We start from the raw sequence: 57,671 nt of genomic DNA, 5'->3' as shown, positions 1-57,671 counted from the left end.
CGCGCCGTCGCGGCGCCCACGTGTCCGCAGCCAAAGATGTAAGTCAGGCCCTCGGGGCAAAGCGTCTCGATGTGCGCCGGGGGAATCTCGGAGGCGGCGTTGGTGTAGGTGACCTTACTCCCCTCTTCCGTCAGCGAAAGCCCGGGGCAACCCACAATGGTGCGGCGCGACTCCTCGCCATGGTATTCGGCAGCGTCGCCTTCGAGCGCGCTTGCGATAAACGGTTCAAAGTCGATGACGAAGTCGCCGATGCGTCGATACGCCAAGACGTCGGCAACCGACTGGAACAACGGCGCCTGCGATGCATCCAAGTGCAGATAGCACAGGCAGATGGCTCCGCCGCAGATCATGCCGGTATCGGAGTTCTCGCCGCCCATGGTGTAGCGAACCAGGCGCGACTGCCCTGCGGCCAACAGCTCGCGCGCCTCGTCCAGCGCAAGGAGCTCGATCTTACCGCCACCGATGGTGCCCGCTTGGCTGCCATCGGCAAAGACGGCCATCCAGGCACCCACGCCGCGCGGCGATGACCCTGCCGTGCCGGCAACTACCACCAGCTCGCACGTCCTACCAGCCTTCAGAGCGCCAAGCGCAGCATTCACCACATCGAGCTTTTCCATCGTCGCTTCCTATCCCCTAAAAGCCTCGGTGAACATGGCGAGCGCCTCGAGTACGCCGCCGCCGACCGACGTCGCCTTGTCCGAAATATAGTTGATATAGCTGGCATCGCCGCGTGGATCGACATCGGCACATTTAAAGCCCTCGGTCACCAGAACACCGTCGGCCAAAAGCCCGCGCAAGCAGCCGTCAATCTGCGTGACCATGGGAGTGTCGCCCGCATACCCAATCACATCACCGGCACTCACGATGTCGCCGATCGCGCGGTCGGACCTAAACACGCCGGTGGCGGGGCTGTGGATAACGCGCTCCTTGCCATAGCCGGCGATGACACCCGGCACGCCCGTATTGGGCTGGGGCGAACCCTGGGTGATGACGCGGCCGAGGAAATGCCCGCGCATGGTCTCGACCACGGCATCGCAATCGACCGGCGCGGTAAAGCCCGGTCCTACGGCGATGACGACAGGCGCCATATCGCGCGTGGTGCCCAAGTTGCGCTTGGCCAGGATCGCGTCGACCACAGCAGCGGGCTTAAGTTTGCCGAGCATCTTGGCCTGGGGATCCACCACAACGGCAACATCTCCGGCCTGGGTAATTGCAAGCGCCTCTGCCGGCGTCTGCGCCAAGCGAGCGCGAATGCCCTCGACCTGAACCTCGCCCAGGCGAATGGCCTCGCAAAAACCGATCGTGCGACGGATACACGTGGGAACCGCGATATCGGCCATGACAACCGACACGCCGGCGCGCACCAAACGGGCGGCGACGCCCGTGGCGATATCGCCGGCGCCGCGAACATAAACGAGCATTTTCGGGGCACCTCCCTGTGCTACGGTTTGAACAGAGCAAAAGCGGTTCGACCGCTACTATGATGATTATTTATTATCACAGTATTATACGGCGGTGAACAGATGGAAACGGTTAGCGGCATTCTCGCCTCCGCGCTCAAGCTCGAGCCGGGCATCACCGCAATTATCGGCAGTGGCGGCAAGTCGACCTTGCTAAAGGCGCTCGGCCTTGAGCTTATGCGCGCGGGCGGCCGCGTGCTCCTCTGCACCACCACGCATATGTTTCCCGTCGCCGGCGTGCCATGGGACGGGTCGAGTCGTCGCCTGGACGCCGCACCTTGGAAGCCGGGCGCCTCACATGTCCCCGGTTGCACCTGCGAGGCCTGCGCGGGCCTTGCGCGGGGAAGCATCTGCCAAGCAGGTGTCTTGGACCCCGAGACGGGCAAGCTCTCTGCCCCCGCCGAGCCGCTCGGCGAGCTGGCACAGCGCTTTAACTACGTCTTGGCCGAGGCGGACGGCAGCAAGCGGCTCCCGCTCAAGGCCCACGCCGCCTGGGAGCCGGTGATTCCCTCTGGCACCGCCAACATCGTCTGGATCGTCGGCGCCTCAGGGCTCGGCAAGCCCGTTGCCGAGGTTGTCCACCGCCCCGAGCTCTTTTGCGAGCGTTGCGGCTGCGAGACCACCGACATCGCCACGCCCGAGCGCGTCGCCCAGGTGCTCAATGCCGAGATGCAGGCGCTGAGGCTCGACGCCGCGCACGTCATACTCAACCAAGTCGACGCGCTCAGCGACCCCACGATGGCCGACCGCTTTGAGGCTGCCCTCGGCCGCCCCGTCGTCGCCACCAGCCTCCAGGGGTAGCTAATTTGGGACGGGGCTCTTTTAGCTACCCCATGTTGAGAGAAAAATCATCAGGTAGGCAGGGTAGCTAAAAGAGCCCCGTCCCAAATTAGCTACCCTGGCGGCACCCCCTGCTAGCGAGGCGCGTAGCAGGCCGCAACGTGTTCTGAGACGCGGCGCTGGCCCTTGGCGGTATCGACGTCCCACAGCTCGTAGGCACGCGCCTCGACCAGCACCACGTCGGTGCGGTTCTTGAGAATCGAACCGCCGCCGTCCTTGCCCTCAAGACACATAAGCGCATCGAACAGTTCCGCCGGAAAGAGCACCGGGCTCGAAGGCTCACCGTTGCACGCGAGACGTACCGGATGCTTGCTGCCACACTCGTCAAACGCGCGAACCATGGCCTCAAAGGAATCCGAACTCACGAGCGGCTGGTCGCCCGGCAAAAAGAGGCAACCTTTCCAGTTGTGATCGACTCCCCACGAAAGGCCCGCACGGACGCTTTCGCTGCGCAGCTCGCCATCATGCAGCACGCACGGGCAATGCTTGTCCTCGCAAATCTGAGCAACCTCGGGCCAACGCGTCGAAACCACAACGTCAAAGCCCCGGGGAACCGAATCGATGGTCCGGGCAATCAGCGGCTCGCCATAGATATCGGCAAGCATCTTGTTAGAGCCAAACCGCTTGCCCTCGCCCGAAGCCATAATGACGCAACCAAGTTTCATGGCGATACCTCCCCTGAAGCCATCGTACCCATAACGCGCGTCGCGGGGCATCTACATCGAAAGCGCTTATCCCGCACGCCCACGATGCAAAAAGGGGGCATCCCGCCGGTTGGCAGAGCGCCCCCTTTACATGGCTTACCTCAACCCGGCTTTAGACCTGAAACCAACGGACGGCGTTGCGCTCATAACGCAGCGGCACTTTCGTTATTTGCGAACAAGTGGGGTTTATGGCAAAGTGTGCCCAAACTAATTTTTAGGAAGGCACCGATGACCCCCGCACAGATTGAGTTTTATAAGCGCCTTGCACACGGCCTGGCGCTCCAGTTTGGCCCCAACTGCGAAGTCGTCGTCCACGACCTGGAGACCGAGGACGTGGATCACTCCATCGTAGTGATCGAAAACGGCCATGTAAGCGGACGCAAACTGGGTGACGGTCCCAGCCATATTGTGTTTGAGTCCATGCACGAGGACACCACCGACGTGCACGACCGCGAGCCATACCTCACCAAAACCGCCGATGGCAAGCTGCTTAAGTCCTCGACCATCTTTATCCGCAACGACGAGGGCAAGCCCGTCGGCATTTTGGGCATTAACTTTGACATTACGCTCATGAAAGCTTTTGAGCGCTCGCTCGATGCCTTTACCGGCACCGACGGCACGGGCTACACCGAGCCCGAGCCCATTACCAAAACCATCGGCGACTTGCTCGAAGATCTGCTGCGCGAGTGCGAGCAATACGTGGGCAAGCCCGCAGCCCTTATGACCAAAGATGAGCGCATTCGCGCCATTGGCTACCTCGATCGTCGCGGCGCCTTCCTCATTTCCAAGTCGAGCGAGCGTGCCTGCGAGTTCTTTGGCATCTCTAAGTACAGCTTCTATAGCTACCTCAACGAGGCAAAGGCTGCCGCCGGCGAAAAATAGTCAGCGCGCCTGCGCCCCCCTTTTTGGGCGTGAGTTCTGGAATGCACGAATCCAAGACTCGGCCGCAAGGCAAGTTCCATATAATCGAAGGACGAGACAGTTCGAAAGGATGGAACAAGATGGGGTCGAGCAACGCATCGCGCAACGGCCGTGGAGGCTTCGCTTCTGCCGCCAGGCATGCGAAACGCGCGTTTGACGAGGGCGAAGACGATCTGTTTGCGTTGAGCCTCGACGACGTGATGAGCGATCGCCCCTGGACCGCCGACGAGCCCATGAGCGGCAAAACCCATTCGGCAGGCGATCCTTCCGAGACGGCATCGTTTATCGCCGCGGCGCAGCATCTTGCGCCCGAACCGCGCGTTGCAGATCTCGACGACTTTGCGACCCGTCAGCTCGCCTTCGATTCCTGGGCTGATGCCGATCTGGACGAAACATCTGCCGGCGCGCCGACGCTCGGCGAGCCGGTAAATCCACTTGTCGCTGCGTCCGCTTCCGAATACGAGCCGGACGACCACGCGCAAGCTATGCCCACATCCTCATACACCGATAGCCACACTGACAACGACGATTATTATGGCGACTACTACGCCGCGGAAGAGGCGCCGCGCTTTTTGGATTTCAATCCAGTGGCAAAGATTATCTTTATAGCGATTGTCGTGGTGCTACTTGGCGTCATTGCGTTTGAGGGATTCCAGCTGTTCCGCAGCCCCGTCGAGTCCGAATCGGCAACGCAGCAAAAAGAGGACGAGAGCAACGACTACCTCGACGTCAACAACCTCAAGGGCGACCCCAACGACGGGGACGAGTAGCGAGGGCTGAGGGCGGCTGAAACGTCCATATGTAGCACCAGCTTCTACGTGCTGTTTTGTTATCCGGTTACACTTTTCCGAATGTTGAGACCGTCAGATTCGACACTTTTCCGTACTTTTGAGGTGCCGATTCCGACATTTTTCCGTACTTTCTTACGGCTGATTTCGACACTTTTCCGAATGTTGGCCGAATAATTGCCGCGTAATCAAGCGCCGTCTGCACATCATTTCGCAGGCGCGCTTGATTTGTGTCCGCGCGCGCTGATAGACTCCATCGTGCCCGCAAGGAGCGGGCGCGTTTTATCCAGAGTCGGGGTAGAGAGTTGGCTCCACGATCCCGACGCCAACCGGCCAAGAGGCACGGTGGCCCTGCCAACATCGATGAAAGGAGTCCGTATGGACAATTTCTCCGTGCGCAGCGAGCGCGACTTCCACAACCTGGCAGCCAAGCCAAAACGAATGCATCTTCTGGACAAGCCGAGCGGCTATGCCTCGGCCATGGTCAAGAGCAGCCTCTCCCACCAGATGCGCTTTACGGTACAGAAGCTCGAGGAAGAGCTCTGCGCCGCCGGCAATCCACATGTGTTGCAGATCAAGTTGCTCGGAGATGACTCGTGCGAGCCGTCGAGTTGGAAGTTGTTTGCAGACGGCATGTGCGTTGCGGACGGATCCGGCGCCTTTGCCCGCGAGTGCTTCTGCGAGAGCGCCGAGGTGTTCCTGGACCTGTGCCGCGACGCCATCGAGGCTGCCGAGCTGCGCCAGTGGAGCGAGAGGGAGTACGAGCTGCTGAGTGCTGCGCGCGGGATTGCGAGGGTGTAGACGGGCGGAAATAGACTTGCGCACCCCAATGTCGCCAAAACGACAATACCGCAGCCCTTAGCCACCGTCGCGCGCGGCCACATAGGCCACACGGTGTCAGTGATCTAAACTGGGCAACCACAACGGCATATGCAACGGCCGATGGCTCGCCAATCACGACATGCCCGCCTTCCGCGACCTGATTGCCGAAGTACCGGCACCCAGCAACGATTGCGTCGACATTTCGAGCGACATGCGGCTTGGAAGGGCTGATGAGAGATGGTTGAATGCTTGGTACGAGAGAGTGTAGTTCAGCAAAATCAGCCTAGACAGTGTGCCCCTCTGGTTCGAAGAACCTTGTCGAGATACTCGATAACCATACGCGCGGTTTCTTCGTTCACCTCATCCGCCGCGATGCAAAGTTTCGCATGGACCAGATTCCTCTTCTTGCGAATCTGGTGAGCCATGTCCGCCTCCTTCATCCAACGAGGCCTCTCCAGATACTTAATCTCGTTGATGTAGTCGATAAGGGCCGCGGGTTTCATCCTGCCGCTCTTCCTGTCCCGCACCATATACTTTTCCACAAAGTAGTTAACGTGCTTGATTTCGGAAATCCAGTCGATAAGAACCGCCTCAAGAATGGAGCCGGCAAGGATGATTGCCGCCTTATAAGCGCCGTGCGAAAAACAAGTATTTAGCTCACGGATGTCCGAGGAAAGGAAAGTGCGTAACTGTTCCTCGTTATATGCCTGAATCCTATCGGCGATTTCGGCGTTAAGGATCTCTTCCGCCGCAGACGGTTCCGCACCCTTTAGGCCTTCGAGGTCTTGGTAGTTCCTCGGAGCACGTCCGGACAGGATGGCATATTCGGTGAGATAGTACTGCTCGTCCATCGATGGTTCGACAACGGGAAAAACACTGAGGTCGCGAAGCGCTAGACGCTTCATGATGACGCCACCTGCCAACGATGACAGGGCCTGCTTTGCGATATCGCTGGAAAGGTAGAAGCAGAGGTACTCCGGAGATATCCCGTTGGCACGAATAACAGCCATGCTCGTGCCCGCATAAACGGGCTCTTGCCCATCGCGGTCAAAGACGATGGCGTGATTCTCCTCGCCAATGAGGCACATGACAATATCACCCTTGCGCAGGGGCACCGTTGTTGCCTCGCCCCGCTCCAATGAGTCAAGATCAACTGGGAATCTAATGTTTCTTGGCCTGAGAACCAAGACGTTTCTGGCGGCGTCAGTAACCTTTCGCGGCATAAGAATGTTGGCGACTTCCGAAAGCTCTACGGTCTTTGAACTCGCAAGCGTGCTACGTATCTTACGATTTCGAGGAGAATAGAACGCGGGGGTAAATCTTCCTTCTATAAGTTCGCTTGGAGGCATACCGAAAAAAGCTCCACACTTAGACGGGCAGTCGGGAGTCCCTCCATTTGCATAATCTTCGACCGCCCGAAGATATGCGAGATAATCGTCGCTGAATCGATCGGCCGGAATCTTGCAGAGATTGTCAGTCCTGCGCGAGCCACGTGCCTTGGCGACAAGCGGTTTCTTGAGCTTGAGCGTCGAAAATCGACACTCTCCGAAGCCGGGTCGTGCGAAAACATAAAGCATGAGAAAAAGCGAGGTCCCAGACAAGATGTCCCCGAGCTCAAAGGCGCCGCGCAGGATGTAACCATCCGGAATAAGACTGCGCTTCTTGCCGGTGTCAAAGAAACCGCGAGCGCCCACAAAGGCGTACTCATCCGACTCATCTGAGAATACGAGCTCGGCCAGCTCGTCATGAGTTCCCGTAACGAGAAAGCCTTCGCGGTTATCTAAACACTTTTGCAAGCCAATCGTCATTGCATCCTCCAACAACTATGCCGCGCGGTCCATGCCATAGAAGTAGTTAAATATCTCCTCAATACATCCGGGCAATGCTTCATCGGGATAACTAGACTCAGGAAGCTTGTATACCTCGTCGCGCACGATAAGCCTCACAATGTCGCGAGTCTCAGTCTTCTCCGTCCAGCGCACCATGTTGGTAAGCCGTTCTTCGATGATGGAAACCATCTCTATGGCTACGTTCTTGACCTGCTTGATCTCAGCAGGCGTCAATGTGTCCTTGAACAGCATCTCGAATACCGTCATCTGCTGTTGATTCTGGAAGCCTTCGCGCACATACTCCCTCTGCTTGTCATCGAGATCGCGAGAGAGGTTGATGAGGTCGTTGAACGTCTTCTCGATCATCGCCTTGTCCTGCTCGGAGTTGTAGCTCTCGATAATCCGCTCGTAGCGTTCGAAGTAGTCGATGCGTCTGGGATTGCCCCTCAGCGCGGTCTCAAGGCGCCCTTCTATGACAGAACGCAGGTCGTCAATGATGAGGTGTTTGCGCTTGGCCCTGGCAAACTCCTGCGAAAGCCTGTTGAAGTCGATACTACTGATATCGAACTTGGTAGCAGTTTTGAGCCCCTCGGCGGCCTCGCTGACCACCACATGTTCGCTCACGATGCCCTGCAGCTGGACCATGAGCTCGGTTGTGTCAGCACTGGCCCTGTGAGCATTGATGTGGTTGAAGACGGCGCGCAGGGCGTCGCGCTTGGCCAGCAGTTCCTCGCCCACCTCGCGTCGGCTCACGTATTTGTACAGGGTGAACAGCTCACGGCACATGACACCGTAACGTTTCTTTGCCTCGTCGCACTGCGAGACGCAGTCTGCGGCGTTCTTGATCTCTGCAACCTTGTCGAAGCCCTCTGCTGTCAGTAGGGATTCGAGCTCGTAGCCCAGTGACGACACGAACGAGACAGCGTCGTCCGTAAGTTCAGAAATCTTCGCAAGTAGCTCGTCTTTGTCGACCACCGGATCGACTCCGTGTCCGTCATCGGGGTTCTCGGTATAATCGGCCAGGGCCTTCCTCAGGGCCTTCACGACGCCGACATAGTCGATGATGAGGCCGTTGCTCTTGCCCTTGCTCACGCGGTTGGCGCGTGCGATAGCCTGCATGAGACTATGGGCCTTGAGTGGCTTGTCGAAGTACATGGCAGAGAGCGACTTCACATCGAAGCCGGTAAGCCACATGGCGCATACGAAGACGATACGGAACGGATTGTTGGCATCCTTGAACTCGTCGTCTAGCTGGCGCTCCTCCATCTTCTGGCGATGTGGCACTATGTCGAGTCCCCACTTGCGAAAACGATCGATCTCGTTCTGCTCCTGGCTCACCACGACCGCCATCTCGGTGGATTCCATCCAGGCGATTTTACGGCGCTGCTCCATGGCCTGCTGCTGGTCCATGCCGGCAAGCTTTGCGCGCTCCTCGTCGAGCGCCTCGGCCCAATACTCCTGCACGTAGTTGTACATCATCACGCAGGTAACCTTGTTCACGCAGATGAACATGGCCTTACCCGACTCCCATATGTTCGTGTAATGGGAGACGAAGTCGCGGGCCACGGCCCTCAGGCGCGGCTCGGCCATGATGATATGAACGCCGTGATTGAGCTGGGCCTGCACCTTCTCGGTCTGGTCGGCGTCGAGGTCAGCATCTTCAACGGCTTGGAGCAGCTCGTCGTTGATCTCCGGATTCTCGATGCCGAGCTGGTCGCTACGGTTCTCATAGAAGAGCGGTACTGTGGCACCGTCCTCGACGGCGCGCTTGAAGTCGTAGACTGAAACATAGCCGCCAAAGGTCCTGGACGTTAGGTTGTCGTAAGCAAGAATTGGTGTTCCCGTAAAGCCCAGGCGCGACGCCGTTGGCAGTAGCTTCACCATGTTCTCGGCGAAGATGCCGTTATTGGACCGGTGCGCCTCGTCGGAGAGCACGACGATATCGTGGTCGGGCACGATGGGCTCGGCGTCAGGCTGGTTGAACTTCTGGATAAGCGAGAAAATATAGCTCGGATTACCCTTGAGCTTCTCCACCAGGTCCTTGCCGCTCGTGGCACGGCAGCGCTCGGCGGGGATACCCGCCAGGCAGCCGCAGCTTTCGAACGTCTCACTAATTTGCTTGTTTAGCTCATCGCGGTCTGTGAGCACTAGAAACGTCGGAGACCCCGATTGCGTTCGACGAATCTTCTCGGCCAAGAAAACCATCGAGTAGCTCTTGCCCGAGCCCTGCGTGTGCCAGAAGACGCCGAGCTTGCCATTGCGCAGTTCACGCTCAGAGTATGCACGTACGGCTTCGTTCACGCCCAGGTACTGGTGATTGCGCGCCAGGATCTTGGCGGCCGGCGAGTCGAAATGATCAAACAGGATGAAGTTCTGGAAGAGGTCGAGCAGCGTCTCTTTGGCGCACACGCCCCTCAGCATGGTCTCGAGCGCAACACTGCCAGCGTCGCCCTCACTCAGGCGTTTCCATTCACCGAAGAACTCATAGGAGCTGCCCAACGTTCCGATTTTGGACTCCAGCCCGTTGGAGAGCATCACAAAGGCGTTGTAATAGAAAATCTGGGGAATGGTGTCCTGGTAGTCGGTGTAGTTGTCCTCGTACGCGCGCAACACGTCCTTGTCGTGACGTTTGAATTCGACAAACAGCAGCGGCACACCGTTGACGAAGCCTACCAGGTCGCAGCGACGTCGATGCATGGGGCCCTTCACCCACAGCTCCTCTGCCACCACAAAGCGGTTCATCTTTGGATGTTCAAAGTCGAAAGCCTGTGCAAGCTCGGTACGCGTGGAGCCATCGGCCTGAACCTTCTTCACCGGTATGCCGTCGCGAAGCATCTTATACTTTGCCTCGTTAGTCTGGAGCAGCGAATCGCCGACGAAGACCTGCTCCAAGGTTGCCGCAGCCTCGGCGCATTCCGCCTCGGTGAGATGCTCGTTCAGTTCAACCAACGCGTTCATGAGATCGCGCTTGAGAAGGACATCCTTATAGGAGTCGCGGCCCAGCGTGCCACAGGGGCCGAGAACCTCATCGTCGAAGCAATAGTGGACGTCCCATCCCATACAGCGCAGCAACTCACCCGCGGGCTTTTGGACAGCTTCCTCCTCGGAGTAACGGCTAGTCATTGCCTTCCCCCATTCCGTGTCAGGGCATCTGCCGGACGATATTTCAAGTCAAGCGGAATCACGTCGTTAGCCTCACATAGGTTGGGCCAATTGACAGGGTCGAAGTTGAGACCCATCTCGAGCGTCTTTTCGCAGTCCATCGCTACACCTCGATTTCCCTGGACATGAGTTTGGGAAGCAGGCGGTCGCGCGCCTCGTGAGCCAAAGCGGCCTTCTGTTCAAGATGTTCACACATAGCAAACAGCGATTCGGAGACGATGGAGAACCGTTCCTGCGTCTCGCAATCAGGGCTGACAAAACTGATGCGGCTCAACGTATCCGGCTTGAGATGGAGCACATTCGTGCCATTGGCAAGCGTGGCTATCATTTCCGCCGCACCGCTAAACCTTAAAGTGGCATAGAGATAGCTTGCAGTTACACCCTTTGGGACAAGTTTAATTAAATCCATCGACATCAAGAAGCCGTCCGCCCGCTTCGGAACTCGTGCGACATGTCCAACAAGACGGCGCTCTTTCGTCATATCAGTAACAGCCATAATTACGTCACCAGACGAAATCAACTGGTCGGCTTTATAGACGCCTTTATAGGGCTTTTCAGCGCCAAAAGACCAGCCACCGTAAGCCGCAATGTTATTTAGATTGGCAAGTCGCATCTTTCCCGAATCATCGAGATTGTCGGATGTATATGATTTCCCCCTGAAGAAATCAACGCAATCGAGTAGGTTGCCTTTCTTCCACCCCTCGGGGAGGCCGTCGACAATGCGCACAGCCTCATGGCCGGGAAACCTGAGGTCGATGAACCACTCCTTGTAGAGACGCTGGGCGGCCTCCTCAAGGAGCTTAATCTGTCTGCGGTTGTTCTCAATCAGCTCGTCATAGGCAGAGAGCACGCCAACGATGCGCTTCTGCGTAGACAGGTCCGGATAGCGTACCTTCACTCGATTGAGCGCAGCTGCAGGAAGGTGTTTGATGGTCGCACCACCCGTGTAGTACTGACGGATTTCCTGGGTCGAGCCGATGTGAACCAAAAAGTAATAGAGGTACCAGTTGTCCAATTCGCCCTCATGAGCACGGACTCTATGAAGGGCCTTTTGGTAGAACATCTCCTCGTCCGAATTCCAAATCGCGCAGCGACCCGGATCTCCACCCTCGCAGATAAGCAAATCGCCGCTCCTAAGTGCAAACTTCGAGAGTTCGGATTCCTTGAAACGCATTTCCTTGACCTCAGACAGGTCGATACCATCCCACTGGACATTGTCGTTTCCTAGATAGGGATGGTAATCGCCCTCGTTCTTCTTTGCGTCCAGCATTTTGCCAAGCTGCGTGTCGGCAATCGCGCCCAGGGGTGATTCTTGCCAACTCATAGCCCCAGCTCCTGGAAGTTGTGGTCGATGACGGCCATGAGACCATTGCTCTGGCGCTGCAGCTCCAGCAACTCCGAGTGAATCTCGGCCATGCGCTCATGGAAGTCCACACCGTCGTCCTCGACGGGCGGCACGCCCACGTAGGCACCCGGGGTCAGGCTCCAGGAGTTTTTCTCGGCAGACTGGTCGCCCCGGATCTCGGCGCGTTTAGCTACCTTGCAGAGGCCGGCCACGTCAGCGTACTCGCCCTCGCCAAACTTCTCGGTGAGCCATACAGCCTCGCCAATCTCGATTGCCGCAGACTCCATCCTCTCCGTCACCTCGGTTAGGGTCTCGCGGCGCTTTTTCTGCTCGCGCTTGGGTAGGGCATCGACTTCTGCCTTAGCGGCGTCTTTCTGAGCCTCGATGGCCCCCAGCATCACCTCGTGCGCAATGGCGAAATCCTCGACGCCGTCGATACCCAAGAGCTTCTCCGCCGCGTCGCCACCAAACAGCGGCGCAACCTCAGCCGCACGGTCCTTGTACGCCTCAATGAGATCGTGGTACTTGCCCGTTTCGCCGCGATAGAGCCAGACGATGGCGGAGAGGTTCTTCAGCTGCCAGGGCGTCCACTCGTTGAGCGTCGTGGAAACGGCAGTGTGATAGCGTTGGGCGTCGATGAACAGGACCTTATCGAGCAGTTCCTCGGACTTGCCTTTGTCGAAGAACCACAGCGTGCACGGCAGGCTCTTGGTGTAGAAGAAGTTGTTGCCCACGTAGATCATCGCGTCCACGTGGCCGGTCTCCACGAGCTTGCGACGCTGGGCGCGCTCGGAGTTGGAGTCGGTGGCAGAGGACGCCATGACGAAGCCCGCACGCCCCGTGTCCTTGAGATAGGAGTAGAAGTAGTTGATCCAGAGGTAGTTGGCGCCGCTTGCGGACACCTCCTCTTTCTTGTTTGCCTTCGGCGCGCCAAGCGGCAGGCGCCCAGCGTCCAGAGCCTTTGCGTGCTTCACCTTATCCACGTTAAAGGGCGGGTTGGCGGCCACAAAGTCACACTTGCCGTCGAGCGCATGGGCATCGTTATAGAAGGTGTTGGCGTCATCGCCCGACTTAATGTTACCTTGCATGCCGTGGACAGCCATGTTCATGAGGCAAAGCTTGGCGTTGTAGTCGACCTTCTCCTGTCCGTAGAACATCATGGTCTCGGCGGGGTTGCCACCCTGCTCGCGCACATAGTCGCTGGCAGAAACGAACATGCCACCCGAGCCGCAAGCGGGATCGAGCATCTTGCCACGCGAGGGCTCGATGACGTTCATGATCATACGGACGAGCGACTTGGGCGTGAAGAAAACGCCATCGTCGCTAGCCACCGCAGGAGCAAACTTGCCGAGGAAGTACTCATAGATGCGGCCGATGATATCATCACCCTCCTCGTCGAGGGCAGGGTTGTTGAAGACGCGGATGACGCTGCGTAACAGGTCATTGCCAAGTTCGGCGTAGGTGTCGGGAAGGACGCCCTCGAGCGAAGGGTTAATGGCAGCGATACTTGCCATGGCTTCGTTGACCGCCTTGCCGATGTCGGCACCGTCGGGCAGGTTGAGTAAGTAGTCGTAGCGGGCCTTCTCGGGGATGAACATCGCGCCTTTGGCGGAGTAGTCCGCTGCCTGCTTGGGCGGTTTGCGACCCGTGATGGCGGCACGCTCAGCTTCGATCTGCTCGTCGGCGCGCTTGAAACGACCCCATGCATAGCGCAGGAAGATGAGGCCCAAAACCGGCATGCAGTACTGCTGGCTCGTCAGCTTGGAGTTGGCACGCAATTCGTCTGCCGCCTCCCAAAGCTCACTCTCGAGCTTGCGGATATCTGCCATCGTTAGTTCTCCTTCTTGGACAAATACTCAATGAGGCTCGTCTTCACGAGGGACGTGAAGCTGACGCCATTGAGAGCTGCCGCCTCCTTGGCGGCGTCGCGCATGTTCTTGGGAATGCGAATGGTCACTGCCACGTTCTCGCCGTCCACGAGGAAGCTTCTGAGCTCGCTCGGGGTGGCCTCACCGTCGATAAGGTCGGCGTACTTCATGGAAACCTCCGCGATTGCATGATGCAATACAAATGTGCTTACGATTCTAGCAAAGGGCACAGGGAAATAGCCGTCTGGTGCAGATAAGCAGGCAATGCAATTGGCTCCAATAAAATGGAGCAGGACGATTATTTGCGCAGATTAAAGAGCATGTAGAAGCGCGCGACGCAAAGCATAATAAAAGAACTGTATTGAGTACGCTGCGACATACACAGCAATCATTGAAGTGAAACCATAGTGGATCAATTACGGTTCTCGAGATGTTAGGAGGCAGAGAGAGGCTGCTTCAAGGCATATGGCCCATCTGGGCAAGCGAAGACAGCTGCTCAAAAGAGAGCTACTAGGATTGCACATAATAGCTTTTCGTTCAGATAATCTTGCACACGATTCAACGAGCGGTGACGCCCACTCTGGGAAAGCTTGCATCGTCTCCTTATAATGCCTCATCAAGAAAGTATCAGGTGTTTTGCAAGGCGAGAAAAATGGCTATGACCGAAATTGAAAAAGGGCTGTTCCTCAGACTCTTCAACCGTGGCGGCTATGTTCTTAATTTCACAACAAGCTCCTTCGACACTTTTACTAAAAGCAGCATTGGCGTTGCACTTTGTGCTCATTACGACTTATCGAAAGGAAAATCTCTCACCAAGTACATCGAAGAAGAATCTGATGTGTACGGAACAAAGTTGCTATGCGACCTGTTTGATTACTATGAGGCACAGCCTGAATACGCCAGCGAAATGGATGGCACTTCCACTGCCCGCGACGCTAAGGACCATCATTTTCTTTATGAAAAATGCAAGCCCGTTGCGAGGCGAGAGCGGGCGGGCATTTCCGTTCTCGCACAACGTGAGGAACTTGAGACCCATTTCACGAGCGACTACATGCGTCAACAAATCGATGCCCTCTTTTCATCACGAGAGACCAATCCAACTGAAGCAATTGGTAAGTCCAAGGAACTGATCGAAAGTTGTTGCAAGACAATCCTTGAAGAGAACAATAGAGACTATGGGGGCAATTGGGGCGTATCGCAGCTTGTCAAGGAAACGATGAAGTGCCTCGGCATTGAGACAGACGATATTAACGCTGACCTTCCGGCGGGAGGGATCATGAAGCGCATCCTCAGCAGCCTCGGCAACATCGCCGGCGGTATTGCTGAGCTGCGTAACCCATATGGAACAGGTCACGGTAAAGCCGACAGCTACAAGGGGCTGACCATAAGACACGCAAAACTTGCTGTAGGAAGTTCGGCGACACTAGTCGAATACCTCTGGGATGCCCATGAATGGCGCAAAGAACGCCAGCAAAGTTAACCGACACAATCGGTTTCTAACTTATGCAGCCTCGCCAGCGCACTTAAGGGCAACGGTCGCAACCGCCGTAATCCATTCCACCTGCACTTTTGTTTTGATAATGAGGCGCAGCTGATCGTGATAGGCCACTGCGGCAGCCACCTGCCGACATCAGGAACTGCCAGGCAGTAAGGCACCGCACCAGCATGGGCGGAGGGTGCCCCCTACCTCCCCTCCGCCTTCAGCTTCAGCAGCAGGTCGCCCAGCTCGGGGCACTTGCTAGAAAGACACGTCTCGGCTCGCTCGCCCATCCCCCACCGCTGGCGGACTTCCTGGGCGCGCGGGCTCACGTGGTAGTCCCCGTCCATCACCTGCTTGAGCAGCTTGGCGGTCACGCGCGCATCGGCTAGGGCGCTGTGGGCATGGCCCGTCGACTCGTCGAACTCGATGCCAAACCACGTTGCCGCGTCGCCCAACGAGACGCGCCCGTGGCTGCCCACGTCCATGATCGAGGTGTAGAACGCCTGCAGGTCGGCCCAGTCCGTAGGAAATGCGGAAAGGTCGATGTGCTTTGCCTGGCACTCGGTCAAAAGCTGTCGACGGTCCGTCCCGCTCCAGCAAACCACCTGGGCGGAGTAGCGGCCGATCCAATCGCTGAGCCTTTTGATCACCACATAGAGCGGATCGGCCATCGCGGTATCCACGGCCGATATCCCCGTAAGCTCGCGGACGGGAAACGCAACGCCTTCGGTAAATTCCGTCTGCACAAACTGTGAGAACTCGCCCATAACGTTGCCGTGGTAATCGAGCTTGACGGCGCCGACCTCGATAATCTCATTGCGCAGTCCACGGCGCTGGCGCTGCTTTGGCACCGGCGCAAACTCAAAGTCCAGCACGATCTGGCGCGCAAAGTTTGTCGTATCGATAGCCGAGATACCCGGCGTCTTTTCAGCTGACACGGTTATGGCCTCTCTCCGTTGCCTGCCGCTTGCTACATAGGCGGCTACATTGCCGTAAGGATAGGCGCTCGTGCGGACATGAAATCGCCCAGCGCGGCTACCCGGCATCCTTGCGTAAAGCTGCGTTTTGAGATGGTCAGATCGCTGTTATTATCGAACATATATTCGTATTTATGGCTGCAGTTTGATAGACTAGTTATTGTTGACGGCAGTTCCATGCGCCGGGCAGCGCCCTCCATGCGACGGGAGGTGATGCCCATGACCGATCTGATTGATTTCGTGAAGCTCCTGACCTCTTTGGTCTCGCTCCTCACGGCGCTTATCGGACTTACCGAGGCACTCAAGCAGCGTTCGAAGCAAAACAAGAGGGGTCGACGCCGTTAAGGCATTGACCCCTTGATCAAAGCAACGGCGCTGCCCAGCTATCACCCTTGGGCTGCCGTCGACTTCATTCTACCCACGGTTGCCAGGTTTAACAAATGAATTTTCAGTAACGAGGCCTCGGCGCCCGCTCCTGCGTTCGCTCAACTCGTCGCTCTACTCCAGCCACCACTCAACATCCACGGAGCACTCAACCGCAAATGCTAAAGACCACGCGATCGGGCAAAGCCCCGTCACCAACAACACAGGACGGACCCTCAGCTTCCTTTACGTTATAGCTAGCTATATTATACTTTCCGATAATATAGCTAGCTATAACGTAATTCGACAAGCGGCGCACGCAAAAGGGGCGGTACACCACCGCACACGGACCGTTCCGGAAGCTCCTGACCGCTCTGGTCTCGCTCCTCACAGCGCTCATCGGACTTTCCGAGGCACTCAAGCAGCGTCCGAAGCATAAAAAGAGGGGTCGACGCCGTTAAGGCATCGACCCCTTAATCTAAACAACGACACTGCCCAGCTCTTCACCACTTGGGCTGCCGTCAGCCTTATTTTACCCACGGGACAAACCCTTTGAAGTGCGGCTTGGCGCCGCATGGCGTCGGCGGACGAGGCGATGCGTCCGCCGACGAATAGCACCAAATTGGTTACTTCTTGCTCTCGGGCAAGACCAGATCCACGGCAGCGTCCTTGGCAGCATCGATGTGCTGAGCCACGACCAGCGTCTGCGGAAGGATCAGGTTAAGGACAATGGCCATGATGGCGGTGGGGGTTACGGCATTGGAGCCGATGACGGTGGACACCCAGGTGGGCATGCCCTCGCCGGCAAGGCAACCGCTGGCCATCCAGATACCCAGGCCAAAGACGACGGAGGTACCGACGATGGTGGTGGTGCGCTGCGTAAGGCCCTCGCGGGTGAACATGCGCACGCCGTTCATGGTGATGGTGCCAAAGACGCCGACGGTCGCGCCGCCGATGACAGGCTGCGGGATAGCGGAAAGGACGGCAGAAAGCTGCGGGAACAGGCCGGCGATGGCAAAGACGGACGCGATGATCACAAAGACCCACTTGTTGACGACCTTGTTGGAGCAGATGATGCCCACGTTCTGGCCAAGGGCGCTGGTGGGAAGACCGCCCAGCAGGCCGCCGACCATAGAGGTGAGGCCCTGAGACACGATAGCGCCGGAGAGCTCGCGCTCGGTGGGCATGCGGTCGATGGAGCCCAGGCAGGCGGCGGAGACATCGCCGATAACCTGGATGGCAACCATGGGGAACACGACGGCGAGGGTAATGCAGACCTCGGGATCAAACTCGAGTGCGTAGGGCATGAGCTTGGGAAGGGCGAAGACCTGAGCGGTGGCGACGCTAGAGAAGTCGATCATGCCAAAGGGGATGGAGACGATCATGCCAACGATCATGCCAAAGAACACAGATCCCAGCTTGAACGTACCCTTGCCAAAGTTGGCAAGCGCGAAGACCACGGCGAAGGTGATAAGAGCGACGCACCAGGCCTGCGGGGTGCCCCACAGCGGCGTACCCATACCGCCGGCCATATACTTGACGGCCGTGGGATACAGCGAGACGCCGATGGAGAAGATGACCGTACCGGTCACGACGGGCGGGAACAGCCACTTAATCTTGCTGTAGGCCAGACCAAAGAGGACCGCGACGGCACCGCCGACAATCTCGCCGCCCAGCAGCGCACCAAAGCTAAAGCCCGAGGCACCCATAGCCTGCAGGGCCGGCAGGAACGCGAACGAGACGCCCATGACGATGGGCAGGCCGCCGCCGATGCGACGGAAAGGAGCGAAGGCCTGAAGGGCCGTGTCGATTGCCGAAAGAATGAGCGCCACCTGAATGATGTCGGTGCTCTTTCTCATTCTCAATAATAATTTTTTGTTATCAGACTATTTTTCAGCTGAGACAACGCATTTCCGCAGGTCAGGAAAGTGTCTGGTCAAAATAACATCTAACTTTTCTTTTGGTCGACCGCTTACCGCCAAAATCCTACCGTTCGTCTGTATTACGCAATGTACCTGCGAATATACGAGTCAATAGACACCGTGTTACCATGAGAAAAAATTGTTATGAAACTTCCGATTTCATCCAAAGGAGTTGCCCGTGAACGAGACTGTACGTCGCTTTTTGCCGATGGTCGATTTCCTGGAGCAGATACTCGGCAAAAACAGCGAAATCGTGCTGCACGATTTCTCGGATCCCGACCACGCCATCGTCGATATCCGCAACGGCATCGTGAGCGGCCGCAAGGTCGGCGGTCCCGCCACCGATCTGGCACTCAAGATCATGCACGATCCCAAGTATCGCGACCTGCCGTTTATTACGGGCTACGAGGGGCGCGGTGCTGGTGGCAAGGCGTTGGAATCCGCAACGTACTTTATTCGCGAGGATAACGAGATCGTCGGCATGCTCTGCGTCAACACCGATCTTTCCACGGTACGCTCCATCAACGCCATGGCTCAGCAGCTCATGGCCTGCTTCGACGCTGCACCAAGGCAGGCGGAGCCCGCGTCTATCGAGGTCGAAATTCTTTCGGAGTCTACACAGGAGCTCATCGACCACAGCATTTCCGAATTGCTCGAAAGCCGCGGCCAGGATGTCGCCTCGCTTGGGCAGGCCGATCGCGTGGACGTTATTCGCCACCTTAACGGCAACGGCGTATTTATGCTCAAGGGCGCTGTTGCCTGCGCTGCCACCGCACTGGGCATCTCGGAGCCCAGCGTCTACCGCTACCTGCAAAAAGTCCGCAAGGAGGGCTAACGAGCAAAATGGAGCGCGGGCAGTCTTTTTGGGACGGGGCTATTTTAGCTACCCTCCCTCTGCCCACGATTTCGATGAGCCGCAAGTAAAATCAATCCTGCATATAGGGGTAGCTAAAATGGCCCCGTCCCAAAAAGACTGCCCTTGGTGGCTCCGCAAGCGATCCGTCACGTGACAAAAGACCCTGCAGCTCACACGCGCTGCAGGGTCTTTTTGCATGTCATGTTTAGTTGTTGCCAACGCCTTAGAGAGCGGCGACGACCTCGATCTCGACCAGACCGCCAGCCGGAAGAGCGGCAACCTGGAAAGCGCTGCGCGCGGGGAACGGGGCCTCAAACTTGGAGGCATAAATCTCGTTCACGGCGGCAAAGTCGGCGATGTCAGCCAGGTAGACCGTGGTCTTGACGACATCGGCAAACGTAGCGCCGGCAGCGGTCAGCAGGGCCTCGACGTTGGCGAGGGACTGCTTGGCCTGGGCCTCGATGCCCTCGGGCAGCTTACCGGTCGCGGGATCGATGCCCAGCTGGCCGGACAGGAACACCATGTTGCCGGTCTGGATACCGGGAGAATACGGGCCGATGGCTGCGGGCGCGTTATCGGAAGACACGACGGTCTTGCTCATGTTTTTCTCCTTACGATCAAATAGAGAGCGTGAGCGCGGCGTTCGCACCGGGAGGCACAGTTCGGTCTGAACACCGCGCTTGATTGGGATAGTAGGGGATGATTTTGCCAGATGCAAGATAATTATCAGATTGCGATAATATTTTATCGCCCAACGGTTTCCCCGAACCGCTGAACGGTTCTCCACGGGGTCAGCCAGCCCAGGCTACTGAAGACTTTGTCCTGCTTAGGCTGCGGGCATCGCCCATCGCGACGGCGCCACTATACTTTTGAGTATCTGAGCATTTTGAAAGGCAGGATATGACCGCAACCGCCAGCCGAACCACCAACCGCAGGCCCGAGCTTCTGGCCCCCGCCGGAGGCCCGGAGCCCTTTGCCGCCGCGCTCGCCGCCGGGGCAGACGCCATCTACTGCGGCATGGGCAGCTTCAACGCCCGCCGCAAGGCCACCAACTTTACCGATAAGGCCTTTGAGCAGGCCTGCCGCGCCGCGCACCTGGCCGGCTCGCGCGTCTACGTCACGGTCAACATCGTCATCAAGCAGTCCGAGATGAGCGATGCACTGCAGCTCATCCACCGCTGCTCCACGCTGGGCGCCGACGCCTTCATTATCCAGGACTGGGGCCTGTTCTTTGAGGTCAAGCGCACCATGCCCGGCATCGAGACCCATATCTCGACCCAAGCGAACATCCACGATGACCGTGGAACCATCTGGTGCCGCGAGCAGGGCGCCGACCGCGTGACCCTCTCGCGCGAGCTTTCCATCGACGAGATCGCCGCCATCCACGACGCCGCGCCCGACGTTGACCTGGAGGTCTTTAGCCACGGCGCCATCTGCTTTTGCTACTCGGGCCTGTGCCTGCTCTCGAGCTTTGCCATGGCGGGGCGCTCGGCCAACCGCGGCATGTGCGCTCAGCCCTGCCGTCTGCCCTACGAGCTGATCGACGAGAACGGCCGCACGCTCTCCCCCGCCGGTCGCGAGCGCGCGCTATGCCCGCGCGACACCAACACTTCACAGCTTGTTCGCCGCCTGTATGACGCCGGCGCCGCATCGCTCAAGCTCGAGGGCCGTATGAAGGCGCCCGATTACGTGTACTCCATCGTCGATGTGTATCGTCATCAGATCGATGACATGCTGGCCGGGGCCGTCGTAGATAAGGACGAGGACGCCGCTCGCCAGCGCCAACTCAAGCGCTGCTTTAACCGCGACTTTACGCACGCCTATCAGGACGGCACCTCGGGCGACGAGATGATGAGTTACGAGCGCTCCAACAACCGCGGCCAGATTGTGGGCACGGTGCTGGGCAGCCGTCTGGCCAACCGCGACGTGCGCGGGCTCAAACCCGACGACCGTCGTCGCCGCGCCGCCATCGCCCGCATTGAGCTGTTTGAGCCCGTGGGCAAGGGCGACCTGTTGGAGCTTCGTCACGACGATGAGCTCGACCAATTCCTGACCACCATCGCTATCGATGATGCCGCCGCCGGCGACATCATCGAGTGCCGCGTGCCCCGTAGTATGCCCGAGGGCTGCCGCGTGCGTGTGATTCGCAGTCAGCGCGCCATTGACGCTGCCGGCGCTGCGCTCAAGCGCAACGTGCTACGCCGCCGCGCCGTAGACGTGTCCGTCGCGGCGCGTCTGGGCGAGCCGTTTACCGTCACGCTCACCTGCTGCGACGACCCCACGCTCACCGCCACCGCCACCGGCTTTACCGTCGAGGCCGCCAAGACCCGCGCCGTCGAGGCATCCGATCTGGTGGAGCATGTGGGCCGCATGGGTTCCTCGCCCTTTGAGGCCGCGAGCTTTGACGTGGCGCTCGATGAGGGCTGTGGCATGGGCTTCTCCGCTGTGCACAAGGTTCGCGCCGCCGCTTGCAAGGCGCTCGAGGAGGCCATTTTGGCGCCTTACGAGGAGCGCGCCCACACGCTCGAGCTGCCGGCGATTGTCACCAGTGATTCCCGCCCCGCGCCCGAGCACTACCGCGATGAGCCTCAGATCTGCGCCACCGTCACCTCGCTCGAGGCCGCCGAGGCAGCGCGCGCGGAGGGAGCCGCGCGCATCTACATGACCACCGACGCGCTCGATGCGGCCGAGCTCTCCCCCGCCGATGCGTTTGAGCAGGGTATTGTTCCCGTGCTCGATGAGGTCTGCCGCGCCGTCGACCACGCGCGCGTCGACCCGTGGGTCGTTGCCGGTGCCACGGTCGCTATTGGCAACATCTCTGAGCTTGCCCTGGCCGCCCAGGTTGGTGCCACGGCCGAGATTCGCTCTTGCCTGCCCGTGCACAACACGCCTTGCATGGAGGCACTCGCCGAGCGCGGAGCCGGGGCGTTTTGGCTCTCGCCCGAGATCACGCTCGACGAGATCATCTCGCTTGGTACCTCCGCGCCCGCGGCCCTGGGCATCACCGTTTTCGGCCGCCCGCGCGTTATGACGAGCGAGCACTGCATCCTGCAGGTGGCCAATGGCTGCATCCACGATTGCGCCCACTGCCGTCTGCGCGCCCGCAAGCTGTCGCTCAAGAATATCGACGGAAAGGTCATGCCGGTGCGTACCGACATCCACGGCCGCTCGCGCCTGTACGACGCCTACCCCATCGACCTCACACCGCAGGTTCCACAGCTGCTCGACGCCGGCGTGCGCCGTCTCATGGTCGACGGAACCCTGCTCGAGGCCGATGAGATTGGCCGCGCCGTCGCACGCGTCCGTCGCGCCGTCGAGGCCGCGCAGGCCGGCCGTAAGCCCGCCACCCGCCTGCGCGGCGCCACTTCGGGCTGCATGTTTGTGGGAATTAGCTAACCGAAAGGCTTACACGTGAACGAAGAACCTCAAGTCCTCTACTGCGACGCCTGGCTCATGGCCATCGATAAGCCCGCCGGCATGATCGTCCACGGCGACGGCACCGGCGAGCGCACGCTTACCGACTATGCCAGCGACCTTTTGCTGGCGATGGGCGACGGCTTTGCCGCGACCGACATGCAGCCGCTCAACCGCTTGGACCGCGACACCACCGGCGTGGTGCTGTTCTCGCTCGACAAGCAGACGCAGCCCGCCTTTGACCAGATGGTCATCGACCACGCCTTCGAAAAGCACTATCTGGCGCTCGCCGAGGGCAAGATCGACTGGAACGAAAAGCTCATCGACAAGCCCATCGCCCGCGACCGCCACGATAGCCGCAAGATGCGCGTCGGCACCAGCGGCAAGCCGTCGCAGACGCACGTCAAGGTGCTCAAGCGCCTTAAGAGCCGTCGAGGCCTGCCCACCCGTTCGTATATCGATGTTGAGCTGCTCACCGGCCGCAAACACCAGATCCGCGTGCACCTGGCAAGCGAGCATCATCCCCTGGTTGGCGACGACCTGTACGGAACGCCGCGCCCCTGTGGCCTCATGCTCCACGCCCACAGCGTATCCTTCACGCATCCCGTAACCGGCGAGCGCATCCACATCGAAGCCCCCTGCCCCTGGGAGCCCTAAAACCTGCCAAAAAGGGGACAGGTTTATTTTGGCAGGTTTTATCTGGGCAAACGTCAAGTCGCCACGATGGCTCAGCCGCGGCCCCAAAACATCTCGATCTGTAACAGTTGGAACCCGTTTTCCGGTCTATCTGTTACAGATCGAGACATTCAAATCCCCCTCAAGGGAAAATCTCGATCTGTAACAATAACTCGGCAAAATCGGTCCCAGATGTTACAGATTGAGACAAAGGGATGGCGCGGTTCGGAAGTATCTCATTCTGTAACATCTAACCCACTTTTAACGGTCCAGTTGTTACAGACTTAGACAAACCGGCGGACAACGAAAGCGGCAACGCCTGTGATGGACGTTGCCGCTTTTCTATTGAGAAAACTGCTCGGTTTTCGCTACTAACCACCACAATGGGGACAGGCACCTTTGTGATGGTTTTGGCCTTGTCCCGTCGCTAGACCGTGATGACGTTGTCCATTGCCCGATACTTGGCGGGCACCTCGCCCGCGGTAATAATCGTTGCGTCGCGAAAATCTGCGAACTTGACAGGCGCCACCATGCCAAATTTACTGGCGTCCGAGATTACAAAGCGCTTGGCCGTATGGCGCATCGAGATGCGCTTTACTTGCGCTTCCTCGATATCGGGCGCCGTGAAGCCCTGCTCGGCGGCAATGCCGTTAGAACCCCAAAAGCCACAGTTGAAGTTGTAGCGGTCTAAGGTTGCCAAGGCATCGGGGCCAACGAGTGCTTCGGTCTCGGGCTTGAGCTCCCCGCCTAGTACCACGGTACGCATGCCGCGCAAAGCGAGGTGCTGAGCATGGAGCACGGAATCGGTCACATAGGTGACATCTTCAAGGTGTGGAAGATGCTCGATGAGCTTGAGCGTCGTCGAGCCCGAGTCGATGTATACAAAGCTCTCGGGCTCCACCAGCGCCGCGGCACGGGCGCAGATACGCTCCTTATCGTCGTTATGGAGGTCGCTGCGCTCATTGAGCGTTAGGTCGCGCGTCACGTGCGCGCGCTCAAGACTCGTCGCTCCGCCGTGGACCTTGGCAATGCGGTGTGCTCGATCGAGCGTCTGCAGGTCGCGCCGAATGGTAGACGCCGTTACGCCCAGGGTATCGGCAAGTTCTTGCACGGTAACCGAGCCGGCCTGCTGCACCATCGACACGATCGCGTTGAGCCTATCCTCCGCAAGCATCGCTTACTCCTCCTCGGGGTACACGACTCCCCAGTCGGCGCGGAGCTTGGTCATAAGCTCCATAACATCAGAAGCGTAATCCAGAAGCGCGCGCTTCGAATCATCGCCGGCAACGGCCTTCTCCAGGTCGGCCATCTCGTAGCACAGGGCGTAAGCCTCGGTGCCGGTGTGGACCTCCTCACGATGACCGTCCGCAGTCCATACAATCGTTGCGTGATCGGCGCGGGGATACTCGTTGACCTCGATGTAGCACTTATCGAAGCTGATGACCGAGCGCTTGGGCTGCTTGGAGTGAAGTGTAAGGCTCACCACGCCCAGCTGCTGCTCGACATTACGGCAGACGATGCCGCCCGCAACGTCAACGCCGGTCTCACAGGTGTTACCGAGCGAAACGACCTCAACAGGCTGGCTTGCCATAAAGAGGCGCATGACGGACAGGGCATAGACGCCAATATCGAGCATGGCACCGCCAGCAAGGTTGCGATTGTAGAAACGGTTGGTCAGGTCGCCGTATTCCTTGTAGCTGCCAAAGTTGAGCTGAGCGAGGTTCATGCGGCCAAACTCGCCGGCATCCATGCGGCGGCGCAGCTCCCGATACAAGGGCATGTGGAGCACCGTGGTGGCGTCCATAAGGACCACGTTATGCTCGTCGGCAATGGCACGCGCTTCGTCGAGCTCGGCGGAGTTGAGGGTGATGGCCTTTTCGCAAAGCACGTGCTTGCCAGCTGCCAGAGCGGCGCGCAGGTAGGTGATATGCGTGTTATGCGGCGTGGTGATATAAACGGCGTCGATGTCGGGATCGGCGTAGAGGTCCTCAACCGTCTCGTACACCTTCTCGACGCCATACTGCTCGGCAAAAGCCTGGGCCTTGGAAAGCGTACGGTTGGCGACGCCCGCAAGCTTGCGGCCGGCAAGGGCGAGAGACTGGGCCATCTGGTTGGCGATAACGCCGCATCCGATCACGGCCCAACGAAGCTCGGGAGCCGTAAAGATGTCGTTAGGGAACGGCTGATCTTGGACCGAGGCAAACGCCGCCTTAGCGGCGGCTTCGGCGTCGAGCGGAGCCTGTTTGGAATCTGTCATCATGTGCCTCCTGAGTCATCGGAAGTTCTTCATTTCCAACAGCCTTATATTCGCACAAATTTGCGCGCATTTGCTTGTATTTGCGTGTTTATTTGTTTATCGGTTATTATTAAACCATAATTAGCAGATATTTGCGCGGCTATGCGCATTATCGCGCAAGACTCTGCGCGTAAATACGCATGCAACGATCGTTATGATGCATAAAAAGTTGGAATGCCAAAACCCCTAAACGCAAAGCAGGCTGTCTTACTCTGCCCCCTAGGGGCATCAGACATCAAAAGATCATCCCTAACTGTCGGCACATAGGAACTGTCCCAGGCTGCCGAAACCTGGGGGCGTTTCCCGTACGACGCTTTATGGCAAGACTGTCCCCATCAACTAGCCGTTTAAGAACGTCCCCAACGACTAGTCATTTATGTCTGTCACCAATGAGTATGGCCACTCATTTAAGTCTGTCCCCAATGAGTACCCGATGAGTAGCCACTCATTAAAGTCTGTCCCCAATGAGTAGGGATAGAAAAAGGCCCGGGTGCCGTGGCATCCGGGCCTTTGCTAGCAACTTAGATGTTGCGGGCAGCTTAGAACTTGTGGCCGCACTTCTTGCAGACGCGCAGCTTGTTCTTGCCGTCCTTCTCGTGACCGACGCGGGTAACCTTACCGCACTCGGGGCAAACGAGATTGACGTTGGAGGCATCGATGGGAGCCTCCTGCGAAACGATGCCGCCCTGCTGGTTGGCAGCGTTGGGCTTGACGGCCTTCTTGACGACCGAAACGCCCTCGACAACGACCTTGTTCTCGGCGGGGAGAGCACGCAGGACAACGCCCTGCTTGCCGCGATCCTTACCAGAGAGAACCTGGACCTTATCGCCCTTCTTGATATACATATATCTCCCCTAACTACAGGGTCTCGGGAGCGAGCGAGACGATCTTCATGTACTTCTTGTCACGAAGCTCGCGAGCGACGGGCCCGAAGATACGGGTGCCGACGGGCGAACCATCGTTGTTGATGACAACGCAGGCGTTATCATCAAAGCGAATGTAGGAGCCATCCTTGCGGCGGATCTCCTTAACGGTGCGAACGACGACGCAACGGACAACGTCCTTCTTCTTGACGTTGGCGCCAGGGGTAGCCTCCTGGACAGCACCGATGAACACATCGCCGATGCCTGCATAACGACGCTTGGAACCGCCAAGCACCTTGATGCAGCGAATCTTGCGAGCGCCGGAGTTGTCGGCGACGTTCAGCATGGTTTGCATCTGAATCATGGTAGATGTTCCTCCGAACTAAGAACCGAAGAGAGGTGCGCAGCCTTTATGCGGCCCGTGGTATGCAAGCCAGGCATACGCACATCTTCGGAAACGTACAAGTCGTAAGAGCGACTGCTTATTTAGCGCGCTCGACGACCTCGATGAGGCGCCAACGCTTCATCTTGGACATAGGACGGGTCTCCATAACGCGGACGGTGTCGCCCACGCCAGCCGTGCACTCCTCGTCGTGAGCGTGCAGCTTCTTGGAGCTGGTCATCATCTTGCCGTACTTGGGGTGACGCTTGCGCTCGGTGATGGTGACAACGATGGTCTTGGCACCGGAGACGGAGGTAACGACACCCGTACGGACCTTACGCGAGTTACGCGAATCAGTCATATTCTCTCCTTAGGTCCTACTCGGCGACAGCGGACTTCTCCGCTGCGATCTCGCGGGCGCGCTGCTCCGTGAGGACGCGAGCGATGTCCTTCTTCACGGTGTTGACGCGAGCGGTGTTGTCCAGCTGGCTGGTGGCCATCTGGAAACGAAGGTTAAAGAGCTCGGCGCGCATTTCCTTCAGCTTCTCAACGAGCTGAGCGTCCGAGAGCTCACGAATCTCTGCGGGCTTCATTAGTTCTCCTCCTCGGCCGTCTCTGTAGCGGCAGGCTTAGCGACGATCTTGGTCTTGATGGGGAGCTTGTGCTGCGCCAGACGCAGAGCCTCGCGAGCGACCTCCTCGGGCACGCCCTTGACCTCGAACATGATGCGGCCGGGCTTGACGACGGCCACCCACTCCTCGGGGTTACCCTTACCAGAACCCATGCGAGTCTCGGCAGGCTTCTTAGTGATGGGCTTATCGGGGAAGATCGTGATGTAGACACGACCGCCACGCTTCATGTAGCGGGTCATGGCAATACGAGCGGCCTCGATCTGACGGTTGGTGATCCAATGGGCCTCGAGAGCCTGGATACCAAACTCGCCGAAATGCAGCTCGGTATTACCCTTGGCCTGGCCCTTCATGGAGCCACGCTGCACCTTGCGGTGAAGAATACGCTTAGGGGCAAGCACTACTGACCCCTCCTCTCGGAGTTACGACGACGAGGACGGGAAGAGCCCTCGAGTGCAGGGTTGGGAACAGGCTGGCCCGGGAGCTTCTCGCCCAGGTAGATCCAGACCTTCACGCCGCAGGCACCCATGGTGGTGCTGGCGACAGCCGTGCCGTAGTCGATCTTGGCACGGAGGGTGTGCAGAGGCACGCGACCCTCACGGTACCACTCACGACGGCCCATCTCGGCACCGCCGAGACGACCGGAGCACTGGATACGGATGCCCTTGGCGCCGGCCTTGCGGGCGGACTGGACAGCCTTGCGCATGGCGCGACGGAAGGCAACGCGGCCCTCGAGCTGCTCAGCGATAGACTGAGCAACGAGGTTGGCGTCGAGCTCGGGGCGCTTGATCTCGACAACGTCGACGGAGAGCTGGCCCTTGGAGACGCCAGCGACCTTCTCGAGCTCGGTGCGGAGGGTATCGATCTCGGCACCCTTCTTACCGATAACAACGCCGGGGCGAGCGGTGAAGATGATGACCTTCACCTTGTCGCCAGCGCGCTCGATCTCGACGCGGGAGACAGCTGCGCGGGAGAGACGCTTCTCGAGGTACTTGCGGATCTCGAGATCGTTACCGAGGGTCTTAGCGTAATCCTTCTCTGCGAACCAGCGGGAGCGCCAGTTCTCGGTGATGCCAAGACGGAAGCCGGTGGGGTAGACTTTCTGACCCATACAGCTTTACGCCTCCTTTCGAGGAGCAACGACGACGGTGATGTGGGAAGTACGCTTCAGAATGCGAGAAGCGGAACCCTTGGCGCGGGGACGGATGCGCTTAAGCGTCGGACCCTCGTCAACATAGGCAGCAGCGACAACCAGGTTGTCGGCACGCAGACCGTTGTTGTTCTCGGCGTTCGCAACGGCGGAACGGAGAACCTTCTCGACATCCACGGCGACGGCGCGGTCGCAGAAGTGGAGGATGTCGAAGGCCTGAGCGACAGGCTTGCGGCGGATCAGATCGACCACCAGGCGGGCCTTGCTGGGGGAAACACGCACGTACTTAGCGACGGCGCGAACCTCGGTGGCCTCAGTTTCAATAGACTTAGTTGCCATTTACGGTTAACCCCCTATTTGGCCTTGTGGCCACGGAACGTACGAGTCGGCGCAAACTCGCCGAGCTTGTGACCAACCATGGACTCGGTAACATACACGGGCACATGCTTGCGGCCGTCGTGGACGGCGATGGTGTGACCAACCATCTCGGGGAAGATGGTGGACGCGCGGGACCAGGTCTTCACGACGTCCTTCTTGCCAGCCTCGTTCATCGCGGTGATACGCGAGAGAAGGCGAGTCTCCACGAACGGGCCCTTTTTGAGACTTCTGCTCATAAGTGCTTTCTCCTAAAACTCGGTATCCGAAATTACTTCTTACGGCGACGAATGATGTGCTGGTTCGAGACCTTCTTCTTCTTGCGCGTACGAAGGCCCTTCGTCGGCTTACCCCAGGGGGTAACAGAGGGACGACCAGAGGTGTGGTTCTTGCCCTCGCCACCGCCGTGCGGGTGGTCGACAGGGTTCATAACGGTACCGCGGACGGTCGGGCGCACGTTCATGTGACGCTTACGGCCGGCCTTGCCGATGACGATGTTGGCGTGATCAGCGTTGCCGACCTCACCGACGGTGGCGCGGCAGGTAACGAGGATGCGGCGCATCTCGGAGGAAGGCATACGGACGATGGCGTACTTGCCCTCCTTACCCATCAGCTGGCAGGAGTTACCGGCGGAACGGGCGATAGCGGCGCCCTTGCCCGGCTGGAACTCGACGGCGTGGATGAGCGTACCGACGGGGATGTCGGCGAGGGGCAGAGCGTTGCCCGGCTTGATGTCGGCGTCAGAACCGGACATGACGGTCTGACCGACCTCGAGGCCCTTGGGGGCCAGGATGTAGCGCTTCTCACCGTCAGCATAGTGCAGCAGAGCGATGCGAGCGGAACGGTTCGGATCGTACTCGATCGTGGCAACCTTGGCGGGCACGCCGTCCTTGTTGCGCTTGAAGTCGATCACGCGGTAACGACGCTTCACGCCGCCGCCCTGGTGGCGGGTGGTGATGCGGCCGTTGTTGTTACGACCGGCCTTCTTGGGCAGGGGCTCGAGAAGAGACTTCTCGGGCTTGGTGCAGGTGATCTCGGAGAAGTCGGAGATCGTCTGCCAACGCCTACCAGCGGAGGTCGGCTTAAGGTGCTTTACAGCCATTACAATCCCTTTCAATAGGTATCCGTTAGCCATCGCAGACAGGGATTCGAGGTTCTGCCTCGGGTGCGATGACACCGGACGTATACACGGTTCCGGGCGTGTCCATTTTATACGCCCAAAACCTTGAGCTCTCGCCTCCCCTATTTGGGAGGCATGAGCTCACTCAACAGCAGCGAGTCTTAGGCCTGGTTGCCAAAGACCTCGATGGTGTCGCCCTCGGCCAGCGTAACGATGGCCTTCTTCCAAGAACGGGTCTTGCCGGCGACATAGCGCACGCGCTTGGTCTTGGGCTTGACCGTCAGGGTGTTCACGCGAACGACCTTGACGCCGAAGATCTCCTCGACAGCGTCCTTGATCTGATACTTGTTAGCATCCTTGGCGACCTCGAACGTGTACTTGTTCTGCTCCATGCCGGAGAAGGAACGCTCGGACACGATCGGACGGATGATGATCTCGTGGGCGGTCATTTATGCAAGCACCTCCCCGAAGTGAGCGGCGATGTCGGCGGGCATCAGCACAGCGTTGTTGTTGACGAGATCATAGGTGTTGGCCTCGTCGGCAGTGATGATGAACGTCTTGGGAATGTTGCGGAACGACAGGTAGGCGTTGACGTCCTCATCGCGAACGATGATGGTCAGACGCTTGCCCTCAAGGCCAAGAGCCTTGAGCATGGCAACGGCAGCCTTGGTGGAAGGCTTCTCGAAGCCGTAGTCGTCGACGAGCACGAGCTCGCCATCGGCCAGCTTGGCGGACAGCGCAGAGCGCATAGCCAGCTTGACCTCCTTGTTGTTCATACGCTTAGCGTAGGAACGGGGCTTGGGGGCGAAGACAACGCCACCGTGACGCCACTGGGCAGCACGGATGGAACCCTGGCGGGCACGACCGGTGCCCTTCTGACGCCAAGGCTTCTTGCCGCCACCGGAAACCTCAGAGCGGCCCTTAGCGGACTGGGTGCCCTGACGCCAAGAGGCCATCTGGCACTTGACGATGTGGTGCATAACGTGGATGTTCGGCTCGATGCCGTACACCTCAGCGGCGAGCTCGGCCTCGGCGACCTTCTTGCCCTCGCTGTTCTTTACTTCAAACTTTGCCATTTAAGTGTTCTCCTTGGTATGACGCTGGGCTAAATGGGCTGGGCCCTTAGGCCATACGGATGGCGACGAGACCATTCTTGGCACCCGGGACAGCGCCCTTGACCAAGATGAGGTTCTGCTCGGCATCGATGCGGACAACGGAAAGGTTCTTGACGGTAACGCGCTCGTTACCCATGTGGCCGGCCATCTTGACGCCCTTGAGGACGCGCGCAGGATAGGCGCACTGACCGATAGAACCGGGGTGACGCTGGAAGTGAGAACCATGCGTCATAGGACCGCGGCGCTGACCCCAGCGCTTGATGCGACCCTGGAAGCCCTTACCCTTGGAGGTACCGATGACGTCGACCTTCTCGACATCAGCGAAATCAGCGACGGTGACGACCTCGCCGACCTTGTGCTCCTCGCCGTTCTCGACGCGGACCTCACGAAGGAAGCGGACAGGCTCGACGCCGGCCTTGGCGAAGTGACCAGCCATGGGCTTGTTCACGTTCTTGGCCTTGATGTCGCCGAAACCGATCTGGACGGCGTCGTAGCCGTCGGTTGCCTGAGTTTTAACCTGCGAGACAGCGCAGGGGCCAGCCTGGATGACCGTGACGGGAACGACGTTGTCGTTCTCGTCCCAAACCTGGGTCATGCCAATCTTGCGGCCGAGAATCATGCTGATCAAGATATGATCCCAACTCTCGCGTGGTCTTGGGACAATGCGTACACCACCGAGCGTACGCCCCTAGAGGACCACTACTTACACGACGTGCTCCCCAGCCTTGTATTGCGTCCGAACTACCTGACAACCCTATTAAGCAGGCATTTTGTCCAGCCAGAATACTCCCCTGGTTTCACACAGCTGTTTAGTATACACGGCTGCGGGCGTATCCATCGAGATTCATATTTCACTCACATTGTTTACGCAGGTAAAGTGCGTGGCACGTTCCCAGTGTGCGGCGGAGGGGGCGGGCCTGAGACTTATTAAGGTTGCTGCTCTACAGTCCTGCTCACGACGGAGAGCACATTAAGTGCTCTCCTGTTCGTGCGGAACTCGCGACAACCTTAATATGTCTCAGGCCCGCCCCCTCCGCCGCACACTGGGAACGACACGTTGATGTCTGCTAAACCTTGCTCGCTCAGCTAATGACTTTGTTGGGGATCCACAATTTGCTGCAAGGTGAACTTGCATTGGGGCGTATCGTTCTCTTCTCGCGCATCGTCGAAATCGAAGATCATAATGGCGCAGTTGGGGAGTTTTGCTGGGAGCTCGAAACCCTCTGGAGCTGCAGCCTTGATGAATTGGCGGCTGGCGCTGCCGTGGCTTACTGCTAGAAGGGTTTCGATGCCCTCGGCGCCCATGAGATTGGTGAGGGTGTCTACCATGCGTTCTTGTAGCGCGCGGCTTCCTTCTCCTCCGAAGGGGACCAAATCCTCGCCCGGATCCCAAACGTCGGTAGGCAATGCGTCGTGCGGGCCTTCCTCGAAGGTCCCATAGCCGCGCTCGATGATGCCTTCGCAGGGCTCGACAGTAGCATCCGGACCGAGGATCTCGCATGCGACGAGACTTGCCGTGTCCATAGCTCGGCCTAAAGGCGATGAGACCACTTTGTCGGGGACGACGCCGTGGGCTTTGAGCCATTCGGCTGCCGCTTGGGCCTGTTGACGGCCCAAATCGGTAAGCGGTGAATCACAGCGACCCTGGACGAGCTTTTTTACGTTGAATTCCGTCTGGCCGTGGCGGAGCAGATACAGCCTCTTCATATTCTCCCCTTCTGTATAACGTGCTTTGCCGGCACAGACCTACTCGTGGGTATGCCCTACGTAGTCATCGTCGATCGTAATCTTGGCAATCGACTTGGGATATTCCGATTCGACCCTCTGGGCCAACGCGTGCTTGAGCTCATCGGACCCCATGCCCAAATCCGAGGGACGCACGCAGTCAAAGATCACGTTGGTGTGCGTAGGACCCGGCACACAGCGCAGGTCATGAATCGAAAGGCGGCTATCGATCTGTTGGGCCATGGCGTGAATGCGCAAGCGCATGCTCGCCACCTTGGGGTCATCGGTCACGATGGGATCGTAGTGAAGCGTGACAATCATGTCGTCTTCGTCCCTAAATGCCTGTTCAATGTTGTCGAGCGTGTCATGACTTTCCAGCGGGCTGGCCTCGGCCGCCATCTCGGCGTGAGCGCTTGCGAACTTCCTGCCCGGGCCGTAGTCGTGAACCATTAGGTCATGAACGCCCAAAACGCCAGGGTAGCTCATGATCTTGCCACGAATATGTTCGACCAGCTTGGGATCGGGCGCCTGACCCAAAAGCGGGCTCACCGTATCCTGGATGAGTTCAAAACCGCTCCAGCCAATATAGGCGCCAACGGCAAGGCCGACCCAAGCATCAAGATTGATATGCGTCACCTGCGAAACAATTGCGCACGCTAACACGGCGCCTGTGGCAAGGACATCGTTCTTGGAATCCTGCGCGGTCGCATGCAGCGTCTCAGACTCAATACGGTCACCGAGCTTTTGGTTGAGAGCCGCCATCCACAGTTTAACAACCATCGAAAGCGCCAAGACTGCCACCAGGGCAAGCGAGAACTCGACGGGTTCGGGGTGGACGATGCGCTCGAACGAGGACTTCACCAGTTCGAGGCCGATGAGCAGCACGAGCGCCGCCACGACCAGACCCGAGAGATACTCGTAGCGGCCATGGCCGTAAGGGTGCTCGGGGTCTGCCGGCTTGCCCGCCAGCTTAAAGCCAAGCACGCTCACGATGTTTGAGCTGGCATCGGACAGGTTGTTCATGGCGTCCGCCACAATCGAAACTGATCCCGACAGCACGCCAATTGCACCCTTCGCAGCGCATAGTGCCACATTAGCGAGAATACACACCACGCCCGCCAACGTGCCCACGCGCGCACGGTCGCCCTGCGCACGACGAACGATCCACTCGACCATCTATATCTGCCCCCAACAGTTTTACTCATACACCCGTTTGTCGAATAGCTCAGTAGTGTAGACCCTTTACCCCATCGATACAAAAAAGGCCGCAACCCTTAGGGCTGCGGCCTTACAAATCGCACTATCGAGCAAAAAGCTTAGAGCTTGATGTCGATGTCGACGCCAGCGGGGAGGTCGAGACGCATGAGCGAATCAACGGTGCCCGAGGTGGGGTCGAGGATGTCGATGAGGCGCTTGTGGGTGCGCATCTCGAACTGCTCGCGGGAGTCCTTGTCCTTGTGCGGCGAGCGGATAACCGTGTACAGGTTGCGCTCGGTGGGCAGGGGGACAGGACCGGAAACGCGAGCGCCGGTCTTCTGAGCGGTCTCGACAATGAGCTTCGCGGACTGATCGACGACCTCGTGATCATAGCCCTTGAGGCGAATGCGGATCTTCTGGGTAGCCAACTTAAACCTCCAAAGAGTGCGAGAGATGTTCTCGCGGATTACGTAACAGGGAGCTCGAACTTAGGCGTTCTTGCTCATGACCTCGTCCACGATGGACTTGGGCGCAGGCTCATAAGAGTCGAACTGCATCGTGTAGGATGCACGGCCCTGGGTCTGGGAGCGAAGGTCGGTAGCGTAACCGAACATCTCGCCCAGCGGCACCTTGGCACGGATGAGCTTGGTGTTCTTGCGATCCTCCATGCCCTCGATCTTGCCGCGGCGACCGGAGAGGTTGCCCATAACGTCGCCCATGTACTGCTCGGGGGTCTCGACCTCGACAGCCATGATCGGCTCGAGCAGCTGCGGATCGGACTTCTTGAGGGCGTCCTTGATAGCCATGGAACCGGCGATCTTGAAGGCGGCCTCGGAGGAGTCGACCTCGTGGTAAGAACCGTCGAACAGGGTGACCTTAACGTCGAGGACCGGGAAGCCGGCGATAACACCGGTGTTCAGGGCCTCCTGGATGCCCTTGTCGATGGACGGGATGTACTCCTTGGGCACGACGCCGCCGACGATAGCGTTGACGAACTCGTAGCCGAAGCCCTCCTCCATCTTCTCGAGCTTGATGACGGCGTGGCCGTACTGACCGCGACCGCCGGACTGACGGACGAACTTGCCCTCAGCCCTCTCGACATCGTGACCAGCGGTCTCGCGGTAGGCAACCTGGGGCTTACCGACGTTAGCGTCAACCTTGAACTCACGGAGCAGACGGTCAACGATGATCTCGAGGTGCAGCTCGCCCATGCCGGCGATGATGGTCTGGCCGGTCTCGTGGTTGGTGGACACCGTGAAGGTCGGGTCCTCCTCGGCGAGCTTGGTCAGAGCCAGGGACATCTTGTCCTGCTCGGCCTTGGTCTTGGGCTCGATAGCAACGTCGATAACGGGCTTAGCGAACTCGATCTTCTCGAGGACGATCTCCTTGCCCTCGGCGCACAGGGTGTCACCGGTGGTGGAGTTCTTGAAGCCAACGCAGGCGACGATGTCACCGGCGCAAGCGTCGTCACGGTCGATACGCTCGGCGGCGTTCATCTCGAGGATGCGGCCGAGGCGCTCGCGCTGACCGTTGGAGGCGTTGACCACGTAGGAGCCGGACTCGGCGCGACCGGAATAAACGCGGACGTAGGTGAGCTTACCGACGAACGGGTCGGTCATGATCTTGAAGACCAGGCCGGAGAAGGGCTCGTCGAAGGAGGGATGACGCACGATCTCCTCGCCGGTTTCCGGATCGGTACCGGTGACGGCCTCAACGTCGAGGGGGCTGGGCAGGTAGTCGACGACAGCGTCGAGCAGCTCCTGAACGCCCTTGTTCTTGTAGGCGGAGCCCACAAAGACGAGGTTGAGCTCGTTGGCCAGAACGCCCTTGCGCAGAGCAGCCTTGAGCTCCTCGACGGTGAAGTCCTCCTCCATGAGAATCTTCTCCATGAGCTCGTCGTCAAAGCTGGCAGCGGCGTCGAGGAGCTCCTCGCGCTTGGTGGCAGCGATGTCGGCGAACTCAGCCGGGATCTCGTCCATCGGCTCGGGGTAGGTCATGCCCTTCTCGTCGGCCTTGAAGTCCCATGCAGTCATGGTGACCAGGTCGATGACGCCCCAGAAGTTGTCCTCGGCGCCCATCGGGACCTGAGCGGCCACGGCGTTGGCGTCGAGACGATCCTTCATGGTCTCGATAGCGTTGAAGAAGTCAGCGCCCACGCGGTCATACTTGTTGATGAAGGCGATGCGGGGAACGTTGAAGGTAGAAGCCTGACGCCAAACGGTCTCAGACTGGGGCTGGACGCCGGCAACGGCGTCGAAGACGGCGACAGCGCCATCGAGGACGCGCAGGCAGCGCTCGACCTCGGCGGTGAAGTCAACGTGGCCCGGGGTGTCGATGATCTGGATGCGGTAGTCCTTACCGTCCTTGTTCCAGAAGCACGTGGTAGCAGCGGAGGTAATGGTTACGCCGCGCTCCTGCTCCTGAACCATCCAGTCCATGGTGGCAGCGCCCTCATGGACCTCACCGATCTTGTGGGTCTTACCGGTGTAGTAAAGAATACGCTCGGTCGTGGTGGTCTTACCGGCATCGATGTGGGCCATGATGCCGATGTTACGGGTATCGGAAAGCTTGTGCTTAGCCTTAGCCATGTTAGTTCCTTACCTTAACTTACCAACGATAGTGAGAGAACGCGCGGTTGGCCTCGGCCATCTTGAAGACGTCCTCACGCTTCTTGACGGAAGCGCCCAGGCCGTTGGAAGCGTCCAAAATCTCGTTTGCGAGACGCTCAGCCATGGTCTTCTCCTTGCGAGCGCGGGAAAAGTTGACGATCCAGCGGATGCCCAGAGCGGTGGAACGACGGGAGTTGACCTCCATCGGGACCTGATAGGTAGCGCCACCGACACGCTTGGGCTTAACCTCGAGCGTGGGCTTGACGTTGTCCATAGCCTTCTTGAAGGTAGCGAGAGCATCGCCACCCTCGGACTTCTCGGCAACGATCTCGAAAGCGGTGTAAACGATGCGCTCAGCGGTGGCCTTCTTGCCGTCAAGAAGGACCTTGTTGATGAGCTGAGTCACCAGGCGGTTGTTGTAAACGGCGTCAGGCTGAACCTCACGACGATTAGCTGCTGCACGACGCGGCATGTGAAATCTCCTTAAGTGTCTACCGTGCGGCGCTTAGGCGGCACACGGCGAAAGAATCAAAACGTTATCTGGCTTATTTGGCCTTGGGGCGCTTAGCACCGTACTTGGAACGGGCCTGCATACGGTTCTGGACCGGAGCAGCATCGTAGGCGCCACGGATGACGTGATAACGGACACCAGGGAGGTCACGAACACGACCGCCGCGGACGAGCACGATGGAGTGCTCCTGCAGGTTGTGGCCCTCACCCGGGATGTAAGCAGTAACTTCGATGCCGTTGACGAGGCGAACACGGGCAACCTTACGAAGAGCCGAGTTCGGCTTCTTGGGGCTCGTGGTGAAGACGCGGGTGCACACGCCGCGCTTCTGGGAGTTGTGCTGCAGAGCAGCGTTCTTGGACTTCTTGGGCGCGGAACGACGGCCCTGGCGAACCAGCTGGTTAATAGTAGGCAAAGCGTACTCCTTCTCGAATGATTCCAGCTTTCTGTAAAGTGCAACGGCTTGAATCGAGGGGTCAGCATCCCCCTACGAAACACGCAGTTCGATAGGATACGTGCCGTTAGCTGTGTCGTCAACAGACCACGCCTCCTGGCGTATCCTAAAATAGCCACATTTCCGCAAAGCCTACACAAAAGGAATCCCCTCCTGTGCGCGAGGGCGGATCCCGGGACGGGCGGCCCAGGGGTTAAGTTTGCTGCTCTACAGTCCTGGCTCGCACGGAGGCCACATTAAGTGGCCTCCGGCTCGTGCGGAACTCGCGACAAACTTAACCCCTATGCCGCCCGGACCGGGAATCCTACGTGCTCGTCAGGGCAACGTTCCTCAACAAAAAAGACCCGCTCCCCTGTTGGGAAGCGGGTCTTTGGAAGGGCGGTTAACGTACTGGGAAATTACTCCCCGTCGTTGTCCTTGGCCTCTTCGGCGTCGTCGGTGTCCACGAGCTGGTTGAGCAGCTCGTCGAGGGAAGCCATGTCCTCGTTGATGGCACCGTTGGCGGGAGCCTTCTTGTCGTCGATCGGGGCGCCCAGGAGCTCCTCGTCGGCATCGGCGTGATGCGTCGGAGCGGAGGTGCCCAGCAGGATGTCGTCCGGACCGTCGGGGCTAAAGACCATCTGCAGCAGCTGCGAGAGGTCTTCCTCGTCGGCAACGTCGTCGTTGTTCTCGAGGATGTAGAGCAGGTCGTGGGCCTCGAGGCCGTCACGGAGCTCCTCGATCGCCTTGGCACCGATGCCATCGATGCGCAGCAGATCCTCCTCGGACTTGCCAACCAGGTCGCCGACCGTCTCGATGCCGACCTCGCTGAACTTGTTGGTCCAGCGCTGCGACACACCCAGGTCGTCGAACAGGTACAGGCGAGCCTTCTCGGCGGAGATGGTGTGGCCGTTGCGGGTGAACGAGCCGTCAGCACCGCCAAACTCGTCGTAGCCGGCCCAGTCGAGCTGCTGTGGGAGCCGCTCGTCCAGGTCCTTGAGCTCCACGGGAGCCCACTCGGGCAGCGACTTGGCGTTGGGCGAAGCCGGACCATCGATGTCCACGTAGCCGTCGGCCGTGCGATACGTCAGCTTGGCGTTAGCGTACGGCTTGAGGCCGGTACCAGCCGGGATCTTCTTACCGACGATGACGTTGGACTTAAGGTCGAGCAGGTGGTCGACCTTGCCCTCAATAGCAGCCTCGGTAAGGACGCCGGCGGTACGGATGAACGAAGCGCTCGACAGCCAGGAGTCGATGTTAGACGCAACCTTGAGCGTACCCAAGATGACGGGCTCAGCCACGGGAGCCTGACCGCCCAGACGGGCAACGCGCTCGACCTCGTCGGCGAACTCGTAGCGGTCGACGTACTGACCAAGCAGGTACTTGGAGTCGCCGGGGTTGGTGATCTGAACGCGACGCAGCATCTGACGTGCGAGCACCTCGATGTGCTTGTCGTTCAGGTCGACGCCCTGGCTGGTGTAGACGTCCTTGACGCTCTCGACGAAGGTGTGCATCGTCGACTCGATGTCGGTCAGCTTGCGCAGGTTGCGGAAGTTGACGAAGCCCTTGGTGATCTGGTCGCCGGCGCGAACCTCGCAGCCGTCCTCGATCTCGGGCATAAAGCGCACCGAAGCGGGGACGCGACGCTCGTCGAGGACACGGGTGTGATCCTCGGAGTCGGTGAGCGTCAGCACGTACTCGGACTTCTCGGGCTTAATCGAGAGGTGGCCGGAGTACGGAGCCAGCTCGGCCTCGCGACCCAGGATCTTCTCGTTGACGTTGCCGACGATGTCGAACATACGGCTGACCGTAGGCAGGCCCTGTGTAATATCGTCGACGCCAGCGACGCCGCCGGAGTGAATGGTACGCATCGTAAGCTGCGTACCGGGCTCGCCGATGGACTGGGCGGCAATAATGCCGACTGCGGTACCGATGGCGACCGGACGACGGGTGGAAAGATCCCAGCCGTAGCACTTCTGGCACACGCCGTACTTGGAGCGGCAGGTGAGCAGCGCGCGAAGCTTGACCTTCTTAAGGCCCGCATCGACCATCTTCTGGATGTCGGCGACCTTCTCGATATAGCCGTCCTGCTCAAAGAGCACGGTGCCATCGGGAGCCACGACGTCCTCAATAAAGCAACGGCCGACAAGATCGGTGTTGAGGTCGGTGGTGCCGGGAATGATGAGGTTGTAGGTGACGCCCTCGTGCGTACCGCAGTCCTCCTCGCGGACGATGACGTCCTGGGCCACGTCGACCAGACGACGGGTCAGGTAGCCAGAGTCCGAGGTGTGGGATGCGGTATCGACCAGGCCCTTACGGGCGCCGTAGGTCGAAATGAAGTACTCGAGCGGCAGCAGGCCCTCGCGGAAGTTCGCCTTAATGGGAAGGTCGATCGTCTCGCCGGACATATCTGCCATCAGGCCACGCATGCCGCCGAGCTGACGCAGCTGGGTCTTAGAACCACGGGCGCCGGAGTCGGCCATCATGTACAGCGGGTTCTCCTCGTCGAACATGTCGAGCATGAGCGCTGCGACCTTGTCGGTACAAGCGGTCCACTCGTTAACGACTTCGATGTGGCGCTCCGTCTCGTTGATGAAGCCCTCCTCGAAGTACTCGTTGATCTGGTCGACGTTGGCCTGGGCGCGGTCGAGCAGCTCCTGCTTCTCGGCAGGGATGAGAGCGTCCCACACCGAGATGGTGAGGCCGGCGCGGGTAGCGTAGTGGAAGCCGGAGTACTTGATAGAGTCGAGGATCGGGCCGACCTTGGCCTCGGGGTAACGATCGCAGCAGTCGGCAACCAGCTTGGCCACATCGCCCTTGACCATCTTGTAGTTCATGAACTCGTAGTCTTCGGGCAGGCACTGGCGGTTGAAGATGATGCGGCCGATAGAAGTCTCGAAGCGTGCGGTCTTGTTACCGGTGACATCGTAGTCGACGAACTCGTTCTTGCCGTTCTTGACGCGGAAGATACGGGTACCGTCCTCGTTGATGACGTTGGCGTTCTCGGCGGACACGCGGACCTGAATCTTGGCCTGCATGTCGACCTCGGAGCGGCAGTCATAGGCGTGCAGCGCGTCGTCGAAGCTCGAGAACACGTGGTTCTCGCCCGGCAGACCGTCGCGGACCTGGGTCAGGTAGTACACACCAATGATCATGTCCTGCGAGGGGATGTTGACCGGCTTGCCGGACGCCGGCGAGCGCAGGTTGTTCGCAGAGAGCATGAGCACGCGGGCCTCGGCCTGAGCCTGGCTGGACAGCGGCACGTGGACAGACATCTGGTCGCCGTCGAAGTCGGCGTTGAAGGGCGCGCAGACCAGCGGGTGCAGGTGGATAGCCTTACCCTCGACCAGCACCGGCTCAAAGGCCTGGATGGACAGACGGTGCAGGGTCGGTGCACGGTTGAGCAGCACGACACGACCGTCGATGACCTCTTCGAGTATGTCCCACACAAAGGTGGCACCGCGGTCGATAGCGCGCTTGGCGCCCTTGATGTTCTCGACCTTGCCAAGCTCGACCAGGCGCTTCATGACGAAGGGCTTGAAGAGCTCCAGTGCCATGGTCTTGGGCAGACCGCACTGGTGCAGCAGCAGCTTGGGGTCGGTAACGATAACCGAACGGCCGGAGTAGTCGACACGCTTGCCCAGCAGGTTCTGGCGGAAACGACCCTGCTTGCCCTTGAGGGCCTCGGCGAGCGACTTGAGCGGGCGACCACCACGGCCAGAGACCGGGCGCCCACGGCGGCCGTTGTCGAACAGGGCGTCCACGGACTCCTGGAGCATGCGCTTCTCGTTGTTCACGATGATCGCAGGGGCGTCCAGGTCGAGCAGGCGCTTGAGTCGGTTGTTACGGTTGATCACGCGACGATACAGGTCGTTGAGGTCGGACGCGGCGAAGCGGCCGCCGTCGAGCTGGACCATCGGGCGCAGATCGGGCGGAATGACCGGGATGACATCCAGAATCATGTTCGCGGGGCTGTTGCCGCCCTTCAGGAAGGCGTCAACGACCTCGAGGCGCTTAACGGCCTTCTCGCGCTTCTGCTTCTGAGAGTCCTCGTCGGCGATGATGGCCTTGAGCTTCTCGGCCTCGGAGGGGAGGTCGATGGCAGCGAGCAGGTCGCGGACGGCCTCGGCACCCATGCCACCCTTGAAGTACATGGAGTAGTAACGGGTCATCTCGCGGAACAGCGGCTCATCGGAGATGAGGTCGCGCTCGGTGAGCTTCATGAAGGCGTTGAAGGCGTCCGTGCGGAGCTGCTTCTCGTCCTTGCACTCTTCCTCGATGTCGACGATGCCGGAGGCGATCTCCTCGGGGGTCAGCGGCTCCTCGTCGGAGAACTCGTCAAAGTTCTCGGGGTTGCCCTGCTCCTTGAGGGACTCGATCTGGCGGGCGCACTCGGCATCGATCTCTTCCAGATCGGCGGCGAGCTCCTCGCGCAGGTCGTCAGCGTCGGCCTCGCGAGCCTCGTAGTCGACCTCGGTGATGATGTAGCTGGCAAAGTACAGAACCTTCTCGAGGTCCTTGGACTTGATGTCGAGCATACGGCTCATCGGGAAGCTCGTGGGGCTCTTGAAGTACCAGATGTGGGACACGGGAGCGGCGAGCTCGATATGGCCCATGCGGTCGCGACGCACCTTGGCCGAGGTGACCTCGACGCCGCAGCGCTCGCAGACGATGCCCTTAAAGCGGATGCCCTTGTACTTGCCGCAGGAGCACTCCCAGTCCTTGGCGGGACCGAAGATCTTCTCGCAGAACAGGCCGTCCTTCTCGGGCTTGAGGGTACGGTAATTGATGGTCTCCGGCTTCTTGACCTCACCGTGCGACCAGGAACGGATCTGGTCGGCGGAGGCAAGGGAGATCTTTACCGAGTCAAATTCAGTAGCTTCGAAATCTGCCACAGTCAACTACTCCTTATCAGTGGTCGTGGCGGCGACAGCCTCGGGTGCCTCGGCGGTCTCGGCATCCTGGGCCTCGACGTCGGCGTCAACGCCGGCGAGCGCAGCCAGGTCATCGAGGGCAGAGGTCTCCTCGGCGGTCACGGGGGCGGAGGCGTCCTCGTCGGCATCGTGCATGGGCTCGATGTCCAGTGCGAGGGAACGGATCTCCTTGACGAGAACCTTGAAGGACTCGGGGATACCCGGAACCGGGACGTTCTCGCCCTTGACGATGGACTCGTAGGTCTTGACGCGGCCCACGGTATCGTCGGACTTGACGGTCAGGATCTCCTGCAGGACGTTGGAAGCACCGTATGCGTACAGTGCCCAAACTTCCATCTCGCCGAAGCGCTGGCCGCCGAACTGGGCCTTGCCGCCCAGCGGCTGCTGGGTAACCAAGCTGTAAGGGCCAGTCGAACGGGCGTGGATCTTGTCGTCGACCATGTGACCGAGCTTGAGGATGTAGGACGTACCCACGGTAATGGGCTCGCGGAACTCCTCGCCGGTACGGCCGTCAAACAGGCGGGTCTTTCCGCGCTCGTCAAGCTGGGTGACAAACTCGGGGCGCATGTGATCGCCAAAGGCAGCGGTGGCCTTGTTGAGCATATTCTTGTTGGCACGACGGATGACCTCGGCGATCTCGTCCTCCTTGGCGCCGTCGAAGACGGGCGTCGCGGTAAAGAACGGACCGGGGACGTACTTGTCGGAATCGGCATCCTCGGTATCCCAACCGCAGGCAGCAGCCCAGCCAAGGTGGCACTCGAGCAGCTGGCCGACGTTCATACGCGAAGGAACGCCCAGCGGGTTGAGGATAACGTCGATCGGGGTACCGTCAGCCATGTAGGGCATGTCCTCGACCGGCAGAACGTTACAGATAACACCCTTGTTACCGTGGCGGCCGGCAATCTTATCGCCCTGCTGGATCTTACGACGCTGGGCGACGTAGACGCGCACCTGCTCGTTGACGCCGGGGGCCAGGTCGTCGCCGTTCTCGCGGCTAAAGCGGACGACGTCGATGACGCGGCCGTAAGCGCCGTGAGGCATCTTAAGGGAAGTGTCGCGAACGTCGTGAGCCTTGGCACCGAAGATGGCGCGCAGCAGGCGCTCCTCGGCAGTCAGAGCGCTCTCGCCCTTAGGAGTAACCTTGCCGACCAGGATGTCGCCAGGGCCGACCTCAGCGCCGATGCGGATGATGCCGTCCTCGTCGAGGTTGGCAAGCATGTCCTCGGAGAGGTTCGGGATCTCGCGAGTGATCTCCTCGGGGCCGAGCTTGGTATCGCGGGCGTCGATCTCGTGACGGGTGATGTTGATGGTCGTCAGCAGGTCCTCGGCCACCAGGCGCTCGGACACGACGATACCGTCCTCGTAGTTGAAGCCTTCCCACGGCATGTAGGCCACGGTGAGGTTCTGGCCCAGTGCGAGCTCGCCGTGATCGGTCGAAGGACCGTCGGCCAGAGGCTCACCCTGCTCAACGGTGTCGCCGACGCGCACGAGCGGGCGGTGGTTGATGCAGGTGGACTGGTTGGAGCGCTGGTATTTGGCCAGGTGATACTCGTCCATGCCGCCGGCATGCTTGACGATAATCTTGGAGGCGTCGGCAAAGATGACCTCGCCGGCGTTCTTGGCCAGGGTGACCTCGCCAGAGTCCAGGGCGGCGCGACGCTCCATGCCGGTACCGACATAGGGAGCGGCGGGGTGAACCAGCGGCACGGCCTGACGCTGCATGTTGGCGCCCATGAGCGTACGCTTAGCGTCGTCGTGCTCGAGGAATGGGATCAGCGTGGCTGCGACGGAGAGCATCTGGCGCGGCGAGACGTCCATGTAGTCGACGTCTTCGACGGGCACGTCGGCGGGAGCGCCGAAGGAGCCGTCGAAGTCGCGGGTACGGGCGATCACGGAATGCGGACGGACGATCTTGCCCTCGGCATCGGTCGTGATGAACTCGTTGGTCTTGGGATCGAGCGGCGTGTTGGCCGGCGCGATAACGTGCTTCTCTTCCTCGTCAGCGGTCATCCAGTCGATCTGGTCGGTGGCAACGCCGTTCTCGACGCGGCGGAACGGGGCCTCGATGAAGCCATACTCGTTGACGCGGGCGTAGAGGGCAAGCGAGCCGATCAGGCCGATGTTGGGGCCTTCGGGGGTCTCGATCGGGCACATGCGGCTGTAGTGCGAGTTGTGAACGTCGCGGACGGCCGTCGGCACGTTGGTGCGGCGGCTGGAGCCCGACTTGTGGCCGGCAAGACCGCCAGGGCCGAGTGCGGACAGACGGCGCTTGTGGGTCAGACCGGTCAGAGGGTTCGCCTGGTCCATGAACTGCGAGAGCTGCGAGGAACCGAAGAACTCCTTGATGGAGGCCACGATCGGGCGGATGTTGATGAGCGACTGCGGGGTAATCTCGTCGATGTCCTGGGAGCTCATGCGCTCACGGACGACGCGCTCCATACGGCTCATGCCGATACGGAACTGGTTGGCGACGAGCTCGCCGACGGTGCGGATACGGCGGTTGCCAAAGTGGTCGATGTCGTCAACCTTGAAGCCCTGCTCGCCGGCAGCGAGGGACAGAAGGTAGCGCAGCGTAGCGACGATATCCTCGTCGGTGAGCACCGTGACCTCTTCCTCGGTAGTGAGGTTGAGCTTCTTGTTGACCTTGTAGCGACCGACGCGGGCCAGGTCGTAGCGCTGCGGGTTGAAGAGCAGGCCCTCGAGCAGGCTGCGGGAAGCATCCACGGTGGGAGGCTCGCCCGGGCGCAGGCGACGGTAGATCTCGATGAGGGCATCCTCGCGGGTAAGGGCGGTATCGCGCTCGAGGGTGCGCTTGATCACATCGGAATTGCCGAGCAGCTCGATGATGTCGTCGTTGGTGACGGCGATGCCAAGGGCGCGCAGGAACATCGTGGCGCTCTGCTTGCGCTTACGGTCGATGGAGACCATGAGCTGGTCGCGCTTGTCGACCTCAAACTCAAGCCAGGCACCGCGGGACGGGATGATCTGAGCCTTGTAGATCTGCTTGCCCGAATCCATCTCGGAGCTGAAGTACACGCCCGGGGAACGGACGAGCTGCGAGACGACGATACGCTCGGTACCGTTGATGATGAAGGTGCCCTGATCGGTCATCATGGGGAAGTCGCCCATAAAGACGAGCTGCTCCTTGATCTCGCCGGTCTCCTTGTTGGTGAGACGGACGTCGGTCAGAAGCGGAGCCTGATAGGTCATATCCTTCTCGCGGCACTCCTCGACGGTATGCGCGGGGTCGCCAAACTGATGCTCGCCGAAGGTAACCTCGAGAACATGGTTCTGGCTCTGGATGGGGCTGGATTCCTTAAACGCCTCACGAAGGCCCTCGTCCTTAAAACGCTCAAAGGATTCCCTTTGAACAGAGATAAGGTTGGGGAGCTCCATGGCCTCCGGGATTTTCCCGAAGCTGACGCGCTTGCGCTCAGTGGCAGTGTATGCGTAGGTCACCAGGTTTTTCCTCCTTCACGGAAATGCTCGGTGGGTTGGCGAGGCATAGCTTCGCCAGTTATCGCAACCTAATAGTTTATCAGGTACCGACCGTTGGGCAAGAAAAGCCTTGACGCGATTGAGTTTTTGGAGTAGCAAATTTTTTTCGACAGAAAATGCGCAGGTAGATTGGTATGCATCGAACACCTGTTCATATATTTTCTGTGAACAGAGTTGCTGATGCGCGTCGCTGAATGGCGGAATGGCGGCGAAGGCTGATCGGGCGGAAACTGCGTCCCGTTTTGAGGCCTCAAACTGGGTCGTAGTTTCCGATTGAGCCCCGTTTGGGAAACTGTATCCCGTCCTGAGCCGATATTCTGGGATGCGCTTTCCGCTAGGGTCCTCAGCCGGAAAGCACATCCCAGAATTCGACCAAATTGTGGGTCGCACTTTCCGGAGCTAAGCGGCAGTTCGCAAAAAAAACGGGTGCAGACCGAAGTCCGCACCCGTAAGCGCTATTTACTTGCGCATCAAGCCGCCGCGCTCGTCGATGGCATCCCAGAAGGCATCGGCAAAGCGAGGATCGCTTGCGGCCATAAGGGCGTTGGTGGCCATCCAGCCAGAAGGCGTGCCGGTGTCGTAGCCCGACAGAGGATCGATGACGACAGCGTACATAGCCTCGCGGTCGAGCGAGCGGGCCATGGCGTCGGTCAGCTGGATCTCGCCGCCCTTGCCGGCCTGCTGGTCGGCAAGCAGCTCCATGACCAGCGGGCTCAGCAGATAGCGTCCGACGATGTAAAGGTTAGAAGGCGCAGCCTCGGGAGCAGGCTTCTCCACCAAGCCGCCGATACGCCACACGGCGCCAGGCTCGGCATCGCCAACGCCCTCAGCGCCCTCGAGGGAGCCCACGCGCTCGCCGGCGATAACGCCATAGCGGCTGACCTCCTCGGGAGCACACGCGGCAACAGCGATAACCGAAGCGCCGCCATGCTCCTTGGAGACGGCAAGCATCTTGTCGCAAATGTCATGGTTGGGCACAACATAGTCGCCCAGAAGAACCAGGAAGTTCTCCCCCGCCACAGCATCGGCCGCCGAGCGAATGGCATGGCCGAGGCCCTTGGGCTCGTACTGATAACGGAAGTCGACCGGCATACCGCCTGCGTGGGCAACGGCATCGGCATATGCATCTTTGCCGCGCTCGCGCAGCAGGTTCTCGAGCGAACGATCGGGCTGGAAGTAGTTCAACAGCTCGGGCTTGCCAGGAGAGGTGACGATGATAGCATCATCGACCTCCTCGGGAGCGAGTGCCTCCTCAACGACGTACTGGATAACCGGCTTGTCGAGAACCGGCAGCATCTCTTTGGGCGTGCACTTAGTGCCAGGCAGAAAACGCGTGCCTAGACCGGCGGCGGGGATGATTGCCTTCATATTATTCAAGGATCCTTTCGCAGGCGCAAAGCGCCCCAAGCGTGCGGCACGGCGGCCGCAGACCAAATTGCGATACTGAAGTATCTTACCGCCGGAGACATACGTCGCCGTAAGGCAAACGCAATTCTTCAGCAGGTCAACGCAAATTATTGCTCGAATGGTGCAATTTTATGCCCCAGCGGTAACGGGATTGGCACGGCGAAGACGGCGGTGTTCTGCGTGCCGAGCAATGGGAATGAGGGGCCAAAACAAAAAAGACGGGGCTCGCAATGCGAACCCCGTCTGCAAAGAAATCTGGCGAGAAAGCCTGATTACTTGAGGGTGACAGCAGCGCCAGCAGCCTCGAGCTTCTCCTTGGCAGCCTCGGCGTCCTCCTTCTTGGCGCCCTCGAGAACAGCCTTGGGAGCGCTCTCGACGACCTCCTTGGCCTCCTTCAGGCCAAGGTTGGTGAGCTCACGGACGGCCTTGATGACCTGGATCTTGTTGTCGCCGAAGCCCTCGAGCACGACGTCAAACTCGGTCTTCTCCTCGGCCTCAGCAGCGCCAGCAGCGGGAGCGGCGACAACAGCGGCAGGAGCAGCGGCGGAAACGCCGAAGGTGTCCTCGATAGCCTTAACGAGCTCGGAAGCCTCGAGAAGGGTCATTTCCTTAAGAGCATCGATGATCTCATCGGTGGTAAGCTTAGCCATTTCTAAGTCCTTTCGGTTTCCGTGTCTGTGCACGGAGATCAGTTAAAACACGGCGCGAATGCGCCAGGGGTGCGGCGTTGCCGCCGCGGGTGAAAACAGCGACTAGGCTGCCTTCTGCTCGGAGACCTGCTGGATCGAACGAGCGAGACCAGAGGAAACGCCGTTGACGCAGACAGCGATGTCGCGAGCGAAACCGGAGATGAGACCGGCGATCTGGCCGAGAAGCTGGTCCTTGGTGGGCAGCTCGGCGATAGCCTTAACATCATCAGCGGAAACGGCCTTGCCGTCGGAGATACCGCCCTTGATCTCAAGGACGCCCTTGGACTTAGCGGAGAAGTCCTTAAGGGTCTTAGCGGCCTCGACCGGCTCGGTCTCGTAGAACACATAAGCGACGGGGCCGGCGAGGATCTCGTCGAGCTCGGGCTGCTCCTGGTTCTTGAGAGCGATCTTGACCAGGTTGTTCTTGTAGACCTTCATCTCGGCGCCGCACTCGCGAAGCTGATGACGCAGCTCCTGAGCCTGCTTAACCGTCAGACCGTTGTAGTTGACGACGAACAGACCGGCATTCTCGGCGATACGGGACTCGATCTCTGCAACCTTGTCGATTTTGTACTGCTGGGGCATGAATTACACCTCCTCGAATTCTTTCCGGGCACGGTCCGCCACAAGGACGTGACGGGGGCATGTCCAAAAAGAAAGCCCCCGCGCTGCATGAGCGACGGGGGCGAGAAGACATATCTACTCGACCACCTCGGCTGGCGGGATATCCCATTGAGCTCGCGGGCAATGCCCGTTTGCACCGGCTGTCTCTGGCAGCGGATTCGTGCGTGAACCGAAAGTATTATGGCGGGGACCCCGGCGTCGGTCAACGGAAAACCGGGCTGCACACAATTCCACCATCCGGCACGCTCCGCCGAAGGCCAGGCGCAAGGTTTCCGCTCGGTCAGGTCCTGGGCTCGCTCGGAAAGCACATTAAGTGCTTTCCGGCTCGTGCGGAATCTACGGAAACCTTGCGCCTGGCCTTCGGCGGCGCGTGCCTGCGTCAACTATGGGGCAGCCCGGTTTTCCGTTGAGCGACGCCCCCACGCATAACCCTTATGTCGGCGGGCTGATGTGTTGCGTCCCTGATGGTTATAGGGTTGAGACGAAGGTGGACAGGCGGCGGAGGCCTTCGTCCAGATCTTGGTCGGAGACGCAGTAGCTTAAGCGGACGTGGCCTTCGGTTCCGAAGCAGTCTCCGGGGACTAGGGCTACGTTGGCTTCTTTGATGGCTTTGATGCAGAAGTCTTCGCTTGTTAGGCCGAATTGTTTGATGCTGGGAAAAGCGTAGAAGGCGCCGGCTGGTTCCACTACGTCGAGGCCCATGGTGTCTAAGGCTGCGAGCACGCGCTCGCGGCGAGCTCGGTAGACTTTGAGCATGGGGGTTGGGTCGACGGTCAGGGCTCGGGCTGCGGCGTCCATCTCAAAGGAGACGGCGCTCGATACTAAGTATTGGTGGGCCTTTGCGATCTCGGCGATGACGGGGGCTGCAGCTGCGAGCCAACCCAGGCGCCAGCCGGTCATAGCCCATGGCTTGGAGAAGCTCTCGATGACCACCGTCTGCTCGCGTAGCTCCGGGTGGCGCTGGGCAAAGCGCTCATAGCCATCCACATAGACCAGGCGGTTATATACGTCGTCGCAGATTACGTAGATGCCCGCTTGCTCTGCCACGTGTGCCACGGCGTCGAGCGATGCCGCGTCGAGGATACAGCCCGTGGGATTGTTGGGCGAGCAGATGACGATGGCCTTGGTCGCCGGGGTCACACAGGCGCGAAGCGCTTCCTCGTCAATCTGGAATTGCGCGGGCTCCGTATCCAAAAAGACCGCTTTGGCGTGGTTGGCCACGACGATGCTCTCGTACAGGCCAAAGGCTGGCGTGGGGATAATAACCTCGTCGCCGGGGTTGAGCATGGCCATAAATGTTGCCGACAGGGCCTCGGTCGCGCCGTCGGTCAGGATGACCTCGTCGGCCGAAAACGTAAGGCCCGCGTCTCCCATGTAGGTAGACAGCGCCTCGCGCAGGGCGGGACGGCCGTTGTTGGGCGGATAGTGCGTGTCACCGCGGCCCAGCGCGGCGGTCACCTCGGCGCTAATCACATCGGGCGTGGGAAAATCGGGCTCGCCAAGCGCAAGCGCGATGCACCCCGGGTGCTGGGCAGCGAGCGCGTTGATCCGGCGAATGCCGGAGGGCTTGAGCGTGGCAAGCGAGGTGTTCATGGGTAGACGCATGGCATTCCTTTCGTAAGGGTTGCACTAGGATAGCGCGCCCGCGCGCCACCAGACGGTGTAACCTAAACGGAAACCAACCGGAAAGGAGGCGGCATGGAGACAACTGCACGCGGCGATGTACCAAAAACGTTGCAAACCATTGCATATATCAGTATTCCCGAGAGCGCCGATCTTGAGTTTTTGCTTTGGGACCTGCAGGATGCCATCGCCGCCTATGCTCAGCTTTCCGGCACCGCGCTCCCCCGTTCGGTCGATTTGGAGGCGGATGATGCCGGTGTTATCGATGGCATGGTGTTCGCTGTTGATGATGCATTTGATGATGAGGCGATAATCGCTGTCGAGCAGGTGCTCGATCGCTTCGGGGATACAGAGACACGCGTCTACGCCGTCGTTCTTGCTGGGTCCGAGGACGCCGAACGGGCACGCGAAACCGCCATGCGGCTGCGCCGGGCCTGTCGTCTACGTGACCTGTCGTGGTGCGGTGGCGTTGTCATCTGTGCCGGCAGCGGTATTGCGGCGCTTCGCCACTCCCCGCGTATGGGCCTCTTACGCCGTCCATTTTCCGAAGCGATGGATAAGCTTGTGGGCGCCGTACGCATGGGCTGCTCCATAGAGCATGCGCAGCTGCTTGGCGGCGGCGATGCCGATAGTGTCGATGTCGACGGCATGGTGCGCGTCAAGCCCGCCGTGCCCGCACCAATCTGGCATGCCATCATCAAACGCCTCGGCGCCCATGCTCAATCAAGGATCTAGATTACCGTGCGGTCCAGTCAACCGCCTCGCGCCAGCGCTCGACAAGCCGCTCCAGGCGCCAGGCCGCGTTAGCGGGACTAGTTGACGGCAACACGACAGCGGACAGACCCGTCCGCTCCTGTAGATAGCGCTTATAGAGGCGCCCCGCCGTACCTCCGTTGCATACCACCCGCTCGATGGGCGCAGCTCCAGTGATGCGTTCGATATATGCCGGCACAACGTTTTTGATGCTCGCGTCGCTCGAGCCCTTAATGTCGCAGCTCTCGACCACATCCCACAGGGCCACGCCACCGTTCAGCAGCATGGATCGCTTGGCGGCAATAGAGGCGTCGAGCGTCGCGGGCTCGCCGCCCACCAAAGGGTCGCCCTCGTTGGGTGGTGCAGGCACACCAAGGCACGCGGCCATCACGCGCCAAAAGCGATTCTGAGGGTTGCCGTAATAAAAGGCATTGGCGCGCGAAAGCACCGAGGGAAACGATCCCAGCACCAAAACGCGCGAGTGCTGGTCAAACACGGGCTCAAACCCATGCTCAATATGTTGATAGCCCTCGTCTGACGCCGACATGACCTAGGCCCTCAACAGATAGCGCACCTCGTAGGGCGCAAGTTCAAGGGAGCCCGGCAGCTCGACCGTGGGTGCATCGTCGGCAAGTAGGTCGACGAAGGAGCCGTTGAGTTCGCCGGCTCCAAAGGTATAAGGCTCGTTCACGGCATTCACCGCCACGAGCACCGTCGCGTCGTCGCAGGCGCGCTCGAACAGCAGCTGTTTGTTCTGTATCACCACGTTGCGGTACGCGCCGTAGCTGAGAGCGCGTGCCGCCGCGTCGTCGGCCGATCGCAGGTGCGCAAGCTGTGTGATGAAGGCCGTCAGCTCGTTGGGCGCAGGCTCATCGAGCGCAGGGCGCAGCGCCCAGTCGCCATCGGGGCCGCCCTTTTCGCCAGCAATTCCCCACTCGCTGCCATAGTAGATGCACGGGATGCCCGGCATGCCAAAGAGCATGCCATAGGCGGGACGCAGACAGGACTTGTCGGTGAGGATGCTCGCCAGGCGTGGCACGTCGTGGTTGTCGACAAACGACAGCAGGTGCTTGCCGCGGTAGATGCACCACGGGTCGCCGCCAAACTGACGGTGCAGCGAGTGGGCGATCTCGAACATGTTGATCGAGTTAAAGCTGGAGTACAGTCCCTTGTAACACTCGTAGTTGGTGCAGGAGTCGAGCATCTCGTCGTTGACGATCTGGTTGTAGTCACCGTGGAGCGTCTCGCCGATCAGCACAAAGTCGGGCTTGAGCTCACGGGCAAAGGCGTGCAGGCGGCGCATAAAGTCGCGGTCGAGCATATAGGCGACGTCCAGGCGCAGACCGTCGACGCCAAAGACCTCGGCCCAACGGCGCACGGACTCGAGCAGGTAATCGACCACGGCGGGGTTTTGCAGGTTAAGCTTCACGAGCTCAAAATGGCCTTCCCAGCCCTCGTACCAAAAGCCGTCGCCGTAGCACGAGTCGCCGTCAAAGCTGATGTGGAACCAGTCCTTGTAGGGCGAGTCCCACTTGCGCTCCTGCACATCGCGGAAGGCCCAAAAGCCGCGACCGACGTGGTTGAAGACGGCGTCGAGCACCACGCGGATGCCGTGGGCATGCAGCGTCTCGCACACGGCGGCAAAGTCGGCATCCCCACCCAGGCGACGGTCGATGTGGCGCAGGCTGCGCGTGTCGTAGCCATGGCTATCGGACTCGAGCGGTGGGTTGATGAGCACAGCGCCAATACCGAGTTCCTGCAGGTAGTCGGCCCATTGGGCGATTTTCATGATGGGGGCATCGGGGTTGGGCGCGTCGTTGGCAGCCTGGGCAAGCGCATCCTCGGCAACGGGCGCGGCGTTTTCGCGCGGAGCTCCACAAAAGCCCAGAGGATAGATCTGATAGAACGTCGTCTCGTATGCCCACATAGCAGCCTCCCGGTAAGCTCAACACAACGACATCCATTGTATGCCCGGCTTGTATCCCCTCCCCCAAAATAAGTTGCGGTGGAATAGTTCCTGCTTGGGCCTTCAGAGGCCTTAAACAGGAACTATTCCACCGCAACTGATGAGGGGACGTGATTAGGCGACGGGCTTTGCGCGGCGTATGGCCGGGAACATCACCGTGATGGCGAGGATGACGCCCACGACGGCAATCGCCCCGCCCGCGAAGCCGATCCAGGCGATACCGGGACCCGAAACCACGCCGCCGCCGATCGCGGTGCCCGTGCCGATACCCAGATTAAACAGGCCCGAGAAGATCGACATGGCGACAGCCGACGAATCCGCGGGCGTGTACTTGATGAGCTCGGCCTGGAACGCCACATTGAAGGCCGTGGCGCAGCAGCCCCACAGCACGCAGACGGCAAGCACTGCTGCGAGCGACGATGCGGCCGAACCTATGAGCAGCAGGGCCGCTGGCACGCCGGAGAGCGTGATAGCCAAAAACGGGAAGCGATGCCCGTCGAACAGGCGGCCAAACAGCCAGCTGCCCACCAGACCGGAGCAGCCAAACGCCGTCAGCGTCATGGTAATGGCGCCCGCGTCGACGTGCGCGACCTGCGCCAGGAAGGGCTCGATATAGCTGTAGCCTGCGTAATAACCGGTCGCCATAAAAACCGTGACCGCGTAGAGCGCGATGAGGAACGGGTTCTTGAGCAGCTCGGGCAGCTGTTTAACGGCAAAGCGCTCACCCGCCGGCATGGCCGGGAACACCGCTGCCTGGTACACCACCGCGGCGGCAGAAAAGGCCCCGACCACGGCAAACGTCATGCGCCAGCCCACGGCCAGGCCGATGGCGCGGCCGATCGGCAGGCCAAAGATCTGCGCGATGGACGAGCCCGTGGCGATCATGCTGATGGCGAGCGCCCCGTGACGGGCGTCGACCAGGCGCGAGGCCATAATCGAGGCGACCGACCAGAACACGGCATGTGCGCAAGCGACCACCAGGCGTGCGCAGACCAAAATAGGATAGGTGGGCGCCACGGCGGACAGGAACTGACCCAGAGAGAACACGGCGAGCACGCCGAGCAGCATACGCTTGAACTCAAAGCGCGAGGCAAACACCATAAGCGGCAGCGACAGCAGCATGACGCCCCAGGCGTAGACCGAAATCATGATGCCTGCCTGGGCCTCGGTGAGCGAGAACGATACGGCAATATCAGTCAGAAGGCCGATGGGCATGAACTCCGATGTGTTGAACACGAACGCGCAGCAGGCGAGCCCGATAAGCGGGAGCCACTGCTTGAGCGAGATGCCATCTTGTCTTGCCTGAGTCATGTAGGGAACCTCTCCGATTGTCTTGGGCGGTGGGCGATTATATAGCAACGGCCCCGCATCCGTCAGCACAGATGCGGGGCCGCAATCAACAACTCAATACACAGAGGTTGCGCTGTCAATAAATAGCTAAGCCAACCCCAGCAATATGCCCACCGAATGCACGACAAACGCCACGATCCAGGCGACCGTCACCTGAAACGCGAACACGGCAACGGCATAGCGCGCGCCCAACTCGCTCTTGACGGCACCGATTGCCGCCACGCAGGGCGGGTACAGCAGCGTAAAGACCAAGAACACGTAGGCGGTAAACGGCGAAAACATGGTCGACAGCGCCGCGGGTGACGTTGCATCCAAAAGCACGGTGAGGGTCGAGATGACGCTCTCCTTGGCGATAAGTCCGGTGACGAGCGCCGTGGATGCACGCCAGTCGCCAAAGCCAAGCGGCGCCAACGCCGGCGCGATGATGCTACCCAGACCGGCAAGTAGACTCTGCGACTGATCGGCGACCACATTAAAGCGGATGTCAAACGTCTGGAGGAACCAGATGACCACGGTGGCGGCAAAGATGATGGTAAAGGCCTTGGTAATAAAGTCCTTGGCCTTATCCCACGCCAGCATCACCGTCGTCTTGATGCTCGGCAGGCGGTAATTGGGTAGCTCCATGATAAACGGCACCGGGTCGCCCTTAAATGCCGTGCGGTTGAGCACCAAAGCCGCGATGCAACCGACCGCAATGCCAATCAGATAGAGCGAGACCATGGCTGGGACCGTCGCCTGCGGGAAGAATGCTCCGCACAGCAAGCCGTAAACCGGCAACTTGGCCGAGCAGCTCATGAACGGTGTGAGCATGACCGTCATCTTGCGATCATGCTCGGATGGGAGTGTACGGGTCGACATGATAGCCGGCACGGTGCAGCCAAAACCGACGAGCATGGGCACAAAGCTGCGGCCCGACAGGCCAAAGCGACGCAGCACCTTATCCATGACAAAGGCCACGCGCGCCATGTAGCCGGAGTCTTCCAGAATGGAGAGGAACAAGAAGAGCACGACGATAATCGGCAGGAAGGTCAGCACGCTGCCCACGCCCGTAAGCACGCCGTCGACAGCCAGCGAGCGCACCACGTCGTTGGTTCCGAACGCCTTGAGACCCGCATCGGCCGAGGCGATGATGACAGCGATGCCGTCCTCCATAAGTCCCTGCAACGCCGCGCCGATCACGCCAAACGTCAGCCAAAAGACGAGGCCCATGATCACCAGAAACGCCGGGATGGCCGTGTAGCGACCCGTCAGGATGCGGTCGATCTTAACGGAGCGCACGTGCTCACGGCTCTCGTGCGGCTTCACCACGCAGCGCCCGCACACGTCGCCGATAAAGCTAAAGCGCATATCGGCAAGCGCGGACAGGCGGTCGGTGCCAGCCTCGCCCTCCATCTGGGTAATGATGTGCTCGATAGCGTCGAGTTCGTTGCGATCCAGGTGAAGTGCCTCGGTCACCAGCTCGTCGCCCTCAACCAGCTTGGTCGCCGCAAAACGCAGCGGAATGCGGGCCGTCACGGCATGGTCCTCGATCAGGTTGGCAATGCCGTGGATACAGCGATGCAGCGCACCGCCGTCCGGGCCATCGGGCGCGCAGAAGTCCAGGCGACCCGGGCGCTCGCGGAACCGCGCCACATGCAGAGCGTGATCCACCAGCTCGCCGATACCCTCGTTGCGGGCAGCGCTAATGGGGACAACAGGCACGCCCAACAGGCTCTCGAGCAGGTTGACGTCCACGGCGCCGCCGTTGGCCGTCACCTCGTCCATCATGTTGAGCGCGATGACCATGGGGCAGTCGAGCTCCATAAGCTGCAGCGTCAGGTAGAGGTTGCGCTCGATATTGGTGGCATCGATGATGTCGATGATGGCGTCGGGATGCTCGTCAAGGATGAATTGACGGCTGACAATCTCCTCGCCCGTGTACGGCGACAACGAATAAATACCGGGCAGGTCGGTAACGCTCGCCTCGGGGTGGTTACGGACAGTACCGTCCTTGCGGTCGACCGTCACGCCGGGAAAGTTACCAACATGTTGGTTGGAACCCGTCAGCTGGTTGAACAGCGTGGTCTTGCCGCAATTTTGGTTGCCGGCGAGGGCAAAGTGCAGCGGCGCGCCCTCGGGCACGGCCGTTTTTGCCGCACGGGGCGAATACGTCCCCTCACCGAGCGCCGGGTGCTCCGTCGTGCCGATTGCGGCGTTAACGCGCGGGCTCGTATCGGTGTCGTGAATACCCACGAGCTCAATGCGAGCAGCATCGTCTTTGCGCAGCGTCAACTCGTAGCCACGCAGGCGAATCTCGAGCGGGTCGCCCATGGGGGCGTACTTCATCATGGTGACTTCGGTGCCCGGCGTTAAGCCCATGTCCAAAATATGCTGTCGGAGTGCCTGATCGTCCGATGCCACCGATGCGACAACGGCGTCCTTTCCAATCTCGAGTGTATCGAGCTTCACGTCCGTGTTCCTCCCCCGACGCCCACAGGGCGTTGCATTTATGTTCACCATTGCTAACCGTTTGCCATGGCTAACCAATTTTAACCATGCATGATAGCGCGAACATGCAGCGACGTTCAATCAACAGATTGTTGCAATGGGGACAGATCGCTTTGCCCAATAGATGCGATGCGGAACAACCAGGCGCGGGAGGGAATTCCGGGACACGGTTTCCCAGACGGCACCCTTTCGGAAACCGCACCCCACTATTCAGGCGAATTCCGGGATGCAGTTTCCCGATGGGGGCTCCTGGGGAAACTGCGTCCCACTTTGAAGCTTCAAAACGGGATGCGTTTTCCGGTTGAGGCATCTTGCGGAAAATGCATCCCGGAATCGTCGCTCAGACCGGGACGCATTTTCCCGATCGACCCTCTGCGGGAAACTGTATCCCACCTTGAGGGGGGACTGCGGACGATTTCTTGGACCGTTACGCGGCCCTTCCCAGCGCGGCGCGGAACTCGGCCGGCGTGCGGCCGCCGAGCGCATCGCTGCGCCTCTCCGTATTGTATCGG

51 protein-coding genes and 1 riboswitch (1 of these 52 running past the window's edge) are annotated in these 57,671 nt (G+C 59.7%); of the genes, 10 read left to right on the top strand and 41 right to left on the bottom strand.

Translation table 11 applies throughout. The annotated features are described in order from the left end of the window. A protein-coding gene (locus tag ACTQ0H_RS04045; protein WP_441537927.1) for an XdhC family protein crosses the window boundary here: on the bottom strand, positions 1–617 show its 5' portion. 427 nt of this gene lie to the left of the window's left edge; only the first 617 of its 1,044 coding nucleotides appear in the window; its start codon is at positions 615–617; its stop codon lies off the left edge, out of view. Positions 618–626: 9 nt separating this feature from the next. Beyond that, positions 627–1,421: a selenium-dependent molybdenum cofactor biosynthesis protein YqeB gene (yqeB, locus tag ACTQ0H_RS04040; protein WP_441537926.1), complete on the bottom strand. Its 795-nt coding sequence runs from the start codon at positions 1,419–1,421 to the stop codon at positions 627–629. A 102-nt stretch (positions 1,422–1,523) separates the two neighbouring features. On the opposite strand from yqeB, the gene yqeC reads away from it, so the two are divergent. Continuing rightward, the gene (gene yqeC / locus ACTQ0H_RS04035) at positions 1,524–2,261 is read left to right on the top strand and encodes a selenium cofactor biosynthesis protein YqeC (protein ID WP_441537925.1); all 738 of its coding nucleotides are present in this window, start codon (positions 1,524–1,526) and stop codon (positions 2,259–2,261) included. A 113-nt stretch (positions 2,262–2,374) separates the two neighbouring features. Here the strand turns inward: yqeC and ACTQ0H_RS04030 are convergent, their stop codons facing one another. Next, entirely contained in the window at positions 2,375–2,965 is a 591-nt protein-coding gene (locus ACTQ0H_RS04030; RefSeq protein WP_441537924.1) for a nucleotidyltransferase family protein, read from the bottom strand. 267 nt (positions 2,966–3,232) lie between these two features. Here ACTQ0H_RS04030 and ACTQ0H_RS04025 point away from each other — a divergent pair, with 267 nt between their 5' ends. From ACTQ0H_RS04025 to ACTQ0H_RS04015, 3 genes are all read left to right on the top strand, one after another. After that, positions 3,233–3,886 (top strand): helix-turn-helix transcriptional regulator, encoded by a 654-nt coding sequence (locus ACTQ0H_RS04025; protein WP_441537923.1) that lies wholly within the window; start codon positions 3,233–3,235, stop codon positions 3,884–3,886. A 119-nt stretch (positions 3,887–4,005) separates the two neighbouring features. Beyond that, a complete protein-coding gene (locus ACTQ0H_RS04020) occupies positions 4,006–4,695 on the top strand; it encodes a hypothetical protein (protein ID WP_441537922.1) in 690 nt (229 codons plus the stop codon). Between the two features lie 297 nt (positions 4,696–4,992). Then, positions 4,993–5,083: riboswitch (SAM riboswitch) on the top strand. 8 nt (positions 5,084–5,091) lie between these two features. Then, entirely contained in the window at positions 5,092–5,514 is a 423-nt protein-coding gene (locus ACTQ0H_RS04015) for a hypothetical protein (RefSeq protein ID WP_441537921.1), read from the top strand. 299 nt (positions 5,515–5,813) lie between these two features. On the opposite strand, the gene ACTQ0H_RS04010 is transcribed toward ACTQ0H_RS04015, so the two are convergent. The 5 genes from ACTQ0H_RS04010 to ACTQ0H_RS03990 all read right to left on the bottom strand — a co-directional run bounded on the left by ACTQ0H_RS04010 (position 5,814) and on the right by ACTQ0H_RS03990 (position 13,909). Then, entirely contained in the window at positions 5,814–7,343 is a 1,530-nt protein-coding gene (locus ACTQ0H_RS04010) for a hypothetical protein (protein WP_441537920.1), read from the bottom strand. 15 nt (positions 7,344–7,358) lie between these two features. Beyond that, positions 7,359–10,487, bottom strand: a complete 3,129-nt coding sequence (locus ACTQ0H_RS04005) for a type I restriction endonuclease subunit R (protein ID WP_441537919.1) — start codon at positions 10,485–10,487, stop codon at positions 7,359–7,361. 142 nt (positions 10,488–10,629) lie between these two features. Further along, on the bottom strand, positions 10,630–11,850 hold the full coding sequence (locus ACTQ0H_RS04000) for a restriction endonuclease subunit S (protein ID WP_441537918.1): 1,221 nt from the start codon (positions 11,848–11,850) through the stop codon (positions 10,630–10,632). Continuing rightward, a complete protein-coding gene (locus tag ACTQ0H_RS03995) occupies positions 11,847–13,700 on the bottom strand; it encodes a type I restriction-modification system subunit M (RefSeq protein ID WP_441547851.1) in 1,854 nt (617 codons plus the stop codon). The genes ACTQ0H_RS04000 and ACTQ0H_RS03995 overlap by 4 nt, the downstream gene beginning before the upstream one ends. A gap of 2 nt (positions 13,701–13,702) precedes the next feature. Continuing rightward, the gene (locus tag ACTQ0H_RS03990) at positions 13,703–13,909 is read right to left on the bottom strand and encodes a hypothetical protein (RefSeq protein ID WP_270225392.1); all 207 of its coding nucleotides are present in this window, start codon (positions 13,907–13,909) and stop codon (positions 13,703–13,705) included. Positions 13,910–14,391: 482 nt separating this feature from the next. Between ACTQ0H_RS03990 and ACTQ0H_RS03985 the strand changes: the two genes are divergently transcribed. Then, positions 14,392–15,219 carry an abortive infection family protein gene (locus tag ACTQ0H_RS03985; RefSeq protein ID WP_441537916.1) on the top strand — a complete coding sequence of 276 codons (828 nt, stop codon included), beginning with the start codon at positions 14,392–14,394 and terminating at the stop codon, positions 15,217–15,219. Positions 15,220–15,422: 203 nt separating this feature from the next. On the opposite strand, the gene ACTQ0H_RS03980 is transcribed toward ACTQ0H_RS03985, so the two are convergent. After that, positions 15,423–16,157: an exonuclease domain-containing protein gene (locus ACTQ0H_RS03980; protein ID WP_441537915.1), complete on the bottom strand. Its 735-nt coding sequence runs from the start codon at positions 16,155–16,157 to the stop codon at positions 15,423–15,425. 258 nt (positions 16,158–16,415) lie between these two features. Here ACTQ0H_RS03980 and ACTQ0H_RS03975 point away from each other — a divergent pair, with 258 nt between their 5' ends. Beyond that, positions 16,416–16,541 carry a hypothetical protein gene (locus ACTQ0H_RS03975; protein WP_441537914.1) on the top strand — a complete coding sequence of 42 codons (126 nt, stop codon included), beginning with the start codon at positions 16,416–16,418 and terminating at the stop codon, positions 16,539–16,541. Between the two features lie 644 nt (positions 16,542–17,185). On the opposite strand, the gene ACTQ0H_RS03970 is transcribed toward ACTQ0H_RS03975, so the two are convergent. Beyond that, positions 17,186–18,418 (bottom strand): uracil-xanthine permease family protein, encoded by a 1,233-nt coding sequence (locus tag ACTQ0H_RS03970; RefSeq protein WP_441537913.1) that lies wholly within the window; start codon positions 18,416–18,418, stop codon positions 17,186–17,188. Between the two features lie 241 nt (positions 18,419–18,659). Between ACTQ0H_RS03970 and ACTQ0H_RS03965 the strand changes: the two genes are divergently transcribed. Beyond that, positions 18,660–19,316, top strand: coding sequence for a helix-turn-helix transcriptional regulator (locus ACTQ0H_RS03965; RefSeq protein ID WP_441537912.1), 657 nt, complete (start codon positions 18,660–18,662; stop codon positions 19,314–19,316). Between the two features lie 244 nt (positions 19,317–19,560). Here ACTQ0H_RS03965 and ACTQ0H_RS03960 read toward each other — a convergent pair whose 3' ends face one another. Beyond that, positions 19,561–19,938, bottom strand: coding sequence for a RidA family protein (locus ACTQ0H_RS03960; protein WP_152077077.1), 378 nt, complete (start codon positions 19,936–19,938; stop codon positions 19,561–19,563). A 299-nt stretch (positions 19,939–20,237) separates the two neighbouring features. Here ACTQ0H_RS03960 and ACTQ0H_RS03955 point away from each other — a divergent pair, with 299 nt between their 5' ends. Further along, a complete protein-coding gene (locus tag ACTQ0H_RS03955; RefSeq protein WP_441537911.1) occupies positions 20,238–22,733 on the top strand; it encodes a DUF3656 domain-containing U32 family peptidase in 2,496 nt (831 codons plus the stop codon). A 15-nt stretch (positions 22,734–22,748) separates the two neighbouring features. Beyond that, the gene (locus ACTQ0H_RS03950; protein ID WP_441537910.1) at positions 22,749–23,408 is read left to right on the top strand and encodes an RluA family pseudouridine synthase; all 660 of its coding nucleotides are present in this window, start codon (positions 22,749–22,751) and stop codon (positions 23,406–23,408) included. 445 nt (positions 23,409–23,853) lie between these two features. Here ACTQ0H_RS03950 and ACTQ0H_RS03945 read toward each other — a convergent pair whose 3' ends face one another. The 26 genes from ACTQ0H_RS03945 to ACTQ0H_RS03820 all read right to left on the bottom strand — a co-directional run bounded on the left by ACTQ0H_RS03945 (position 23,854) and on the right by ACTQ0H_RS03820 (position 50,585). Next, on the bottom strand, positions 23,854–24,600 hold the full coding sequence (locus ACTQ0H_RS03945; protein WP_427717633.1) for a DeoR/GlpR family DNA-binding transcription regulator: 747 nt from the start codon (positions 24,598–24,600) through the stop codon (positions 23,854–23,856). Between the two features lie 3 nt (positions 24,601–24,603). Next, the gene (locus ACTQ0H_RS03940; protein ID WP_441537909.1) at positions 24,604–25,683 is read right to left on the bottom strand and encodes a Gfo/Idh/MocA family protein; all 1,080 of its coding nucleotides are present in this window, start codon (positions 25,681–25,683) and stop codon (positions 24,604–24,606) included. A gap of 578 nt (positions 25,684–26,261) precedes the next feature. After that, a complete protein-coding gene (rplX, locus tag ACTQ0H_RS03935) occupies positions 26,262–26,567 on the bottom strand; it encodes a 50S ribosomal protein L24 (RefSeq protein ID WP_006235043.1) in 306 nt (101 codons plus the stop codon). Between the two features lie 13 nt (positions 26,568–26,580). Continuing rightward, positions 26,581–26,949, bottom strand: coding sequence for a 50S ribosomal protein L14 (gene rplN / locus ACTQ0H_RS03930; protein WP_117734331.1), 369 nt, complete (start codon positions 26,947–26,949; stop codon positions 26,581–26,583). A gap of 118 nt (positions 26,950–27,067) precedes the next feature. Continuing rightward, entirely contained in the window at positions 27,068–27,328 is a 261-nt protein-coding gene (rpsQ, locus tag ACTQ0H_RS03925) for a 30S ribosomal protein S17 (protein ID WP_006235040.1), read from the bottom strand. A 16-nt stretch (positions 27,329–27,344) separates the two neighbouring features. Then, a complete protein-coding gene (rpmC, locus tag ACTQ0H_RS03920) occupies positions 27,345–27,560 on the bottom strand; it encodes a 50S ribosomal protein L29 (RefSeq protein WP_006235039.1) in 216 nt (71 codons plus the stop codon). Next, on the bottom strand, positions 27,560–27,997 hold the full coding sequence (rplP, locus tag ACTQ0H_RS03915) for a 50S ribosomal protein L16 (protein ID WP_370450531.1): 438 nt from the start codon (positions 27,995–27,997) through the stop codon (positions 27,560–27,562). The genes rpmC and rplP overlap by 1 nt, the downstream gene beginning before the upstream one ends. Continuing rightward, positions 27,997–28,707: a 30S ribosomal protein S3 gene (rpsC, locus tag ACTQ0H_RS03910; RefSeq protein ID WP_154514689.1), complete on the bottom strand. Its 711-nt coding sequence runs from the start codon at positions 28,705–28,707 to the stop codon at positions 27,997–27,999. Before rpsC ends, rplP begins: the two co-directional genes overlap by 1 nt. Positions 28,708–28,713: 6 nt before the next feature. After that, positions 28,714–29,085, bottom strand: a complete 372-nt coding sequence (gene rplV, locus ACTQ0H_RS03905; RefSeq protein ID WP_006235036.1) for a 50S ribosomal protein L22 — start codon at positions 29,083–29,085, stop codon at positions 28,714–28,716. 14 nt (positions 29,086–29,099) lie between these two features. After that, positions 29,100–29,360, bottom strand: coding sequence for a 30S ribosomal protein S19 (gene rpsS, locus ACTQ0H_RS03900; RefSeq protein ID WP_006235035.1), 261 nt, complete (start codon positions 29,358–29,360; stop codon positions 29,100–29,102). A gap of 32 nt (positions 29,361–29,392) precedes the next feature. Beyond that, positions 29,393–30,223 (bottom strand): 50S ribosomal protein L2, encoded by an 831-nt coding sequence (rplB, locus tag ACTQ0H_RS03895; RefSeq protein WP_117583062.1) that lies wholly within the window; start codon positions 30,221–30,223, stop codon positions 29,393–29,395. A gap of 179 nt (positions 30,224–30,402) precedes the next feature. Further along, a complete protein-coding gene (gene rplW / locus ACTQ0H_RS03890; RefSeq protein WP_006235033.1) occupies positions 30,403–30,690 on the bottom strand; it encodes a 50S ribosomal protein L23 in 288 nt (95 codons plus the stop codon). Next, positions 30,691–31,317 (bottom strand): 50S ribosomal protein L4, encoded by a 627-nt coding sequence (rplD, locus tag ACTQ0H_RS03885; RefSeq protein ID WP_006235032.1) that lies wholly within the window; start codon positions 31,315–31,317, stop codon positions 30,691–30,693. Between the two features lie 46 nt (positions 31,318–31,363). Continuing rightward, positions 31,364–31,984 carry a 50S ribosomal protein L3 gene (rplC, locus tag ACTQ0H_RS03880; RefSeq protein ID WP_089572481.1) on the bottom strand — a complete coding sequence of 207 codons (621 nt, stop codon included), beginning with the start codon at positions 31,982–31,984 and terminating at the stop codon, positions 31,364–31,366. 458 nt (positions 31,985–32,442) lie between these two features. Then, positions 32,443–33,063 (bottom strand): histidine phosphatase family protein, encoded by a 621-nt coding sequence (locus ACTQ0H_RS03875; RefSeq protein ID WP_441547850.1) that lies wholly within the window; start codon positions 33,061–33,063, stop codon positions 32,443–32,445. Positions 33,064–33,102: 39 nt separating this feature from the next. Then, positions 33,103–34,257 (bottom strand): cation diffusion facilitator family transporter, encoded by a 1,155-nt coding sequence (locus ACTQ0H_RS03870; RefSeq protein ID WP_441042034.1) that lies wholly within the window; start codon positions 34,255–34,257, stop codon positions 33,103–33,105. Between the two features lie 140 nt (positions 34,258–34,397). Beyond that, complete coding sequence (gene rpsJ, locus ACTQ0H_RS03865; RefSeq protein ID WP_427717612.1) at positions 34,398–34,706, bottom strand: 30S ribosomal protein S10; 309 nt, start codon at positions 34,704–34,706, stop codon at positions 34,398–34,400. 60 nt (positions 34,707–34,766) lie between these two features. Continuing rightward, on the bottom strand, positions 34,767–36,866 hold the full coding sequence (gene fusA / locus ACTQ0H_RS03860; protein ID WP_154514697.1) for an elongation factor G: 2,100 nt from the start codon (positions 36,864–36,866) through the stop codon (positions 34,767–34,769). Between the two features lie 19 nt (positions 36,867–36,885). Beyond that, the gene (rpsG, locus tag ACTQ0H_RS03855) at positions 36,886–37,359 is read right to left on the bottom strand and encodes a 30S ribosomal protein S7 (protein ID WP_006235013.1); all 474 of its coding nucleotides are present in this window, start codon (positions 37,357–37,359) and stop codon (positions 36,886–36,888) included. 73 nt (positions 37,360–37,432) lie between these two features. Further along, on the bottom strand, positions 37,433–37,810 hold the full coding sequence (gene rpsL, locus ACTQ0H_RS03850; protein ID WP_154514699.1) for a 30S ribosomal protein S12: 378 nt from the start codon (positions 37,808–37,810) through the stop codon (positions 37,433–37,435). A gap of 437 nt (positions 37,811–38,247) precedes the next feature. Beyond that, a complete protein-coding gene (locus ACTQ0H_RS03845; protein WP_441547202.1) occupies positions 38,248–42,723 on the bottom strand; it encodes a DNA-directed RNA polymerase subunit beta' in 4,476 nt (1,491 codons plus the stop codon). Between the two features lie 6 nt (positions 42,724–42,729). Further along, complete coding sequence (gene rpoB, locus ACTQ0H_RS03840) at positions 42,730–46,158, bottom strand: DNA-directed RNA polymerase subunit beta (protein ID WP_427796029.1); 3,429 nt, start codon at positions 46,156–46,158, stop codon at positions 42,730–42,732. Between the two features lie 561 nt (positions 46,159–46,719). Continuing rightward, positions 46,720–47,628: a UTP--glucose-1-phosphate uridylyltransferase gene (locus ACTQ0H_RS03835; RefSeq protein ID WP_154514705.1), complete on the bottom strand. Its 909-nt coding sequence runs from the start codon at positions 47,626–47,628 to the stop codon at positions 46,720–46,722. 311 nt (positions 47,629–47,939) lie between these two features. Beyond that, positions 47,940–48,317 carry a 50S ribosomal protein L7/L12 gene (rplL, locus tag ACTQ0H_RS03830; protein ID WP_154514707.1) on the bottom strand — a complete coding sequence of 126 codons (378 nt, stop codon included), beginning with the start codon at positions 48,315–48,317 and terminating at the stop codon, positions 47,940–47,942. Positions 48,318–48,419: 102 nt separating this feature from the next. Then, complete coding sequence (gene rplJ / locus ACTQ0H_RS03825) at positions 48,420–48,941, bottom strand: 50S ribosomal protein L10 (protein WP_117646079.1); 522 nt, start codon at positions 48,939–48,941, stop codon at positions 48,420–48,422. 507 nt (positions 48,942–49,448) lie between these two features. Then, a complete protein-coding gene (locus ACTQ0H_RS03820; protein WP_441547849.1) occupies positions 49,449–50,585 on the bottom strand; it encodes a pyridoxal phosphate-dependent aminotransferase in 1,137 nt (378 codons plus the stop codon). 93 nt (positions 50,586–50,678) lie between these two features. Between ACTQ0H_RS03820 and ACTQ0H_RS03815 the strand changes: the two genes are divergently transcribed. Continuing rightward, complete coding sequence (locus ACTQ0H_RS03815; protein ID WP_441547848.1) at positions 50,679–51,338, top strand: hypothetical protein; 660 nt, start codon at positions 50,679–50,681, stop codon at positions 51,336–51,338. A 1-nt stretch (position 51,339) separates the two neighbouring features. On the opposite strand, the gene ACTQ0H_RS03810 is transcribed toward ACTQ0H_RS03815, so the two are convergent. The 4 genes from ACTQ0H_RS03810 to feoB all read right to left on the bottom strand — a co-directional run bounded on the left by ACTQ0H_RS03810 (position 51,340) and on the right by feoB (position 57,171). Continuing rightward, the gene (locus ACTQ0H_RS03810; protein WP_441547847.1) at positions 51,340–51,903 is read right to left on the bottom strand and encodes a uracil-DNA glycosylase family protein; all 564 of its coding nucleotides are present in this window, start codon (positions 51,901–51,903) and stop codon (positions 51,340–51,342) included. A 3-nt stretch (positions 51,904–51,906) separates the two neighbouring features. Continuing rightward, positions 51,907–53,283 carry an alpha-amylase family glycosyl hydrolase gene (locus tag ACTQ0H_RS03805; protein WP_441547846.1) on the bottom strand — a complete coding sequence of 459 codons (1,377 nt, stop codon included), beginning with the start codon at positions 53,281–53,283 and terminating at the stop codon, positions 51,907–51,909. Between the two features lie 153 nt (positions 53,284–53,436). Further along, the gene (locus tag ACTQ0H_RS03800; protein WP_441547845.1) at positions 53,437–54,633 is read right to left on the bottom strand and encodes an MFS transporter; all 1,197 of its coding nucleotides are present in this window, start codon (positions 54,631–54,633) and stop codon (positions 53,437–53,439) included. Between the two features lie 126 nt (positions 54,634–54,759). Next, positions 54,760–57,171, bottom strand: a complete 2,412-nt coding sequence (feoB, locus tag ACTQ0H_RS03795) for a ferrous iron transport protein B (protein WP_441547844.1) — start codon at positions 57,169–57,171, stop codon at positions 54,760–54,762. Positions 57,172–57,671: the final 500 nt, after the last annotated feature.

Origin of the sequence: Collinsella sp. LCP21S3_A3 (assembly GCF_052118905.1) — a bacterium.
GTDB lineage: Bacteria > Actinomycetota > Coriobacteriia > Coriobacteriales > Coriobacteriaceae > Collinsella.
The sequence above is the reverse complement of the archived record's forward strand: the minus strand, read 5'-3'. Positions and strand labels throughout refer to the sequence as shown.

Bases quoted from the DNA above. Each gene is read 5' to 3' on its own strand.
- yqeB (WP_441537926.1), bottom strand. From the start codon at position 1,421: ATGCTCGTTTATGTTCGCGGCGCCGGCGATATCGCCACGGGCGTCGCC.
- yqeC (WP_441537925.1), top strand. From the start codon at position 1,524: ATGGAAACGGTTAGCGGCATTCTCGCCTCCGCGCTCAAGCTCGAGCCG.
- ACTQ0H_RS04030 (WP_441537924.1), bottom strand. From the start codon at position 2,965: ATGAAACTTGGTTGCGTCATTATGGCTTCGGGCGAGGGCAAGCGGTTT.
- ACTQ0H_RS04025 (WP_441537923.1), top strand. From the start codon at position 3,233: ATGACCCCCGCACAGATTGAGTTTTATAAGCGCCTTGCACACGGCCTG.
- ACTQ0H_RS04020 (WP_441537922.1), top strand. From the start codon at position 4,006: ATGGGGTCGAGCAACGCATCGCGCAACGGCCGTGGAGGCTTCGCTTCT.
- ACTQ0H_RS04015 (WP_441537921.1), top strand. From the start codon at position 5,092: ATGGACAATTTCTCCGTGCGCAGCGAGCGCGACTTCCACAACCTGGCA.
- ACTQ0H_RS04010 (WP_441537920.1), bottom strand. From the start codon at position 7,343: ATGACGATTGGCTTGCAAAAGTGTTTAGATAACCGCGAAGGCTTTCTC.
- ACTQ0H_RS04005 (WP_441537919.1), bottom strand. From the start codon at position 10,487: ATGACTAGCCGTTACTCCGAGGAGGAAGCTGTCCAAAAGCCCGCGGGT.
- ACTQ0H_RS04000 (WP_441537918.1), bottom strand. From the start codon at position 11,850: ATGAGTTGGCAAGAATCACCCCTGGGCGCGATTGCCGACACGCAGCTT.
- ACTQ0H_RS03995 (WP_441547851.1), bottom strand. From the start codon at position 13,700: ATGGCAGATATCCGCAAGCTCGAGAGTGAGCTTTGGGAGGCGGCAGAC.
- ACTQ0H_RS03990 (WP_270225392.1), bottom strand. From the start codon at position 13,909: ATGAAGTACGCCGACCTTATCGACGGTGAGGCCACCCCGAGCGAGCTC.
- ACTQ0H_RS03985 (WP_441537916.1), top strand. From the start codon at position 14,392: ATGGCTATGACCGAAATTGAAAAAGGGCTGTTCCTCAGACTCTTCAAC.
- ACTQ0H_RS03975 (WP_441537914.1), top strand. From the start codon at position 16,416: ATGACCGATCTGATTGATTTCGTGAAGCTCCTGACCTCTTTGGTCTCG.
- ACTQ0H_RS03970 (WP_441537913.1), bottom strand. From the start codon at position 18,418: ATGAGAAAGAGCACCGACATCATTCAGGTGGCGCTCATTCTTTCGGCA.
- ACTQ0H_RS03960 (WP_152077077.1), bottom strand. From the start codon at position 19,938: ATGAGCAAGACCGTCGTGTCTTCCGATAACGCGCCCGCAGCCATCGGC.
- ACTQ0H_RS03955 (WP_441537911.1), top strand. From the start codon at position 20,238: ATGACCGCAACCGCCAGCCGAACCACCAACCGCAGGCCCGAGCTTCTG.
- ACTQ0H_RS03945 (WP_427717633.1), bottom strand. From the start codon at position 24,600: ATGCTTGCGGAGGATAGGCTCAACGCGATCGTGTCGATGGTGCAGCAG.
- ACTQ0H_RS03940 (WP_441537909.1), bottom strand. From the start codon at position 25,683: ATGACAGATTCCAAACAGGCTCCGCTCGACGCCGAAGCCGCCGCTAAG.
- rplX (WP_006235043.1), bottom strand. From the start codon at position 26,567: ATGTATATCAAGAAGGGCGATAAGGTCCAGGTTCTCTCTGGTAAGGAT.
- rplN (WP_117734331.1), bottom strand. From the start codon at position 26,949: ATGATTCAGATGCAAACCATGCTGAACGTCGCCGACAACTCCGGCGCT.
- rpsQ (WP_006235040.1), bottom strand. From the start codon at position 27,328: ATGACTGATTCGCGTAACTCGCGTAAGGTCCGTACGGGTGTCGTTACC.
- rpmC (WP_006235039.1), bottom strand. From the start codon at position 27,560: ATGAAGCCCGCAGAGATTCGTGAGCTCTCGGACGCTCAGCTCGTTGAG.
- rpsC (WP_154514689.1), bottom strand. From the start codon at position 28,707: ATGGGTCAGAAAGTCTACCCCACCGGCTTCCGTCTTGGCATCACCGAG.
- rplV (WP_006235036.1), bottom strand. From the start codon at position 29,085: ATGGCAACTAAGTCTATTGAAACTGAGGCCACCGAGGTTCGCGCCGTC.
- rpsS (WP_006235035.1), bottom strand. From the start codon at position 29,360: ATGAGCAGAAGTCTCAAAAAGGGCCCGTTCGTGGAGACTCGCCTTCTC.
- rplB (WP_117583062.1), bottom strand. From the start codon at position 30,223: ATGGCTGTAAAGCACCTTAAGCCGACCTCCGCTGGTAGGCGTTGGCAG.
- rplW (WP_006235033.1), bottom strand. From the start codon at position 30,690: ATGACCGCCCACGAGATCATCATCCGTCCGATCGTGTCCGAGCGTTCC.
- rplD (WP_006235032.1), bottom strand. From the start codon at position 31,317: ATGGCAAAGTTTGAAGTAAAGAACAGCGAGGGCAAGAAGGTCGCCGAG.
- ACTQ0H_RS03875 (WP_441547850.1), bottom strand. From the start codon at position 33,063: ATGAAGAGGCTGTATCTGCTCCGCCACGGCCAGACGGAATTCAACGTA.
- ACTQ0H_RS03870 (WP_441042034.1), bottom strand. From the start codon at position 34,257: ATGGTCGAGTGGATCGTTCGTCGTGCGCAGGGCGACCGTGCGCGCGTG.
- fusA (WP_154514697.1), bottom strand. From the start codon at position 36,866: ATGGCTAAGGCTAAGCACAAGCTTTCCGATACCCGTAACATCGGCATC.
- rpsG (WP_006235013.1), bottom strand. From the start codon at position 37,359: ATGCCGCGTCGTGCAGCAGCTAATCGTCGTGAGGTTCAGCCTGACGCC.
- rpoB (WP_427796029.1), bottom strand. From the start codon at position 46,158: ATGGAGCTCCCCAACCTTATCTCTGTTCAAAGGGAATCCTTTGAGCGT.
- ACTQ0H_RS03835 (WP_154514705.1), bottom strand. From the start codon at position 47,628: ATGAAGGCAATCATCCCCGCCGCCGGTCTAGGCACGCGTTTTCTGCCT.
- rplL (WP_154514707.1), bottom strand. From the start codon at position 48,317: ATGGCTAAGCTTACCACCGATGAGATCATCGATGCTCTTAAGGAAATG.
- rplJ (WP_117646079.1), bottom strand. From the start codon at position 48,941: ATGCCCCAGCAGTACAAAATCGACAAGGTTGCAGAGATCGAGTCCCGT.
- ACTQ0H_RS03820 (WP_441547849.1), bottom strand. From the start codon at position 50,585: ATGCGTCTACCCATGAACACCTCGCTTGCCACGCTCAAGCCCTCCGGC.
- ACTQ0H_RS03815 (WP_441547848.1), top strand. From the start codon at position 50,679: ATGGAGACAACTGCACGCGGCGATGTACCAAAAACGTTGCAAACCATT.
- ACTQ0H_RS03810 (WP_441547847.1), bottom strand. From the start codon at position 51,903: ATGTCGGCGTCAGACGAGGGCTATCAACATATTGAGCATGGGTTTGAG.
- ACTQ0H_RS03805 (WP_441547846.1), bottom strand. From the start codon at position 53,283: ATGTGGGCATACGAGACGACGTTCTATCAGATCTATCCTCTGGGCTTT.
- ACTQ0H_RS03800 (WP_441547845.1), bottom strand. From the start codon at position 54,633: ATGACTCAGGCAAGACAAGATGGCATCTCGCTCAAGCAGTGGCTCCCG.
- feoB (WP_441547844.1), bottom strand. From the start codon at position 57,171: ATGGTGAACATAAATGCAACGCCCTGTGGGCGTCGGGGGAGGAACACG.